51 protein-coding genes, 1 other RNA gene and 1 pseudogene (1 of these 53 cut by a window edge) are annotated in these 56,221 nt (G+C 61.4%); 26 read left to right on the forward strand and 27 right to left on the reverse strand.

The window, feature by feature from the left end; genetic code table 11:
* The 6 genes and pseudogenes from ACU680_RS15280 to ACU680_RS15305 all read right to left on the reverse strand — a co-directional run.
* Positions 1-673, reverse strand: a pseudogene (locus ACU680_RS15280) (helix-turn-helix domain-containing protein); the annotation flags it as partial.
* A gap of 237 nt (positions 674-910) precedes the next feature.
* Entirely contained in the window at positions 911-1,654 is a 744-nt protein-coding gene (locus tag ACU680_RS15285) for a penicillin-binding protein activator LpoB (protein ID WP_448179872.1), read from the reverse strand.
* A gap of 3 nt (positions 1,655-1,657) precedes the next feature.
* Positions 1,658-2,245: a penicillin-binding protein activator LpoB gene (gene lpoB, locus ACU680_RS15290; RefSeq protein ID WP_003229365.1), complete on the reverse strand. Its 588-nt coding sequence runs from the start codon at positions 2,243-2,245 to the stop codon at positions 1,658-1,660.
* Positions 2,246-2,281: 36 nt separating this feature from the next.
* On the reverse strand, positions 2,282-2,656 hold the full coding sequence (locus tag ACU680_RS15295) for a YcfL family putative periplasmic lipoprotein (RefSeq protein WP_448179873.1): 375 nt from the start codon (positions 2,654-2,656) through the stop codon (positions 2,282-2,284).
* 15 nt (positions 2,657-2,671) lie between these two features.
* Positions 2,672-4,066 (reverse strand): COG3014 family protein, encoded by a 1,395-nt coding sequence (locus ACU680_RS15300; protein WP_448179874.1) that lies wholly within the window; start codon positions 4,064-4,066, stop codon positions 2,672-2,674.
* Between the two features lie 214 nt (positions 4,067-4,280).
* Positions 4,281-5,675, reverse strand: a complete 1,395-nt coding sequence (locus ACU680_RS15305; RefSeq protein ID WP_448179875.1) for a COG3014 family protein — start codon at positions 5,673-5,675, stop codon at positions 4,281-4,283.
* 184 nt (positions 5,676-5,859) lie between these two features.
* On the opposite strand from ACU680_RS15305, the gene ACU680_RS15310 reads away from it, so the two are divergent.
* The 3 genes from ACU680_RS15310 to ACU680_RS15320 all read left to right on the forward strand — a co-directional run bounded on the left by ACU680_RS15310 (position 5,860) and on the right by ACU680_RS15320 (position 9,307).
* Positions 5,860-6,759: a LysR family transcriptional regulator gene (locus ACU680_RS15310; protein ID WP_400760843.1), complete on the forward strand. Its 900-nt coding sequence runs from the start codon at positions 5,860-5,862 to the stop codon at positions 6,757-6,759.
* Between the two features lie 86 nt (positions 6,760-6,845).
* Positions 6,846-8,741 (forward strand): FTR1 family protein, encoded by a 1,896-nt coding sequence (locus ACU680_RS15315; RefSeq protein ID WP_448179876.1) that lies wholly within the window; start codon positions 6,846-6,848, stop codon positions 8,739-8,741.
* Between the two features lie 110 nt (positions 8,742-8,851).
* The gene (locus ACU680_RS15320) at positions 8,852-9,307 is read left to right on the forward strand and encodes a YaiI/YqxD family protein (RefSeq protein ID WP_448179877.1); all 456 of its coding nucleotides are present in this window, start codon (positions 8,852-8,854) and stop codon (positions 9,305-9,307) included.
* Between the two features lie 138 nt (positions 9,308-9,445).
* Here ACU680_RS15320 and elbB read toward each other — a convergent pair whose 3' ends face one another.
* Complete coding sequence (gene elbB / locus ACU680_RS15325; RefSeq protein WP_448179878.1) at positions 9,446-10,114, reverse strand: isoprenoid biosynthesis glyoxalase ElbB; 669 nt, start codon at positions 10,112-10,114, stop codon at positions 9,446-9,448.
* A gap of 114 nt (positions 10,115-10,228) precedes the next feature.
* Between elbB and ACU680_RS15330 the strand changes: the two genes are divergently transcribed.
* A complete protein-coding gene (locus ACU680_RS15330; RefSeq protein WP_448179879.1) occupies positions 10,229-11,464 on the forward strand; it encodes a sterol desaturase family protein in 1,236 nt (411 codons plus the stop codon).
* Here ACU680_RS15330 and ACU680_RS15335 read toward each other — a convergent pair.
* Positions 11,445-12,095: a DedA family protein gene (locus ACU680_RS15335; protein WP_007968447.1), complete on the reverse strand. Its 651-nt coding sequence runs from the start codon at positions 12,093-12,095 to the stop codon at positions 11,445-11,447. The genes ACU680_RS15330 and ACU680_RS15335 overlap by 20 nt on opposite strands.
* A gap of 207 nt (positions 12,096-12,302) precedes the next feature.
* On the opposite strand from ACU680_RS15335, the gene hemB reads away from it, so the two are divergent.
* Both hemB and ppk1 read left to right on the forward strand, forming a co-directional pair.
* On the forward strand, positions 12,303-13,316 hold the full coding sequence (gene hemB, locus ACU680_RS15340) for a porphobilinogen synthase (RefSeq protein WP_448179880.1): 1,014 nt from the start codon (positions 12,303-12,305) through the stop codon (positions 13,314-13,316).
* An 18-nt stretch (positions 13,317-13,334) separates the two neighbouring features.
* Positions 13,335-15,560, forward strand: a complete 2,226-nt coding sequence (gene ppk1, locus ACU680_RS15345) for a polyphosphate kinase 1 (RefSeq protein WP_041072035.1) — start codon at positions 13,335-13,337, stop codon at positions 15,558-15,560.
* A 177-nt stretch (positions 15,561-15,737) separates the two neighbouring features.
* Here the strand turns inward: ppk1 and ppx are convergent, their stop codons facing one another.
* From ppx to ACU680_RS15370, 5 genes are all read right to left on the reverse strand, one after another.
* Positions 15,738-17,240 carry an exopolyphosphatase gene (gene ppx, locus ACU680_RS15350; RefSeq protein WP_400760829.1) on the reverse strand — a complete coding sequence of 501 codons (1,503 nt, stop codon included), beginning with the start codon at positions 17,238-17,240 and terminating at the stop codon, positions 15,738-15,740.
* 242 nt (positions 17,241-17,482) lie between these two features.
* Positions 17,483-18,220, reverse strand: a complete 738-nt coding sequence (locus ACU680_RS15355) for an amino acid ABC transporter ATP-binding protein (RefSeq protein ID WP_007968440.1) — start codon at positions 18,218-18,220, stop codon at positions 17,483-17,485.
* A complete protein-coding gene (locus ACU680_RS15360; RefSeq protein ID WP_007968438.1) occupies positions 18,207-18,857 on the reverse strand; it encodes an amino acid ABC transporter permease in 651 nt (216 codons plus the stop codon). The genes ACU680_RS15355 and ACU680_RS15360 overlap by 14 nt, the downstream gene beginning before the upstream one ends.
* Complete coding sequence (locus ACU680_RS15365; protein WP_007968436.1) at positions 18,854-19,522, reverse strand: amino acid ABC transporter permease; 669 nt, start codon at positions 19,520-19,522, stop codon at positions 18,854-18,856. The genes ACU680_RS15360 and ACU680_RS15365 overlap by 4 nt, the downstream gene beginning before the upstream one ends.
* Positions 19,523-19,544: 22 nt before the next feature.
* The gene (locus ACU680_RS15370) at positions 19,545-20,330 is read right to left on the reverse strand and encodes a transporter substrate-binding domain-containing protein (protein ID WP_448179881.1); all 786 of its coding nucleotides are present in this window, start codon (positions 20,328-20,330) and stop codon (positions 19,545-19,547) included.
* A gap of 256 nt (positions 20,331-20,586) precedes the next feature.
* On the opposite strand from ACU680_RS15370, the gene ACU680_RS15375 reads away from it, so the two are divergent.
* The 6 genes from ACU680_RS15375 to ACU680_RS15400 all read left to right on the forward strand — a co-directional run bounded on the left by ACU680_RS15375 (position 20,587) and on the right by ACU680_RS15400 (position 27,951).
* A complete protein-coding gene (locus tag ACU680_RS15375) occupies positions 20,587-21,294 on the forward strand; it encodes a FadR/GntR family transcriptional regulator (protein WP_448179882.1) in 708 nt (235 codons plus the stop codon).
* A gap of 120 nt (positions 21,295-21,414) precedes the next feature.
* Positions 21,415-21,744, forward strand: coding sequence for a thioredoxin TrxA (gene trxA, locus ACU680_RS15380; protein ID WP_003206727.1), 330 nt, complete (start codon positions 21,415-21,417; stop codon positions 21,742-21,744).
* Positions 21,745-21,992: 248 nt separating this feature from the next.
* Positions 21,993-23,252, forward strand: a complete 1,260-nt coding sequence (gene rho, locus ACU680_RS15385) for a transcription termination factor Rho (protein ID WP_003229334.1) — start codon at positions 21,993-21,995, stop codon at positions 23,250-23,252.
* 194 nt (positions 23,253-23,446) lie between these two features.
* Complete coding sequence (locus ACU680_RS15390) at positions 23,447-25,447, forward strand: acyltransferase family protein (RefSeq protein ID WP_448179883.1); 2,001 nt, start codon at positions 23,447-23,449, stop codon at positions 25,445-25,447.
* A gap of 69 nt (positions 25,448-25,516) precedes the next feature.
* Entirely contained in the window at positions 25,517-26,983 is a 1,467-nt protein-coding gene (gene ubiD / locus ACU680_RS15395) for a 4-hydroxy-3-polyprenylbenzoate decarboxylase (RefSeq protein WP_007968427.1), read from the forward strand.
* Positions 26,983-27,951, forward strand: coding sequence for a CDP-6-deoxy-delta-3,4-glucoseen reductase (locus ACU680_RS15400; RefSeq protein WP_329697061.1), 969 nt, complete (start codon positions 26,983-26,985; stop codon positions 27,949-27,951). Before ubiD ends, ACU680_RS15400 begins: the two co-directional genes overlap by 1 nt.
* A gap of 36 nt (positions 27,952-27,987) precedes the next feature.
* On the opposite strand, the gene ACU680_RS15405 is transcribed toward ACU680_RS15400, so the two are convergent.
* Positions 27,988-28,461, reverse strand: a complete 474-nt coding sequence (locus ACU680_RS15405) for a sn-glycerol-3-phosphate transporter (RefSeq protein ID WP_448179884.1) — start codon at positions 28,459-28,461, stop codon at positions 27,988-27,990.
* Positions 28,462-28,815: 354 nt separating this feature from the next.
* Between ACU680_RS15405 and ACU680_RS15410 the strand changes: the two genes are divergently transcribed.
* Positions 28,816-29,484, forward strand: a complete 669-nt coding sequence (locus tag ACU680_RS15410) for a gamma-glutamylcyclotransferase (RefSeq protein WP_007968422.1) — start codon at positions 28,816-28,818, stop codon at positions 29,482-29,484.
* On the opposite strand, the gene glpT is transcribed toward ACU680_RS15410, so the two are convergent.
* Complete coding sequence (gene glpT / locus ACU680_RS15415; protein ID WP_003229323.1) at positions 29,460-30,809, reverse strand: glycerol-3-phosphate transporter; 1,350 nt, start codon at positions 30,807-30,809, stop codon at positions 29,460-29,462. The two genes, ACU680_RS15410 and glpT, sit on opposite strands and share 25 nt — an antisense overlap.
* A gap of 225 nt (positions 30,810-31,034) precedes the next feature.
* Here glpT and ACU680_RS15420 point away from each other — a divergent pair, with 225 nt between their 5' ends.
* Together ACU680_RS15420 and ACU680_RS15425 are read left to right on the forward strand one after the other, a co-directional pair.
* Positions 31,035-31,664, forward strand: coding sequence for a flagellar basal body-associated protein FliL (locus ACU680_RS15420; protein ID WP_448179885.1), 630 nt, complete (start codon positions 31,035-31,037; stop codon positions 31,662-31,664).
* A gap of 178 nt (positions 31,665-31,842) precedes the next feature.
* On the forward strand, positions 31,843-32,457 hold the full coding sequence (locus tag ACU680_RS15425; protein WP_448179886.1) for an energy transducer TonB: 615 nt from the start codon (positions 31,843-31,845) through the stop codon (positions 32,455-32,457).
* A gap of 82 nt (positions 32,458-32,539) precedes the next feature.
* Here ACU680_RS15425 and ACU680_RS15430 read toward each other — a convergent pair whose 3' ends face one another.
* Positions 32,540-33,517: an NADPH:quinone oxidoreductase family protein gene (locus ACU680_RS15430; protein WP_448179887.1), complete on the reverse strand. Its 978-nt coding sequence runs from the start codon at positions 33,515-33,517 to the stop codon at positions 32,540-32,542.
* Between the two features lie 150 nt (positions 33,518-33,667).
* On the opposite strand from ACU680_RS15430, the gene ACU680_RS15435 reads away from it, so the two are divergent.
* A complete protein-coding gene (locus ACU680_RS15435) occupies positions 33,668-34,075 on the forward strand; it encodes a flagellar basal body-associated protein FliL (protein ID WP_027610485.1) in 408 nt (135 codons plus the stop codon).
* A gap of 16 nt (positions 34,076-34,091) precedes the next feature.
* Here ACU680_RS15435 and ACU680_RS15440 read toward each other — a convergent pair whose 3' ends face one another.
* The 4 genes from ACU680_RS15440 to ACU680_RS15455 all read right to left on the reverse strand — a co-directional run bounded on the left by ACU680_RS15440 (position 34,092) and on the right by ACU680_RS15455 (position 39,469).
* The gene (locus ACU680_RS15440) at positions 34,092-35,210 is read right to left on the reverse strand and encodes an ABC transporter permease (RefSeq protein ID WP_448179888.1); all 1,119 of its coding nucleotides are present in this window, start codon (positions 35,208-35,210) and stop codon (positions 34,092-34,094) included.
* A complete protein-coding gene (gene rbbA / locus ACU680_RS15445; RefSeq protein WP_448179889.1) occupies positions 35,210-37,936 on the reverse strand; it encodes a ribosome-associated ATPase/putative transporter RbbA in 2,727 nt (908 codons plus the stop codon). Before rbbA ends, ACU680_RS15440 begins: the two co-directional genes overlap by 1 nt.
* Entirely contained in the window at positions 37,933-38,898 is a 966-nt protein-coding gene (locus ACU680_RS15450; protein WP_448179890.1) for an HlyD family secretion protein, read from the reverse strand. The genes rbbA and ACU680_RS15450 overlap by 4 nt, the downstream gene beginning before the upstream one ends.
* Before the next feature lie 121 nt (positions 38,899-39,019).
* Positions 39,020-39,469 (reverse strand): EVE domain-containing protein, encoded by a 450-nt coding sequence (locus ACU680_RS15455; protein WP_007968408.1) that lies wholly within the window; start codon positions 39,467-39,469, stop codon positions 39,020-39,022.
* Between the two features lie 197 nt (positions 39,470-39,666).
* Between ACU680_RS15455 and ACU680_RS15460 the strand changes: the two genes are divergently transcribed.
* A complete protein-coding gene (locus tag ACU680_RS15460; RefSeq protein ID WP_367086142.1) occupies positions 39,667-39,822 on the forward strand; it encodes a hypothetical protein in 156 nt (51 codons plus the stop codon).
* A 35-nt stretch (positions 39,823-39,857) separates the two neighbouring features.
* On the opposite strand, the gene ACU680_RS15465 is transcribed toward ACU680_RS15460, so the two are convergent.
* The 4 genes from ACU680_RS15465 to ACU680_RS15480 all read right to left on the reverse strand — a co-directional run bounded on the left by ACU680_RS15465 (position 39,858) and on the right by ACU680_RS15480 (position 41,276).
* Positions 39,858-40,463, reverse strand: coding sequence for a 5-formyltetrahydrofolate cyclo-ligase (locus ACU680_RS15465; protein ID WP_336838837.1), 606 nt, complete (start codon positions 40,461-40,463; stop codon positions 39,858-39,860).
* Between the two features lie 80 nt (positions 40,464-40,543).
* Positions 40,544-40,722, reverse strand: a non-coding RNA gene (gene ssrS / locus ACU680_RS15470) — 6S RNA.
* Between the two features lie 30 nt (positions 40,723-40,752).
* Positions 40,753-41,070 carry a cell division protein ZapA gene (locus tag ACU680_RS15475; protein WP_007967943.1) on the reverse strand — a complete coding sequence of 106 codons (318 nt, stop codon included), beginning with the start codon at positions 41,068-41,070 and terminating at the stop codon, positions 40,753-40,755.
* On the reverse strand, positions 41,067-41,276 hold the full coding sequence (locus ACU680_RS15480) for a TIGR02449 family protein (RefSeq protein WP_047597101.1): 210 nt from the start codon (positions 41,274-41,276) through the stop codon (positions 41,067-41,069). The genes ACU680_RS15475 and ACU680_RS15480 overlap by 4 nt, the downstream gene beginning before the upstream one ends.
* Before the next feature lie 134 nt (positions 41,277-41,410).
* Between ACU680_RS15480 and ACU680_RS15485 the strand changes: the two genes are divergently transcribed.
* The 8 genes from ACU680_RS15485 (at position 41,411) to gcvH (ending at position 50,581) form a co-directional block, all read left to right on the forward strand.
* On the forward strand, positions 41,411-41,971 hold the full coding sequence (locus tag ACU680_RS15485) for a YecA/YgfB family protein (RefSeq protein ID WP_007967947.1): 561 nt from the start codon (positions 41,411-41,413) through the stop codon (positions 41,969-41,971).
* A 27-nt stretch (positions 41,972-41,998) separates the two neighbouring features.
* The gene (gene pepP, locus ACU680_RS15490; RefSeq protein ID WP_448179891.1) at positions 41,999-43,333 is read left to right on the forward strand and encodes a Xaa-Pro aminopeptidase; all 1,335 of its coding nucleotides are present in this window, start codon (positions 41,999-42,001) and stop codon (positions 43,331-43,333) included.
* Positions 43,330-44,517 (forward strand): 2-octaprenyl-6-methoxyphenyl hydroxylase, encoded by a 1,188-nt coding sequence (gene ubiH / locus ACU680_RS15495; RefSeq protein ID WP_448179892.1) that lies wholly within the window; start codon positions 43,330-43,332, stop codon positions 44,515-44,517. Before pepP ends, ubiH begins: the two co-directional genes overlap by 4 nt.
* A gap of 109 nt (positions 44,518-44,626) precedes the next feature.
* On the forward strand, positions 44,627-45,844 hold the full coding sequence (locus ACU680_RS15500) for a 2-octaprenyl-3-methyl-6-methoxy-1,4-benzoquinol hydroxylase (RefSeq protein WP_448180046.1): 1,218 nt from the start codon (positions 44,627-44,629) through the stop codon (positions 45,842-45,844).
* Positions 45,845-46,086: 242 nt separating this feature from the next.
* Complete coding sequence (locus ACU680_RS15505) at positions 46,087-47,091, forward strand: extracellular solute-binding protein (protein WP_448179893.1); 1,005 nt, start codon at positions 46,087-46,089, stop codon at positions 47,089-47,091.
* Between the two features lie 201 nt (positions 47,092-47,292).
* Entirely contained in the window at positions 47,293-48,909 is a 1,617-nt protein-coding gene (locus ACU680_RS15510) for an ABC transporter permease (protein ID WP_448179894.1), read from the forward strand.
* Between the two features lie 156 nt (positions 48,910-49,065).
* Positions 49,066-50,148: a glycine cleavage system aminomethyltransferase GcvT gene (gene gcvT, locus ACU680_RS15515; protein ID WP_448179895.1), complete on the forward strand. Its 1,083-nt coding sequence runs from the start codon at positions 49,066-49,068 to the stop codon at positions 50,146-50,148.
* A 49-nt stretch (positions 50,149-50,197) separates the two neighbouring features.
* Entirely contained in the window at positions 50,198-50,581 is a 384-nt protein-coding gene (gcvH, locus tag ACU680_RS15520; RefSeq protein WP_007967959.1) for a glycine cleavage system protein GcvH, read from the forward strand.
* A gap of 51 nt (positions 50,582-50,632) precedes the next feature.
* Here gcvH and ACU680_RS15525 read toward each other — a convergent pair whose 3' ends face one another.
* Entirely contained in the window at positions 50,633-51,772 is a 1,140-nt protein-coding gene (locus ACU680_RS15525) for a DegT/DnrJ/EryC1/StrS family aminotransferase (RefSeq protein WP_448179896.1), read from the reverse strand.
* A 156-nt stretch (positions 51,773-51,928) separates the two neighbouring features.
* Here ACU680_RS15525 and gcvP point away from each other — a divergent pair, with 156 nt between their 5' ends.
* Complete coding sequence (gene gcvP / locus ACU680_RS15530; protein WP_448179897.1) at positions 51,929-54,802, forward strand: aminomethyl-transferring glycine dehydrogenase; 2,874 nt, start codon at positions 51,929-51,931, stop codon at positions 54,800-54,802.
* Between the two features lie 80 nt (positions 54,803-54,882).
* Here the strand turns inward: gcvP and ACU680_RS15535 are convergent, their stop codons facing one another.
* Positions 54,883-55,203: a DUF2388 domain-containing protein gene (locus tag ACU680_RS15535; protein WP_169843014.1), complete on the reverse strand. Its 321-nt coding sequence runs from the start codon at positions 55,201-55,203 to the stop codon at positions 54,883-54,885.
* Between the two features lie 66 nt (positions 55,204-55,269).
* A protein-coding gene (gene tfpB, locus ACU680_RS15540) for a type IV pilus assembly ATPase TfpB (protein WP_448179898.1) crosses the window boundary here: on the reverse strand, positions 55,270-56,221 show its 3' portion. Its footprint extends 833 nt past the window's final position; only the last 952 of its 1,785 coding nucleotides appear in the window; its start codon lies beyond the right edge, outside the window — the gene reads right to left on this strand; its stop codon occupies positions 55,270-55,272.

Raw genomic sequence — 56,221 nt, forward strand, 5'->3', positions numbered from 1 at the left:
GTCGTCTTGTGATAGGCCCGTTTCCTGCGAACCAATTGCCGGTGCTCACGCAAAACCTCAAACAAACGATCCCGACCAACATGCAGTTCTGGCCTGTCATGTTTCTCATGCATCATCGAGTGCAGTTTGCGTGTGCCCAGGCAGGGTTGGCGTACGCGGATCTCCTGCACAAACTGCATGGGTTTCTGATCCTGCTCGAGCCGGGCTCGATAGACCCGATCACGTTTGTAAAAGGCTTGGCGACTGATCGCCATAAACTGGCAAGCCCTGCTGACACTCAGGGTTTGGGTTTGCGCAACGACTTGCCGGGCCGCTTTTTTACGACGGATACGCCGTAATCGTTCTTCAGAACATCGACCACGTCTTCGAAGAACTTGGCTTTCTGATTCGCCAGCGCCAACTGCTCCTCAAGCTCTTTGATTCTCTGCTCGGGAGTTAATGGCAAATTAGGCTCGTCCATCGGTCGGATCCTCTGGGAGCGAATGGAAGCGCCTTGGCTCCAGTCCTGCCGACCATGCTTACGTAACCAAACCAACACCGTCGACCTGCCCTGAATCCCGTAGCGCCGTTGAGCCTCTTTATAACTCAACTCGCCCTTTTCGACTTGGTCGACAACCGACAATTTAAAAGTCAGCGTGTAATCGCGCTGACTGCGTTTTGCACCTGTATCCATTGCACCCTCCTGATGAGAAGTCAGAAGGTGTAAACCTTATTCAGGACGAGACATCGGCCACAAAAAAGGCGACCTCTTGAGGTCGCCTTTTTTTATCCGCCAAGACTTTGGCGTGACGCTCAATTGTGGCGAGGGAGCTTGCTCCCGCTTGAGTGCGCAGCGCTCACAAGCTTTTGGGTCTGCTTCGCAGCCCAGCGGGAGCAAGCTCCCTCGCCACAGAACGCGTTCAGCCAAGAGTCAGTGCAAAATCACCGGCGCGGTATCACGCGGCAGATTGTTGCGCTGCTGCGCCTCACGCGGCTGCTCGTAACCGCCGCCACCGAGCTGCATGCTCAGTTGCCCGGCCACGTCTTCACCCAGCGCTTTCGACACTTCACGTACCACCCGTGGGCGATTCAACGAAATCTTGATGTCGCGACCATTCACCAGTTTGGTGTCCTGCGCTTCGCCCATCGCCGTGAAGGCCGAGGTGATCTCGTAGGTCTTGGTGTTGATCAGGCTGAAATCCGCCACCAGCGTCAGGCCGAGCACCGCCGAGTAGCTGTCGGTATGCGCCAGCTCGTTCATGTCCTGGGTGAAGTCGATGTCCGACACGGTGCCGAACAGCACGTAATCGGCACCCTTGAAGCTGCCGGCCTTGATGCGCTTGATCACGTCATAGACGTCACCCTTGGACGACGCCGTGTACGGCGTGCCCTGCATCAGCTGGAACATCCCGGTGCGCAGAATCTCACCCTTGATGTCGCCGGTGAATTTACGCAGTTCACCCTGTTCGATGTAGCTGGTGGTCGCTTCCAGCTCGTTGTAGTTCGAGGAACCACTGGAGCTGTAGTAACCCTCGCGGTAATTGTTCTGCGCCGAAACGATGTGGATGTATTGCTCCACACGCTCCTGATACGCCAGATCCGTCACCGCGACTTTCGGGGCCGCTTGCACGCTGAACGCGCAAGCCAGGGCCATCATGCCAATCCATGCGCGCATCAATTAACGCTCCGTGGTTTTGCGGATCTCTTTTTCGTCCATCCATTCGGCCAGACCGCTTTCGACGTCGATCAGTTGCAGGCTGAATTTGTAGAAGACGTCCTTGTAGTCGCTGCTGCGCTTGACGATCGAGCTGATCGAGCCTTCCAGACGGTACTTGGCGGCGATCATGTTGCCAGTCTTGGCCACGGTGCTCTTCTTGTACAGGCCGCTCTGGTTCTGCAGCTTGAGCTGGTCCACCTGGCTCTGCATCGCGGTGTTGTCGCTGGCGAAGCGGGCGGTGCCGGACTTCATCAATTGAGTCTTGATGCTGGTGGTGATTTCGCGGGTATCGATGTACTCGCTGGTCTTGTTCTTCACGTCGTAAACCTGCACCACCGGGCGGCCCTGCAGAATGCCGGACTGGGCCAGCGAGCGGGTCATCGATTCGGCGATCATTTGCAGGTCGGTCGAGCCGAATTCGTTGGTCACGGTTTCAACCGCTTTGGTGTCGCCGTAGCTGATGTTCTTGCTACCCAGGGTCGGCGAGGTGTTGGCGCAACCGGAAGCCAGCAGGGCGAGGACAGCGATCAGGGAAAAGCGTGCAAACATGGGAATGCTCTCTAAAACAGGAATAGGGTGGCGGGCTTAAGGCGTCTTGAGTTCCAGACGGAAATCCACGGCTTTCGGGGTCGGGGCGATGCCCTGGATGAAGCCGGTCTGGGCTCCGTACATCATCTGGCTTTTCCAGACTTCTTCCTCGGCGATCGGGAAACCTTCCGGGCCCAGCCAGGCGAAACGGTAGTAGAACGTCTTGTTGCTGTTGAGGGTGTTGGTCAACTGCACATTGACGGTCATGAAGCCGTTCTCACGGGCGACGCGCATGGCGCCGACCGCAATGTGTTTCTGCGGGCCCATGGCCACGACCTTGCTCGCGGCGCTGCCCGGCTCCGGTGGTGGCGGGGTGGCGCAGCCGCTGGCCAGCACGGCGAGAGCGGCAACGGCGAAGAGTTTGAAGCGCATGCAAAGACTCCGTTCTTAAGGTTGTTTGAGGCTGGCGACGTTAGTCGCGCCGGCGCTCGGGATGACATGGGCGGCGACGCCACCGGCAAACACCTGATTGCCCACGGCACGCAGGCTGATCACTTGATAACGCTGATCGACGGTGACCTTGACCAGCGAACCGCCGACGGCGCTCGGCAGACTGACTTGGTGCTCGCCTTTCTTCAAGCGCAGACGCACCACCTGGGTGTTGTCCGGCAGGGTGCGCCACGTACGGGTATCGGCACCTTCCAGCACAGCTGAAGAAATACCCACGGCCAGACCGGCCAGCGGGTTGGTTTCGTTGATCTTCTTCTGCGCCACGCCTTTGGTGATTGCGCGCACGGTGGTGCGCACAATGATCCCCGGCATGTCATCGCGCAGGGCGCGGCGCGACATGGCGGTGGTGCTGTTGAGGGCGGTCAGGTTGACTTGCTGGCCATCGACGCCAATCTGCGCGAACGGCGCAGTGGAGGTGTCAGGCTTGATGATCGGGAACGACAGTGGAGTGATCACCACATTGTTGGAGATCGGCAATGGCAGCGGCACGCGGATCGAATCACGCGAGGGTGCCAGACCGCTTTGCACCACGATCAGGATGTCGCTGTCGTCAGACTTGCTCGGCTTGTCGAGGTTGACCAGCGCCTGTTCCAGCAGCGGGGTGTTCGGGCGCAGTTCGGCCGCCTTGCGATAGCCCGGTGCAGCCAGGTCTTTCTCGCCCAGGGCTTCGTAGACGAAACCGGCCAGGTAATGGCTGAACGCACTCTGGTAGCTGTTTTTCAGGCCGACCACTTCCGGCGCGTCGAGGCTGGCGACCGGGTAGCCCTGCAGATCCTTGTACTGGGTCTTGATCCCTTCTTTCTCGGCCTCTTCCTCGCTCTTGAGGTATTCCTTGTCGCGCAGGTCAGCGATCACCGCTTCACGTTCGTGAGTTTTCTTGATCGCGGTGCGGGCGCCGTCGAAGTCGTTGACGGCCAGCAGGTTGAGGGCCATCTGCGTGGTCAGCATGACTTTTTCGTAGTCGTAGCCTTCGTAGCGACGCACCTTGTCGTTGACCAGGAAGCTGCCGAACTGCGCCAGGTATTTACCGGTATCGAGCTTGACCGAATCTTCCCACTGGCCAACCACCTGATCAGCGCTGGTCCAGGCATTCTGGCTGCCGGACAGGTCGCCCTTGGCGCGCAGCAGCTCACCTTTCTCGAAGTAATAGAGCAGGTCTTTGTCGGGGCCGGTGTTGTTCTTTTCCAGCAGGGTCAGCGCGGCGTCGACGTTGCCGGATGCCAGTTGCTGGTTGGTCTGGGCCAGTTCCGAATCGTAGTTGCGGAACGCCGAACAGCCGGACAGCAGAGTGACAGCGCTGAGCGCGATCAAGGTGGGAGTGCGCAATGCCATGGGGGTACTTCTTCCCTGAGCTAGTAACTGCATCAGCCGCCGGTGCTGGTCGGGCTGGTGTGACCCATCGACAGTGGCGCTGGCCTCCTGCCAATTCCTCATAACCAGAGGAGCTTTTATGCCGCGTCGCGATAGCGCGGGCGCGGCATTATAAGCAGGCGATGCTGGCCATGTAATAGCTTTTTAATCGCACTTGTTAGTTTGGTGCCATTACTTATTTCAGGGCGGATACGCGATTTCCCAGCGACGTGGCAGGTTGAAAAGCGCTGCCGTTTGCGTAGATCCGCTCGCCCAGCACGCGCAGGCCGATCATCTGGCGCTTCTGGTCGATGCGGATATTCACTGGAGCGCCTGACGTGTTCGGCAGGCTGATCTGGTGTTCGCCCTTTTTCAGACGCAGGCGCACGACCTGTGTCAGGTTGGGCAGGGTGCGCCAGGTGCGGGTGTCGGCCTGCTCGAAACCATCCCACTGGGTGACGTACGAGGCCTTGGCCGGATTGCGGCGATTGTCGGTGCCCTGAACGTCTGCCGCGAGGAAGGCACGGTAGGTGGTGCGCTGGATAATCCCGGGCATGTCGTCACGCAGTGTGCGCAAAGACATATCGGTGATGCTGTTGACCGCGATCAGCTTTTTCTCGAGACCGTCGATGCGGACCTGATTGAACGGCGCGGTGGAGTTATCCGGCACCATCACCGGGAAGGAAATATTGGTGACGATCACCTGGCCGTCCTTGAGTTGCACCGGATACGGTACCCGCACCGAACTGCGGGCCGGCGCCAGCCCACTTTGCACGATGATCAGCACATCGCTTTCGTCGGTCTTGAGTCCGGGGCTGTCGAGGTCGCGCAATGCCTGTTGGAAAAACGGCAGGTCCGGGCGCAGTTCGATGGCCTGACGATAACCGGGCGCCGCCAGGTCTTTTTCGCCGAGCGCCTCATAGGTGAAGCCGGCGAGATAGTGACTGAAGGCGCTCTGGTAACCGTTTTTCAGGGCGATCACTGCCGGGGATTCGAGCATCACCACCGGATAACCCTGCAGATCCTTGTAGTGCACGCGCGCGCCCTGGGCCTTGGCGGCTTCCTCGACCTTTTCGTATTCCAGTTCCCGTTGCCGGGCGATCAACGCTTCGCGTTCGTGGGTTTTCTTGATGTCGGCACGGGCGCCGTCGAAGTCATTCACCGCCAACTGGTTGAGAGCCATTTGCGTGGTCAGCATGACTTTTTCATAGTCGTAGCCATCGTAGCGCCGCAGCTTGTCATTGATGATGCTGCCCCATTGGTTGCCCATCGCCGCGAGCAACTTGTCGCCGGTGGTCTCGATCGTGTCCTGACGTTCGATGATCATCTGCTCGGCGCTGCGCCAGGTTGTCTGGCTCTGCGGCAGTGCGCCGCCAGCGCTGAGTACGGCGCCTTTTTCGAAGTAGTAGAGCAGGTCTTTTTCCGGGTCCGGGTTGTGCGCTTCGATCAGCGTCAGAGCACCGTCGATGTTGCCGGCCTTGAACTGGTCAGTGGTCTGTTGCAGTTCCAGGTCGTAATTGCGATATGCACCACAGCCGTTGAGTTGCAAAACGGCGGCAATCAACAGCGGCAGCAGCAAGCGATGGCGCATGAAGAGGTTCATCCTTGAGCGGGTAATACGGCAGGTGGCGCATTATAGGGGGCGATAGTGGCTAAGTGATGCGTCATTTTTTTCGTCGTCAATCGCACCCGTCGAGTGTGGACTGACCGGTGGGATGAGCGACGGGATTGAGCTAGCCTTGCCGGCCTGAGACTTAACCCACTGCGGAACATCAATGAATCAACTGCTGGCAATGCGCGCGTTTCGTTGCATCGTCGAGTGTCGCGGGTTCAGCGCCGCCGCCGAGCGCCTCGACACCACTCACTCGACCATCTCCCGGCAGTTGCAGCAGCTGGAAAGCGAACTCGGCACGCGGCTGATCAATCGCAACACTCGTGGGTTCAGCCTGACCACGGCGGGGCAGCAGTATTACGCGGCGTGCGTGGACATTCTCGAACGCCTCGATCAGGCCGCGCTGGCGGTGGGTCAGGCGCATGAGCGCCCCAGCGGTGTGCTGCGAATCAGCGCGCCGATGGTCATCGGTACGCTGGAGCTGGCAAGCTGGCTGCCGGCGTTTCAGCAGCGCTATCCCGAGATCGAGGTGGACCTGTCCTGCGATGACCGTTTCGTCGATCTGATCGCTGAGGGCTTTGATGTGGCGCTGCGCATCTGCGGGCCATTGGCCGATTCGTCCATGGTGGCGCGGTTGTTGACCGTTTCGGATTTGCTGCTGGTGGCTTCGCCTGTGTATGTGGCGCGCAACGGTCTGGTGCGTCAGGTGCGCGAACTCGTCGGGCAGCAGTTACTGGCGTTTGCCGGCGGCAGCGACTGGACGCTGACCGACGCGCGCGGGCTCACCACTGGTGTGCGCGTGCAGGGGCGGTTCAAGGCCGATTCGATCAGTTCGCTGCACGCCGCCGCGTTGGCCGGAGTCGGCATTGCCGCGTTCACCCGAGCCACCGTGCAGGACGATCTGCTCAGTGGCCGACTGGTGCAGATCCTGCCTAACTACAGCCTCGGCCAGCGTCACTATTACGCGCTCTATCCGCATGCCCGGCATGTGGCGCTGAAGGTGCAGGTGTTCGTCGAGTTCATGCTTGAGCACTACCGCAACACCGCCACAGCGTTGCGCTAAAACGCCACGAGACGTCGACAAAGCTTGAGTGACAGGCGTTCGAAGTGAACAATATGTAACTTCGCATTTCCATTTGAGACTCATTCATGACTGCCGCGTCCCGATTCCTGGCCTGGCTGGTGTTCCCTCTGTGCGCCCTGAGCAGCTTCAACCTGCTGGCCGACACCGTGGAGGGCGCCCCGCAGGCGCTGCACCTGCTCGATTACATCAGCGCCGATTACCCGCCGACAGTCGAGGCGGGCAAGGTCGTCGATGACGGCGAATACCGTGAGCAACTGGAGTTCACCCAGGTGCTGCAAGGGCTGATCGCAGGTCTGCCGGCCAAACCGGAGAAGGCTGCGCTGGAGCAGGGCGTCGAAGCGTTGCACGCGGCCATCAGCGCGAAGCAGGAGGGTTCCGAAGTCGCCCGTCAGGCGCGACAACTGGGGGCGAAACTGGCGGTGGCGTATGAAGTCAGCCAGGCGCCGATCATCACTCCCGATCCGACCCGGGGCGCGCCGCTGTACGCGCAGAACTGTTCGGTCTGTCATGGCGACACCGGTGTCGGCGACGGTCCGGCAGGCCTCGGCATGACGCCACCACCGGCCAATCTGCGCGATGCCGCACGCATCGATCATCTGAGCCTGTACGCGATCTACAGCACCCTCGGCCAGGGCGTCGAAGGCACCGACATGCCGGCCTTCGCCGATCAACTGGAAGACCGTCAGCGTTGGGATCTGGTGACCTACATCGCCGGTTTCAGTGCCGACCCGGCCTCAGCAAAGTCCGACAAGACCTTCAATATCGCCGATCTGGCGCGCCAGACGCCGGCCGAAGTGCAGGCCGCCGAAGGCCCGCAGGTCGCCGCAACCTTCCGCGCCCAACGCGCGCAGCCGCCGCAGGTCAAGCGTGGCCCGGCGCAGTTGCTCGACTACACCGCCGCCACGCTGGACAAGAGTCTGGCGGCGTACCGCGCCGGCGATCACGATCAGGCCTATGACCTGTCGGTGGCGGCGTATCTGGAGGGCTTCGAACTGGTCGAAAGCTCGCTGGATAACGTTGACGCCAACGTGCGCAAGGACACCGAAAAATCGCTGATGGCCTACCGTCAGTCGTTGCAGGACGGCTTGCCGGTGGCGCAGGCCGAACAACGCCTGGACGCAGCCAAGGGCAAATTGAAAGAGTCTGCAGAACTGCTCGGCAGCGATGGCCTGAGCTGGTCGCTGAGTTTTATTTCCGGCCTGCTGATTCTGCTGCGCGAAGGCCTCGAAGCGATTCTGGTGCTGGCGGCGATCCTCGCGTTCCTGCGCAACACCGGCCAGCAGTCGGCGGTGCGCAGCGTCAACATCGGTTGGGGCCTGGCGCTGCTCGCCGGTCTTGGCACCTGGGCGCTGGCGGCGTATGTGATCGACGTCAGCGGCTCGCAGCGTGAACTGCTCGAAGGCGCCACGGCGCTGTTCGCCAGCGTCATGGTGCTGTGGCTTGGCGTGTGGATGCACGACCGGCGCCACGCGGCTGCCTGGCAGGATTACATCAAGCAGAGTCTGGTGGGCGGCGGCGGGCGTTTCGGCTTTGCGATCCTCGCGTTCTTCTCGGTGTACCGCGAGCTGTTCGAAGTGATCCTGTTCTACGAAACCCTGTGGCTGCAGGCCGGCCCCGCCGGGCATGACGCGGTGCTGGCCGGTGGTGCGACCGCACTGGTGCTGCTGATCGGTCTGGCCTGGGTGATCCTGCGTGGCTCGGCGAAACTGCCGCTGGCGCTGTTCTTCAGCATCAACGCCGGGCTGCTCTGTGCGCTGTCGGTGGTGTTTGCCGGGCATGGTGTGAAGGCCTTGCAGGAGGCCGGGATCTTCGGCACGCGGCCGGTGGCGTTCTTTGAATTCGACTGGCTGGGGATTCACGCCGATGCCTATTCGCTGACGGCGCAGGCGGTAGCGATTCTGGCGATTGTTGTGCTGTATGGGCGTAGCCGGATGGCCGAGAAGCGGCGGGTCGTCGCTTAAAAAGCATTCGCTGGCGCTCACATTCGCGGGCAAGCCCGCTCCCACAGGTTTAGCGTTAACCTTGTGGGAGCGTGGCTTGCCCGCGATGCTTTTAAGAAAAGGAAAAAATCATGCGTGTATGGATCGATGCCGACGCCTGCCCCCGGGCCGCCAAGGATCTGGTGGTGAAGTTCGCCCTCAAGCGCCAGTTCGAAGTGGTGCTGGTGGCCGGGCAGCCGCAGACCAAGCCGGGGCTGGCCATCGTCAAACTGATCGTGGTGCCCAGCGGCCCGGATGCGGCGGACGACTATCTGGTGGAACACGCGGTGCCTGGTGAGCTGGTGATCTGCAGCGATATTCCGCTGGCCGATCGTCTGGTGAAGAAGGGCGTGGCGGCGCTGGATCCACGGGGCAAGGAGTTCGACGCGCAGAACATGGGCGAGCGACTGGCGGTGCGCAACCTGTTCACCGACCTGCGCGAACAGGGCCAGATCAGCGGCGGCCTGGCGCCGTTCGGCGAGCGTGAGAAGCAGGCGTTTGCCAATGCGCTGGACCGGATCCTCACGCGCCTGACCCGCAAACCCTGATTCAACCGTATACCTGTGGTGAGGGGATTTATCCCCGATGGCCTGCGCAGCAGGCCCAGTGCTTCAAGATGCAAGGGGCTGCTGCGCAGCCATCGGGGATAAATCCCCTCACCACAAAAACCCTTCAGAAAGGTCGTGTCAGGCGTCGTTCTCGTGGGTCAGTTCCAGAACGCGATCAACCAGTTTGTTGATCCCCGAAGCCGCCTCACTGATGTTCTGCGCCAGCATGTAAGCCGGGGTGGTCACCAGTTTGCGCGCCTTGTCTTCGATGATGTCGCTCACCGCGCAGTCTTCGTGGGTGGCGCCCATCTTGTTCATTGCGGTGGCGGTGTCGGCGTCATTGCCGATGGTGCAGGTCACGCCCGGGCCGTAGATTTTCGCTGCCAGCGCCGGCGAGATGCACATCAGACCCACCGGTTTGCCCGCTTCGGCAAACGCTTCCGCCAAGGCCAGCACTTCAGGCTGCACGGTGCAGCCGGCGCCTTCGACGGCGAAGTTCGAGAGGTTCTTCGCCGCACCGAAACCGCCGGGCACGATCAGTGCGTCGAAGTCATCGACGTCGGCTTCGCGGATGTCCTTGATGTTGCCGCGGGCAATGCGCGCCGATTCCACCAGCACGTTGCGCGTCTCGGGCATTTCTTCACCGGTCAGGTGATTGATCACATGCAATTGCGCGATGTTCGGCGCGAAGCACTGTACCTGCGCGCCGCGTTGATCGAGACGCAACAGGGTAATGACACTTTCGTGGATCTCGGCGCCGTCGTACACGCCGCTGCCGGACAGGATCACTGCAACTTTTTTGCTCATGGGTTTCTCTCCAGATTCATGGCGCTAAATGTCCACTAATTTGTCGTGCGTTGCCATAGGGGAAAAGGGCGGCTACACCTAGGATCTGTCCATAGAATCCGACCGGGGCGCGCCATGGACTTCATTCTGTATGCAGTGCCGTTTTTCTTCGTGCTGATGGCCGCCGAGCTGCTTGTCGATCGTTGGCGCGGGACCCGCCACTATCGCCTCGCCGACTCGGTAAACAGTCTCAGCGCCGGGGTGTTGTCGACCACTACCGGACTGCTGACTAAAGGTTTCGGACTGCTGACGTATGCGTTTGCCCTGGAACATCTGTCGCTGCTCAGGCTGCCGGCGAACGGCCTCTGGGTCTGGGTGTTGGCCTTCATCTTCTATGACTTCTGCTATTACTGGCTGCACCGCTTGGGGCACGAGCGCAACATCCTCTGGGCCGCGCACTCGGTGCATCACCAGAGCGAGGAGTACAATCTCTCCACGGCGTTGCGCCAGACCAGTACCGGGTTTCTGCTGGGCTGGATCTTCTATTTGCCGATGGCCGTGCTCGGCGTGCCGCTGCTGGTGTTCGTCAGTGTCGCGGCGATGAATCTGCTGTATCAGTTTTGGGTTCACACCCGGCACATTCCCAAGCTCGGCTGGTTCGAGTGGTTCTTCGTTACGCCATCCAATCATCGTGCCCACCATGCGCAGAACGCTCTCTACATGGATCGCAACTACGGCGGGGTGTTCATTCTTTGGGATCGGCTGTTCGGTACGTTTCAGGAAGAAGTTGACAACGAGCCAGTGATATTCGGTGTGACCACGCCGCTGGCGAGCTGGAATCCGCTGTGGGCCAATGTGCAGTTTTATGCGCAGTTGTGGGACGACGCGCGCCGCGCCGAACGCCCGTGGGACAAGCTGCGAATCTGGTTCATGCGCACCGGTTGGCGCCCGGCAGACGTCGCGGCGAAGTACCCGCTGAACAAGCCGGACCTGAGCCGCTTCCGCAAATTCGAAGTCCCGCTCGACAGCCGCCGCCAGTGGTATGTGGCGTTGCAGTTCTGCGTCTATATCGCGCTGGGCAGTTACCTGATGGGTCAGGCGCAGCATTTGCCAGTCGCAGCGTTGGTGCTGGGTTGGGGCGCGGTGGCGTGGGGTTTGTTTGCGCTGGGCGTGGCCCTGGAAAATTGCCCGTGGGCGTTGACGGTCGAGCTGCTGCGGCTGGGGTCGAACCTGCCGCTGGTGTGGCTGGCGCCGCTGGTGGGGCTATGGCCGGCCAGCCCGTTGGCCTGGGCTGGTTTGCTCGGTTACAGCCTGCTCAGCGGCATCGGGCTGTATGGCTGTCGCCAGCGCGTTACTCGGCTGGCGTCTTAGGTTCGGCGGGTTTGGTTTGCTCCGCTTGAAGCAGGTGCGCCGCTTTTGCAGCTTGCTCGTCGGCATAGACCTGCTTGGCCAGGCGCGCATTCTTGAAGCGGCGACGTAGCCACAGACCAACGCCAAGAATCAGCAGCGCGCCGAGTACCCACAGTTCGTACTTCTTGATGCTGCCGAGCATGCCCTCGAGGACCGCGCCGAAGTGGTAGGCGGCGGCCGCCAGCGCGGTGGCCCAGATTGCGGCGCCGATGCCGTTGAGCAGCAGATAACGTCCCGGCGGATAACCCGACAGGCCGATCGCCACCGGCATCACCGTGCGCAGGCCATAAACGAAGCGGAAGCTCAGGACCCAGATGTCCGGGTGCTTGCGGATGTGCTCCAGCGCGCGGTCGCCCATCATCTGCCAGCGCGGTTTGCGCGCGAGCAATTTGCGCCCGTGCTTGCGCCCCAGGAAGTACCACAGCTGATCGCCGGCATAGCTGCCGAAGAACGCCACGACCACCACCAGGTTGATGTCCATGTATCCACGGAACGCGAGGAAGCCTGCGAGCACCAGGATGGTTTCGCCTTCGAAGAACGTGCCGAGGAACAAGGCAAAGTAGCCAAAGTCATGCAGAAATTGTTGGAGCATTGTCTGGGTGCTGGCGAAATGAACGCGCAGCCTAACCCTTCGGACACATTCATGAAAGTGTCGAAATGTGTCTCGACGTGAACAATTCCTACGCTAACAATGGAATGCGGCTACATGTCACGGGGTACGCACAACTGTAATCTGTTGGTCATAATGGCCGTCTATAACTGTCACGCTCGCCCGTTTGCGCGGGCTCAGGAGTCCGCCGTGAGCTTTACCCCTGCCGATCGTCTGTTCCCCGCCACTCGCTTGCGTCGCAACCGTCGTGATGATTTTTCGCGTCGGCTGGTGCGGGAAAATGTGCTGACGGTCGATGACCTGATCCTGCCGGTGTTTGTGCTTGAGGGTGAAAACCGTCGCGAAGCCGTGGCCTCGATGCCCGGTGTCGAGCGCCTGACCATCGACCTGCTGCTTGAAGAAGCGGCGCAATGGGTCGAACTGGGGATTCCGGCGCTGGCGTTGTTCCCGGTCACGCCTGTCGAACTGAAATCCCTTGATGCTGCCGAAGCCTGGAACCCGCAGGGCATTGCCCAGCGCGCCACTCGCGCGTTGCGTGAGCGTTTCCCGGAATTGGGAGTGATCACTGACGTCGCGCTTGATCCGTTCACCACCCACGGTCAGGACGGCATTCTCGATGAAGAAGGCTATGTGCAGAACGACATTACCGTCGACGCACTGGTCAAGCAGGCTCTGTCCCACGCTGAAGCCGGTGCTCAGGTCGTGGCGCCGTCGGACATGATGGACGGGCGTATCCAGGCGATCCGCGAAGCACTGGAGATTGCCGGCCACGTCAACGTGCGGATCATGGCCTATTCGGCCAAGTACGCCAGCGCCTATTACGGGCCGTTTCGCGATGCGGTGGGGTCGGCAGCGAATCTGGGCAAGGCCAACAAGGCCTCGTATCAGATGGACCCGGCCAACAGCGACGAAGCGCTGCACGAAGTCGGCGCGGACTTGTCTGAAGGCGCGGACATGGTCATGGTCAAACCCGGTATGCCGTACCTGGACATTCTTTTCCGGGTAAAAGATGCCTTCAAAGTGCCGACCTTCGTCTATCAGGTTAGCGGCGAATACGCCATGCACATGGCGGCGATCCAGAATGGCTGGTTGAGCGAGGCGGTAATTCTTGAATCACTGACCGCCTTTAAACGTGCCGGCGCTGATGGCATCCTGACTTACTTTGCTGTCCGTGCCGCTCAATTGTTACGAGAGCAGAAATAGCCCTCCCAGGAACATTCGATGAATACCGAAGGACTCACTGAAGTTGCAGTAAAAGAAGCTCAACCGGTGGTGGAGCAAATCACCGAAACTCCGCCGGAACTCGAGCCTGCGCCACCCGCGCCGGTCACCGAAGCCGTCGCGGCGGCGCCGGTGATTGCGATCCCCGGGCTGGATGACAGCAGCCTGTACATCCACCGCGAGCTCTCGCAACTGCAATTCAACATCCGCGTGCTGGAACAGGCGCTGGACGAGTCCTATCCGTTGCTGGAGCGGCTGAAGTTCCTGCTGATCTTCTCCAGCAACCTCGACGAATTCTTTGAAATTCGCGTCGCTGGCCTGAAAAAGCAGATCACCTTCGCTCGCGAACAGGCCGGTGCCGACGGTCTGCAACCGCATCAGGCGCTGGCGCGGATCAGCGAGTTGGTGCACGGTCACGTTGACCGCCAGTACGCGATCCTCAACGACATCCTGCTGCCGGAACTGGAAAAGCATCAGGTGCGCTTCATCCGTCGCCGTCACTGGACGACCAAGATCAAGACCTGGGTGCGCCGCTACTTCCGCGACGAGATCGCGCCGATCATCACCCCGATCGGCCTCGACCCGACGCACCCGTTCCCGTTGCTGGTGAACAAGAGCCTGAACTTCATCGTCGAACTGGAAGGCATCGACGCCTTCGGTCGCGATTCCGGTCTGGCGATCATCCCGGCACCGCGCCTGCTGCCACGGATCATCAAGGTTCCGGAAGAAGTAGGCGGCCCGGGCGACAACTATGTGTTCCTTTCGTCGATGATCCACGCCCACGCCGATGACCTGTTCCAGGGCATGAAGGTCAAGGGTTGCTACCAGTTCCGCCTGACCCGAAACGCCGACCTGGCGCTCGACTCCGAAGACGTCGAAGACCTTGCGCGCGCTCTGCGTGGCGAACTGTTCTCGCGACGCTACGGCGATGCGGTGCGTCTGGAAGTCGCCGACACTTGCCCGAAACACCTGTCGGACTATCTGCTCAAGCAGTTCAACCTGAGCGAGACCGAGCTGTATCAGGTCAACGGCCCGGTCAACCTGACCCGTCTGTTCAGCATCACCGGTCTGGACAGCCACCCGGAGCTGCAATACACGCCGTTCACCCCGCAGATCCCGAAACTGCTGCAGAACAGCGAGAACATTTTCAGCGTCGTGAGCAAGCAGGACATCCTGCTGCTGCACCCGTTCGAGTCGTTCACTCCGGTGGTCGATCTGCTGCGTCAGGCCGCCAAGGACCCGCATGTTCTGGCGGTGCGCCAGACCCTGTACCGCTCTGGCGCCAACTCCGAGATCGTCGATGCGCTGGTGGACGCCGCGCGTAACGGCAAGGAAGTCACCGCGGTCATCGAACTGCGCGCACGCTTCGACGAAGAGTCCAACCTGCAACTGGCCAGCCGTCTGCAAGCGGCCGGTGCGGTGGTGATCTACGGCGTGGTCGGCTTCAAGACCCACGCCAAGATGATGCTGATCCTGCGTCGCGAGGCCGGCGAGATCGTGCGTTACGCGCACCTCGGCACCGGTAACTACCACGCCGGCAACGCCCGTCTGTACACCGACTACAGCCTGCTGACTTCCGACGACGCGTTGTGCGAAGACGTCGGCAAACTGTTCAGCCAGTTGATCGGCATGGGTAAAACCCTGCGCATGAAGAAACTGCTGCATGCGCCGTTCACCCTGAAGAAGGGCATGCTCGACATGATTGCCCGGGAAACCCAGTTCGCCGTCGAAGGCAAACCGGCGCACATCATTGCCAAGTTCAACTCGCTGACCGATCCGAAGATCATTCGCGCGCTGTACAAGGCCAGTCAGTCCGGCGTGCGCATCGATCTGGTGGTGCGTGGCATGTGCTGCCTGCGTCCGGGGATTGCCGGGGTTTCGCACAACATCCATGTGCGCTCGATCATCGGTCGCTTCCTTGAACACACCCGAGTGTTCTACTTCCTCAACGGCGGCGAGGAGCAGATGTTCCTCTCCAGCGCCGACTGGATGGAACGCAACCTCGACAAACGCGTCGAGACTTGCTTCCCGGTGGAAGGCAAGAAGCTGCTGACCCGCGTCAAGAAAGAGCTGGAGCTGTACCTGACCGACAACACCCACAGCTGGAGCCTGCAGTCGGATGGCCGTTACATCCGCAACACGCCAACCGGCAACCAGAACCCGCGCAGTGCGCAGGCGACCTTGCTGGAACGTCTGGGCAGCCCGATTCTGCCGGTGAGCAGCTGATCTTCAGCCCAATAAAAAAGGCGATCCCTCGGGATCGCCTTTTTTGTACCTACATGCATTCATTCGTGGTGAGGGGATTTATCCCCGATGGGCGCGAAGCGGCCCCGGTCTTTTTCGCCAAGAATTCTGGGACTGCTCCGCAGTCCATCGGGGATAAATCCCCTCGCCACAAGGTTATCAGTGGACTGTTAGCACGATGCCAACCCGCGTCAGCCAGTCGGCTTCGAGGCCAAAGTCGGCCTGGGTCAGCTGATTCTCATCCAGCCAGTTCTCCGGGAATTCCACGTCAAGGGTGTTGCCTTTGGCGTGCAGCGTCACTTGCGGCATCGCCTGGGTGCCACGGATGTGGTGGAACAGGATGGCGAAGCGCAGCAGCACGCACAGGCGGATCAGCTTGTCGCCGTCGTCACCGAACTCGGCGAACTTGTCCTTGGGGATGTTACGGCGATGGCCGCGCACCAGCAACGCGAGCATTTGCTGGTCTTCACGGGAGAAACCGGCGAGATCCGAGTGTTCGATCAGGTAGGCGCCGTGCTTGTGGTAGTGGTAATGCGCGATGTCGAGGCCGACTTCGTGGACCTTCGCCGCCCAACCGAGCAGTTCGCGCCAGATACCGTCATCCAGCTCCCAATCCACGGCAACCTGATCGAAGGCGTGCAGGGCTTTGCGTTCAACCCGCGCCGCTTGTTCCAGATCGACGTGATAACGCTCCATCAGCGAAGTCAGGGTGCGCTCGCGCACGTCTTCGTGATGATGGCGGCCGAGCAGGTCGTAGAGCACGCCTTCACGCAGCGCGCCTTCGCAATGATCCATGCGCTGCAGTTCGAGGGCGTCGAAGATCGCCTCGAGAATTGCCAGGCCTGCCGGGAAGATCGCGCGACGGTCAGGCTTGATGCCTTCGAAGTCGATCTTGTCGACGTCACCCAGTTTGAACAGGCGACGCTTGAGCCACGCCAGGCCTTCGGCATTCACTTCACCGGTGCCATGCCCGCCGGCCTTCAGCGCCAGGCCGATGGCGCGGATGGTGCCCGAGGAGCCGATGGCTTCATCCCAGGTCAGGCGGTGCAGGGCGTGCTCGATGCTCATGATCTCCAGCCGTGCCGCCGTGTACGCCTGGGCGTAACGGGCCGGGGTGATCTTGCCGTCCTTGAAATAACGCTGGGTGAAGCTGACGCAGCCCATTTGCAGGCTTTCGCGCAGCAGCGGTTCAAAACGCTGCCCGATGATGAATTCGGTACTGCCGCCGCCGATGTCGGCCACCAGGCGCTTGCCCGGGGTGTCGGCGAGGGTGTGCGAAACGCCCAGATAAATCAGCCGCGCTTCTTCACGGCCGGAGATGACTTCCACCGGGTGGCCAAGGATCTCTTCGGCGCGGTGGATGAATTCCAGGCGATTGCGTGCTTCGCGCAGGGCGTTGGTGCCGACGATCCGCACGGCGCCCAGTGGCATGCCGTTGATCAGTTGGGCAAAGCGCTTGAGGCAGTCGAGGCCACGCTGCATCGATTCTTCGTTGAGATGGCGCTCATCGTCGATACCGGCGGCGAGCTGCACTTTCTCTCCGAGGCGCTCCAGGATGCGGATTTCACCGTTCTGGGCCTTGGCCACGACCATGTGGAAGCTGTTGGAGCCCAGGTCGATTGCGGCGATCAAGGACAGATTCTTGGCTTTGGATTGCGGCATGGTCAGGGGGTCTCGGTCGATAACCCCGCCATCGTGCCACGATCAAACGCTGACGCCAACGCGCATGGCTCAAACCGTTGATCCAACACAGCTTCTGTGGCGAGGGAGCTTGCTCCCGCTGGGCTGCGAAGCGGTCCTGAAGCCATTCACCTTGCGATTCAGGCAAATCGCGGTCGACAGGTTTCACGACTGCCGCGCAGCCGAGCGGGAGCAAGCTCCCTCGCCACAGAGGATGTGCCGGCTCAGTTGGCGGCTTCCACGGTACCAATGAAATTCGCCAGCTCCGCCGTCTGCGGATGGGCAAACAACACCTTCGGATCCCCCACTTCATGCACTTTGCCATGGTGCATGAACACCAGTTTGTCGCCGACTTCCCGGGCAAAGCGCATTTCGTGGGTGACCATGATCAAGGTCATGCCTTCCTTGGCCAGTTGGCGCACCACGGCGAGCACTTCGTTGACCAGTTCCGGGTCCAGCGCCGAAGTGATCTCATCGCACAGCAACACTTTCGGTGACATCGCCAGCGCCCGGGCAATCGCCACCCGCTGTTGCTGCCCACCGGACAAACGATCCGGGAAGGCGTCGAACTTCTCCCCCAGCCCGACGCGCTCAAGCATCTTGCGCGCCAGTTCGGCCGCCTTGGCCTTCGGTACTTTTTGCACCACTTGCGGGGCGAGCATCACGTTTTCGCCCACGGTCAGGTGCGGGAACAGGTTGAACTGCTGGAACACCATGCCGACTTTCTGCCGCAAGCTGCGCAGATCGGCGCGGGCGGCGTCGAGGTATTCGCCGTCGACTTCGATCACACCGTCGTTGATCGACTCCAGGCCGTTGAGGGTGCGCAGCAGGGTCGATTTACCCGAGCCGCTGCGGCCGATGATCGCCACCACCTGGCCTTCCTCGACGCTCAGGTCGATGCCTTTGAGCACGTGGTGGTCGCCGTAGTATTTATGCAGGGCGGAAATTCTAAGCAGAGGCATGCAGTCTCCTTTCCAGGTAGCGCGCACTGAGCGACAAGGGGTAGCAGAGCAGGAAGTAGCCGAGGGCGACGAGGCCGTAGACCATGAACGGTTCGAAGGTGGCGTTGGCGAGCATGCCGCCGGTCTTGGTCAGCTCGGTGAAGCCGATGATCGAGGTCACCGCCGTGCCTTTCACCACTTGCACCGAGAAACCCACGGTCGGCGCCACCGCGATGCGCAGCGCCTGCGGCAGGATCACGTAGCGCAACTGCTCCAGTGGATTCAGTGCCAGGCTCGACGAGGCTTCCCACTGGCCATTGGGGATCGCTTCGACGCAACCGCGCCAGATCTCCGCCAGATAGGCACTGGTAAACAGGGTCAGGGCAATCGCCGCCGCCATCCACGGCGAGATTTCAATCCCGGCCAGCGCCACGCCGAAGAACACCAGAAACAGTTGCATCAGCAACGGTGTGCCCTGGAACAATTCGATCCAGGTGCGAGCGATGTTGCTCGGCAACGGGTTCTTCGAGATGCGCATGACCAGAATCAGCAGCCCGACGATCCCGCCGCCAATGAACGCCACCAGCGACAGCGCCAGCGTCCATTGCAGACCGGTAAGCAGGTTGCGCAGGATGTCCCAGAAGGTGAAGTCGCTCATCGGCTGCTCCTTGCGATATAGCGGCGACCGACCCAGTTCAGCAACTGGCGGATCAGCAGCGCCATGCACAGGTAGATCAGCGTGGTCAGCGCATAGGTTTCAAAGGCGCGGAAGTTGCGCGACTGAATGAAGTTGGCAGCGAAGCTCAGCTCTTCGGTGGCGATCTGCGAACACACCGCCGAGCCGAGCATGACGATGATGATCTGGCTGCTCAGGGCCGGCCAGACCTTGCCCAGTGCCGGCAGCAGGATCACGTGGCGGAACGCTTCGAAACGGCTCATCGCCAGTGCGGCGGCGGCTTCCAGTTGGCCGCGCGGGATCGCCTGGATGCCGGCGCGAATGATCTCGGTCGAGTACGCACCGAGGTTGATCACCATCGCCAGCACCGCTGCCTGCCACTCGGAAATCTGCACCCCAAGCGACGGCAGGCCGAAGAAGATGAAGAACAGCTGCACCAGAAACGGCGTGTTGCGGATCAACTCGACGTAGACGCCGAAGAGTGCCGAGAACGGGCGGATGTTCCACGCCCGCACCAGCGCGCCGACGATGCCCACGCCAACCCCGAACAGCGCACCAATGGCCGTCAGTTCCAGGGTGAACAGGGCGCCGCGCAACAGCAGGTCGGTGTTTTGCAGCACCGGCATGAAATCGAACTGATAAGCCATCGATTGTCTCCCGCGCGCCCGATCAGAGATCGGCCGGCAGTGGCTCCTTGAGCCAGGTCTGCGAGTTTTTCTCCAGCGCACCATCAGCCTTGGCGGTGGCGAGGATCTCGTTGACCTTGCCCAGCAGCGCCGGCTCGTTCTTGTTGACGCCGACGTAGACCGGCGAATCCTTGAGCTTCACTTTCAGCGCCGGCACGCGTTTCGGGTTCTTCTCGCTGATCGCCACCATCACCACGTTGCCGCTGGCGATCAGGTCCACTTGCCCGGCGAGGTAGGCGGCGATGGTCGAGTTGTTGTCTTCGAAACGTTTGATGGTCACGCCTTCGGGGGCGACCTTGGTCAGCTCGATGTCTTCGATCGCGCCACGGGTGACGCTGATGGTTTTGCCTTTAAGGTCGTCGAGCGTAGAGATGGCGGCATCAGGCGGGCCGAACACGGCGAGGTAGAACGGTGCGTAGGCGTGGGAGAAGTCGATGACTTTCTCGCGCTCCGGGTTCTTGCCCAGGCTGGAGATCACCAGATCGACCTTGCCGGTGGTGAGGAACGGAATGCGGTTGGTGCTGTTGACCGGGGTCAGCTCGAGTTTGACCTTGAGTTGCTCGGCCAGCAGTTTTGCCGTGTCGATGTCCAGGCCACGGGGTTTCATGTCCGGGCCGACCGAGCCGAACGGCGGGAAGTCCTGAGGCACGGCGACTTTCAGTGTGCCGCGTTTGACCACGTCGCCCAGACCGTCGGCATGGGCGGGGGCCTGGCTCAGCATCAGGCTGGCAAACAGGGCGGTGAGGAGGGCGCTGTAACGCAGGCTCATGGCAAATCTCCGGATCGGCGGGAAGTGATTTCTGCGATCGGACAGAGCATGCGCCGTGCCAATACTCGGATTCATCCCCGGCAGGCCGCGGGTTTGCCGGGTTTGTTCGGTCTTACTGGTCTGAACAGTCAGGTTGTATTTCGCACCCCGATAGCGCATCGGCAGCGGGCGCCGAACCCTGCTGGGGCACGACTTGCCGGATCCGGTGAATAGCTTTACAACTAGCCGCACCTTGGCCTGGCTCGTCCGAAAAACCATGAACTCGATCTCTCGCGCCGTACCCGAAGTGGCGCTGCAAGCGATTCGCAAACTGATCACCGAGCAGGGTTTCGGTGCGGGCGATGCGTTGCCGTCGCAACGGGATCTGGCGGTGCAACTGGGGGTCAGCCGGGCGTCGTTGCGCGAGGCGCTGTCGTCGCTCAGTGCGCTGGGTGTGGTCACTATCCAGCCGGGCAAAGGCGTGTTCGTACAGGCGCCGGTGGAGATTGCGCAAGGTGACAATGCGCCGGGCTGGCCGTTTGCGGCGCAGGCTTCGCCGCTGGACATCTTTCAGTTGCGCTATGCGCTGGAGGGTTTTGCCGCCGGGCTGGCAGCGGTGACCCTGAGCACGTTCGACCTGGATGCGCTGGAGGACAACGTCGCGGCGATGCGCGAGCAATTGAAGGCCGGCGATTTCGAGGCGGCGGCGAAACTCGACTTCGAATTTCACCGGCGCATTCTGCTGGCCAGCGGCAATCAGGCGATGCTGAGCATCCTCACCGCCAGCGCCGAAATCTTTCTGGAGAGCCAGAAGCTACCGTTCATCCGCGCCGAGCGGGCGATGGAAACCTGGCAGGAGCACCGCAAGATCCTTCGTGCGCTGGCGCGCCGGGCATCCGCTGCGGCCCAGAAGGCCATGCAGGAACACGTGCGCAACGCCGCCCTGCGCACCGGAATTTCCTTCATTGCCCCTGCCACGGCGTGACTTGGGCTATACCCAAACTCATCGAGTGCCATAGCAAGACTCAATCAACTGCAGCTTCCTGAACAAGGGAAGGGCGGCTATGATGGGCCACGTTTTTTTGCTTACAACCTGGAGAATTCCATGAGCAGCGATCTTATCAAACACGTTAGCGACGCCAGCTTCGAAGCCGACGTACTCAAGGCCGAAGGCGCTGTACTGGTCGACTACTGGGCTGAATGGTGCGGCCCTTGCAAAATGATCGCTCCGGTTCTGGACGAGATTGCCGAGACTTACAAAGGCAAGCTGACCGTTGCCAAACTGAACATCGACGAAAACCAGGAAACCCCGGCCAAGCATGGCGTGCGTGGTATCCCGACGCTGATGCTGTTCAAGAACGGCAACGTTGAAGCGACCAAAGTCGGCGCCCTGTCGAAGTCGCAACTGGCTGCTTTCCTCGACGCCAACATCTAAGCGTCGCAGTAAATCGCCGAAAAAAAGCCTCGCAATTTGCGGGGCTTTTTGCGTATTCAGGGCTAGACGCTCCGAAACTCAGGTGGTACATTCGGCCCCGCACTGGTTTCTCCACTGCCCCCTGCTAGCCGTCGCCGACGCACTCCTTTTCGAACAAGTTCGCGATCCTGTCGCCTTCTCCGCGGCGCGGCCTCATTAAGCCAAAAGCTTAATTTCCCCCCCTCCATAAATGATTACGTCATTCCTATATGAATCTGACTGAACTCAAGCAAAAGCCGATTACCGAACTGCTCGAATTGGCCGAACAGATGGGCATAGAAAATATGGCCCGTTCGCGCAAGCAGGACGTGATTTTCTCCCTGCTGAAAAAGCACGCGAAAAGCGGCGAGGAAATCTCCGGTGATGGCGTGCTGGAGATTCTCCAGGACGGCTTCGGCTTCCTGCGCTCCGCTGACGCTTCCTACCTGGCCGGCCCGGACGATATCTACGTCTCGCCGAGCCAGATCCGTCGTTTCAACTTGCGCACCGGTGACACCATCGTTGGCAAGATCCGCCCTCCGAAGGAAGGCGAGCGTTACTTCGCTCTGCTCAAGGTCGACACGATCAACTTCGATCGTCCGGAGAACGCGAAGAACAAGATTCTCTTCGAGAACCTGACCCCGCTGTTCCCGACCGTGCGCATGAAGATGGAAGCCGGTAACGGTTCCACCGAAGACCTGACCGGTCGTGTGATCGACCTGTGCGCCCCAATCGGCAAAGGCCAGCGTGGTCTGATCGTTGCACCGCCGAAAGCCGGTAAAACGATCATGCTGCAGAACATCGCCGCGAACATCGCGCGTAACAATCCTGAAGTTCACCTGATCGTGCTGTTGATCGACGAGCGTCCGGAAGAAGTAACCGAAATGCAGCGCACCGTGCGCGGCGAAGTGGTTGCCTCGACCTTCGACGAGCCGCCGACCCGTCACGTGCAGGTTGCCGAAATGGTGATCGAGAAGGCCAAGCGCCTGGTCGAACACAAGAAGGACGTGGTGATCCTGCTCGACTCCATCACCCGTCTGGCCCGTGCCTACAACACCGTGATCCCGAGCTCCGGCAAGGTGCTGACCGGTGGTGTTGACGCCCACGCCCTGGAGAAACCGAAGCGTTTCTTCGGCGCGGCGCGCAACATCGAAGAAGGCGGCTCGCTGACCATTATCGCCACCGCACTGGTTGAAACCGGTTCGAAGATGGACGAAGTGATCTACGAGGAGTTCAAGGGTACCGGCAACATGGAGCTGCCGCTGGACCGCAAGATTGCGGAAAAGCGCGTCTTCCCGGCGATCAACATCAACCGTTCCGGCACCCGCCGCGAAGAGTTGCTGACCGCCGATGACGAACTGCAGCGCATGTGGATTCTGCGCAAACTGCTGCACCCGATGGACGAAGTGGCTGCCATCGAGTTCCTGGTCGACAAGCTGAAAACGACCAAGACCAACGACGAGTTCTTCCTGTCGATGAAGCGCAAGTAACATCGCCGGTTGAACCGATAAAAAGGGCGCCCCTTTGGGGGGCGCCTTTTTTTTGCATGAAATTTACCCCGGCAATGGGAGGTTCCTGATCTGGTAAGGTCTGTGATCGGGCAACCCACAAACAGCGCTCGGAGCCTCTGTGATAAGGCTCGTGCTGTACAAAAAACAACCATCTGATTGGCATTAAAGATTTTATGAGCACACTCGCTTATCGAAGGGATATCGACGGCCTGCGCGCAGTCGCAGTGATCGCCGTAGTGCTGTTCCATTTTGGCGTCCCGGGGTTTACCGGCGGTTTTGTCGGCGTGGACGTGTTCTTCGTGATTTCCGGCTACCTCATCACCTCGATCATCTGGAATCAGCGTCAGGCCGGGCGTTTCAGCTTCGTCGAGTTCTGGGCGCGGCGTGCGCGGCGGATTCTGCCGGCGCTGTTCGCGATGATCATTGCGGTGCTGGCGGTGGGCTGGTTCCTGCTGGCGCCCAAAGACTATGAAGAGCTCGGGCGCTCGGTGCGCTATCAGGTGACGTTCGTCTCAAACATCCTGTTCATGCGCCAGGACGGCTACTTCGACGTCGCCTCTGACCTCAAACCGCTGCTGCACACCTGGTCACTGGCGGTGGAGGAGCAGTTCTACATCTTCTTCCCGCTGCTGCTGACGTTGCTCTCGAGCCGCCTGAAACACTGGCGGCTGGCGCTGTTCGGCGTGCTGCTGGTGTCGTTCGGTCTGAGTGTGTGGGCGATCCAGCATCATCCGGAAAAGGCTTTCTTCCTGCTGCCGATGCGCGCCTGGGAGTTGCTCGCCGGAGCGATGCTGGCGGTCGCGCCGAAACACGCCTGGCGCTTGAAGCCGCTGGCCGCCCAGGCCTTGAGCCTGCTCGGCATGGGGTTGATCCTGCTGGCGGTGTTTGCCTATGACAAGTCGACGCCGTTCCCGGGTGTCACGGCGTTGCTGCCGGTGCTGGGCGTGGTGCTGCTGATTCTGGCCAACGGTCATCGCGAAACGCTGGTAGGGCAATTGTTGAGCAGCCGGGTGATGGTCGGCCTCGGGCTGATCTCCTATTCCTGGTACTTGTGGCACTGGCCGGTATTCGTGTTCTCCAGCTACGCCAGTGTCGATGAACCGGGCGCACTCGACACGGCCGGACTGATTCTGCTGACCCTGGTGCTGGGGTATCTGTCGTGGAAGTTCGTCGAAACGCCGTTTCGTGAACGGCGCTTGCTCGCCGGGCGGCGGCAGATTCTGCTGGCCGGTTTCTGCGGGATTCTGCTGCTTGGTCTGGCCGGGCAATCGCTGCGCTGGACCGATGGCCTGCCATGGCGCTTGTCCGAGCAAGCGCTGCAATACGCCAAGGGCCGCGAGTGGCGGCCGGAGCTGATGGCGTGTCTGGCGGATGACAAGACCCCTGACGACAAGCTGTTCTGCCAGTACGGCGTGAAGGATCTGCCGACCCGTGCGCTGGTCTGGGGCGACAGCCATGCCACGGCGCTGATCCCGGTGTTCGATGACGGTGCCAAAGCCCACGGTGTCAGCGTGATTCTGGCCAGTTCTCCGGGTTGTATTCCGGTCGACGGCCTGGAGCATGACGGTGTCTGTGCGCGCTTCAACAAGCGGGTCGAACAGGGGCTGAAAACCCAGGCGATCAGCGATGTGGTGCTGGTCGCGCGTTGGAGTCTCTATTTGTACGGTGACGCCAAGGGCGATCTGGGCCATGTGCTGCGAACGCCCGATGGCCGCTATGATCGTGCCGATGCCGAGCGGCGCTTTGCCGAGGGGCTGCATGCGCGGGTCACACAATTGCGGGCGGCCGGGCATCGCGTATGGCTGGTGAAAGAGGCGCCGTTGCAGGCGTTCAGTCCACCGTATCGACTGACGCGGCTGGCGATGCTCGATCGCCCGGTGGATGACGTCGGTCTGGCCGTTGAGGCGCACCACAAGCGTCAGGTGTTCATCAGTCAGTTGTTAGCGCAGTTGGCGCAGAATGATCCGGCAGTGCGCGTGGTCGATCCGGCGCCGCGACTGTGTGATGAAAACGGCCTGTGTCACGCCGAACTCGGTGGGTATTCGCTGTACACCGATGACAATCACCTGTCCGAAGTCGGTGCGCGGTTTGTGGCACCGATCCTTGAGCCGCTGTTTATCGGCCTGCAAGGCCGGGAAAACCTTGGCAAAGCGCAGACGAATGCAGCCAAGTAAGCAGCGACAGGCTGCCACAGGGCTGCATAGCAGGTAGGATGTACGCCTATTTTGAGGGTGCCATCGTCAATGAAATTCAAGGATCTTCGGGATTTCGTGCAGCAGCTTGAGCAGCGCGGAGAGTTGAAACGCATCCAGATTCCCGTCTCGCCGGTGCTGGAAATGACCGAGGTGTGCGACCGCACACTGCGGGCCAAAGGCCCGGCGCTGCTGTTCGAGAAACCCACCGGCTACGACATTCCGGTGCTCGGCAACCTGTTCGGCACCCCTGAGCGGGTGGCGATGGGCATGGGCGCCGAGTCGGTCAGCGAACTGCGCGAGATCGGCAAGCTGCTGGCTTTCCTCAAGGAGCCGGAGCCGCCGAAGGGCTTGAAGGACGCGTGGTCGAAACTGCCGATCTTCCGCAAGATCATCTCGATGGCGCCGAAAGTCGTCAAAGACGCGGTGTGCCAGGAAGTGGTCATCGAAGGCGACGACGTCGATCTGGCGATGCTGCCGGTGCAGACCTGCTGGCCCGGCGACGTCGGCCCGCTGATCACCTGGGGCCTGACCGTCACCAAGGGCCCGAACAAGGAGCGCCAGAACCTCGGTATCTACCGTCAGCAAGTGATCGGCCGCAATAAGGTGATCATGCGCTGGCTTAGTCACCGTGGCGGTGCACTGGACTTCCGCGAGTGGTGCGAGAAGCATCCGGGTCAGCCGTTCCCGGTCTCCGTGGCTCTCGGCGCCGACCCTGCGACCATCCTCGGCGCGGTCACCCCGGTGCCGGACAGCCTCTCCGAATACGCTTTCGCCGGCCTGCTGCGCGGTAACCGTACCGAGCTGGTCAAGTGCCGTGGCAACGACCTGCAAGTGCCGGCCACTGCCGAAATCATCCTCGAAGGCGTGATCCATCCGGGCGAAATGGCCGACGAAGGCCCGTACGGCGACCACACCGGTTACTACAACGAAGTCGACAGCTTCCCGGTGTTCACCGTCGAACGCATCACCCACCGGATCAAGCCGATCTATCACAGCACCTACACCGGCCGTCCACCGGATGAGCCGGCGATCCTCGGCGTGGCGCTGAACGAAGTGTTCGTGCCGATCCTGCAGAAGCAGTTCCCGGAAATCACCGATTTCTACCTGCCGCCGGAAGGCTGCTCGTACCGCATGGCCGTGGTGACGATGAAGAAGTCGTATCCGGGGCATGCCAAGCGCGTGATGCTCGGTGTCTGGTCGTTTTTGCGACAGTTCATGTACACCAAGTTCGTTATCGTCACTGACGACGATATCAACGCCCGGGACTGGAACGACGTGATCTGGGCCATCACCACGCGCATGGACCCCAAGCGCGACACGGTGATGATCGACAACACGCCGATCGACTACCTCGACTTCGCCTCGCCGGTGTCCGGCCTGGGCTCGAAAATGGGCCTGGATGCCACCCACAAGTGGCCGGGCGAAACCACTCGCGAGTGGGGCCGCGTAATCGTCAAGGACGACGCCGTCACCCAGCGGATCGATGCCATCTGGAATCAGTTAGGAATAGATTGATGCGTGTAACCCTGCAGCCCTCCGGAGCGGTGCTTGAGATACGGCCCGGCGAGCGGATTCTCGATGGTGCGCGGCGCCTGGGCTATGAATGTCCGCAAAGCTGTCGCAATGGCAATTGCCACGTGTGTGCGGCGCTGTTGGTGGAAGGCCGGGTCGAGCAGGCCGGCAAGGTGCACGACCACGGCGAGTTCTACACTTGCATAGCCGAGCCGCTGGAAGACTGCGTCCTGCTGTGGGATGGCGTGCTCGCGCTGGGAGAACTGCCGGTGCGCAGCCTGTCGTGTCAGGTCATCGAATGCCGGGATGTCGGCGGCGACACCTGGCGCGTGCGTCTGCGTGCGCCGGCCGGCAAGCCGCCGCGCTATCACGCCGGGCAATACCTGATGATCGAGCGTGAGAACGGCGAGAAATCGGCGTTCTCCATGGCCTCGGCGCCGCACGGCGGGCGTGATCTGGAAATCCATGTGCTGGCCCGTGAAGCCAGTGCGCTGAGCCTGATCGAACAGCTGCAACGCAACCCGCTGGTGCGCGTCGAGCTGCCGTTCGGCGACACCCACCTCGCCGAATTGCCTGACGGTCCGCTGGTGCTGATCGCCGCCGGCACCGGCATGGGGCAGATTCACAGCCTGATCGAACACTGCCGCGCCAACGGTTTCAAACACCCGGTGCATCTGTACTGGGGCGTGCGCCGTCCGGAAGACTTCTACCAGATCGAGCATTGGGACGAATGGCTGAAGCTGCCCAACCTGTTCCTGCACAAAGTCGTCAGCGACCAGTGCGGTTGGGAAGGGCGCTGCGGGATGTTGCACCAGGCCGTGTGCGAAGACTTCCCGGATCTGAAGTCCCTGCACGTCTACGCCAGCGGCTCGCCGGCGATGGTTTACGGCACGCTGGATGCGCTGGTGGAAGCCGGCATGGATGCGCACCAGATGCGCGCCGATGTATTTGCGTATGCGCCTCGGTCTTGACCCGCGCGAATTGACTCGCGCTCTGGCCCCCCGCCCCTAGAAACGTACGCCGCTGGTCACCATCGCCGCGTTGGCGCCGAGAAATACCAGCTCGGCAGCCAACGGGCCATAGTGAGTACCTACAGAAGGGATGATCACCGGCGCAACGCCGTAGTGGTTCAACGGGATCTTGTCCTTGTAGTCACCGCGATAACCCTGCAACAGCCCACCGGTGACTTTCAGATACAGCGGGTACTCGCTGCTGTCATAGCGCTTGCCGACATAGGCATAGTTCGAGCGCTGGCGGAACGAGTTGCGGAAAGTTGCCCCGCCAAAGACCCAGCCGGAAGCCTGATTACGTTCGATGCCGATCAGGTCCTGATGATTATTGTGTTCGGGGTCGGGCGAATAATGTCGGGTGTAGACGCTGGTCTGGGCATACCAGAAGCCTTTGTCCTGTGCATCGTCCTCGGCCAATGCATGGCCGGCCTGAGTCATCAGCAATGCGGCCAGAAGTCTTGGGATTTTCATTGTGCAGCCTCGGTCAAACGGAATGGCTTGCGCCAGAGGAAGGCCGTTATACGTAGGCGTTCAGCGACGGAGAAGAAAGAAAGTCCGATATTTTAGTAGGAAGTTTCCCGCGCCTTCATGAACGAAACCTGAACGAGCGAAGGCTTATGCATATTTCATTCGGGTATTTAAGATATTTCTGCAATGGTATTAGGCTATATAAAACCGCATGGCAGGGGCTGATAATCCCCAATTAACGCTATCGGGCAGGTCATACATCCTTTAGCACTTTTCGTTTTACAGTTACTGCTATATGTTCTATCAAGCGAATTGTGCTTACATCTTGTAATACTTGCGGGGCCGAACACTTCCGTCATGACAGCCATTGAATCTGCTTTTGTGAATCTGGCTTATCCTCCGCGGCTCGATCTGGGGCCGCAGCTGACCCACGAACAACTTCTCGTCTCGATGCAATCGACCATGGCGCGCCACAAGGGCGGGCCGGTGTGGCTGTTCGCCTACGGTTCGCTGATCTGGCGTCCGGAGTGCACGGCTGTGGAGCGGGTGCGCGGGCGGGTGCATGGCTATCATCGTGGCTTGTACCTGTGGTCACACGAGCACCGCGGGACGCCGGAAATGCCCGGGCTGGTGTTTGGTCTGGATCGCGGCGGTTCGTGCAGCGGCTTCGCCTATCGGTTGCCGGAAGAGAATCTCGACAGTGCGTTGTACGCGCTGTGGAAACGCGAGATGCCGTTTCCGTCCTATCGCCCGCACTGGCTCAACTGCCGACTCGAAGATGGCAGTCAGGTTCAGGCGCTAGGGTTTGTTCTGGAGCGACACCTGCCCAGCTACGCCGGCAACCTGCCGGATCATGTGCTGAGCCAGGTGTTTGAAAGCGCTTGCGGGCGCTACGGCACCACTCGCGATTATGTCGAGCAGACCGCCCACGCCCTGCGCAGCCACGCCATGCCGGATCGAAATCTGGAGGCGCGGCTCAAGCGCTGTAGATCACAAAGCGATCAAGCGACCGCTTCGCGGCTCTGACTGGCGACTTGTTTGTGCCATAGCGTCGGCGCCAGGAAGGCCATCGACAGCAGGCAAGCGCCCACCAGCAACACGAAACCACCGTCCCAGCCGAAGTGGTCAACGGTGTAGCCCATCGCCGCACTTGCCGCGACCGAACCACCCAGATAGCCGAACAGACCGGTGAAGCCCGCTGCCGTACCGGCGGCTTTCTTCGGTGCCAGTTCCAGCGCCTGCAGACCGATCAGCATCACCGGGCCGTAGATCAGGAAGCCGATGGAGAACAGCGCGATCATGTCCACGGTCGGGTTGCCGGCCGGGTTCAGCCAATAAACCAGGGTCGCCACGGTCACCAGCGCCATGAACACCATGCCGGTCAGGCCACGGTTGCCACGGAAGATCTTGTCCGACATCCAGCCGCACAGCAGCGTGCCCGGGATGCCCGCCCATTCGTAGAAGAAGTAGGCCCACGAAGTCTTGTCGACGTCGAAATGCTTGGCTTCTTTGAGGTAGGTCGGTGCCCAGTCCAGTACGCCGTAACGCAGCAGGTAGACGAAGACGTTGGCCATGGCGATGTACCAGAGCATTTTGTTGCGCAGCACGTATTTGACGAAGATTTCCTTGGCACTGAATTCGTCTTCGTGGCTGGCGTCGTAGCCTTCCGGGTAGTCGTTCTTGTACTTTTCGATCGGCGGCAGGCCGACCGATTGCGGGGTGTCGCGCATGGTGATGAAGGCAAACACCGCCACGCCCAGCGCCACCGCTGCCGGAACGTAGAAGGCTGCGTGCCAGTCATTGAACAGGCCCATGCCGATCAGGAACAGCGGGCCGATAAGGCCGCCGCCGACGTTATGCGCCACGTTCCACACCGAAACCACGCCGCCACGTTCCTTCTGCGACCACCAGTGCACCATGGTGCGTCCGCTCGGCGGCCAGCCCATGCCCTGGGCCCAGCCGTTGATGAACAGCAGGATGAACATCATGGTCACGCTGGACGTTGCCCACGGCGCGAAACCGAAAATGAACATCACCCCGGCCGACACCAGCAGGCCGAACGGCAGGAAGTAACGCGGGTTGGAACGGTCGGAGACCAGGCCCATCAGGAATTTGGACAGGCCGTAGGCTATGGCGATGGCCGACATTGCCAGACCCAGATCGCCACGGCTGTAGCCTTCGTCGATCAGGTACGGCATGGCCAGCGAGAAGTTTTTGCGCAGCAGGTAATAACCCGCGTAGCCAAAGAAGATACCGGCGAAGATCTGCCAGCGCAGGCGTCGGTAAGTACTGTCTATTTTTTCTTCAGGCAATGGAGCCTGATGTGCGGCAGGACGAAAGAAAGCAAACATTCAAGAGCTCCAGATTTCTTGTTTTGACTGCGGATGCGAATGTTACAGTTTCGTTACCGAAAATAGCACCAGTTCGCATTGGCAAAACAGTGGAAATGTTGGAATTCGCGCGTTCTTTTACGAACCTGTCGCTCAGCTGTAAGAACAGGGCGTTTTCACCACTTATGAACATGGAGTGACTTAGACTCGCGGCCCGTCCAGTCGATTGATCAGCCGAGATAAGCAATGTCACTGAAGGTTCGCATGTTGGTGCCGAGATTTTTGGTGGCAGCGGGACTTGCCGTCGTGTTGCTGACATTGATCGTCACCGATCATCCTTCTCATTCCGGCCTGCGCAACGCCACGGTGCTGATCATTCGGCATGCGGAAAAACCGGATACGGGACCGGTGCTCAATGCCCGAGGCGAACAGCGCGCCGCTGCCTATGTCGACTATTTCAATCCGCTGCAGGTCGACGGCCAGACGTTCACCCCCCAGCGTTTGATTGCTGCCGGCGATACCCCGGAAAGTTCGCGCTCACGCCTGACCCTGACCCCGCTGGCCCAGCGCCTGAACCTTGCGATCGAGCAGCCCTACGTCAATGGCGACCTGCATCAACTGGTCAAACTGTTGCGCAAGAGCAATCAGGCGCAGACGGTGCTGATCGCCTGGCACCACGGCCATATCAATAAACTGCTCAAGGCCTTTGGCGGTGACCCCACAGCCCTGATGGGCCAGGAAAAATGGCCGGATGAGGTCTTCGACTGGCTGATCGTCCTGCGCTTCGACGACAAGGGTCGGCTGATTCCGTCGCGCAGCCTGAAGGTGCAGGAGCACCTGTTGCCAGGTGACTCGGCCGGGCCGAGCGGCGGCTAAACGTCCGTCAGAAAATGTACCTACTCCCATTTGCCCAACGGTTTCGTCAGATTTCCCGTCGGGATCAGGAAATGTCCTGCATCCAAAAGCGAAGCTGCGCCATTCAGTTAAAAGGGCGCGCTCCGTAACCTTTGTGCTGTTGCCGGATAAGGCATCTCACTCGGGAAGGGGCGCGATCATGCGGTGGTTTTTTGCGGGGATTTTATTGACGATCTTCAGTCTTGCACTGGCGGCAGAAGGTTTACTGATACCTGAAAATAATCCCCAGCCGATTTATCCAAAGATGTTGTCCAGGGCTGGGGTCGAAGGCGAGGTCAGGGTCAGCTTCATGGTCAAGGCCGATGGTTCGGTCAGCGCGATCGACATTGTGCGAAGTGATCATCCCGATCTGGCTGAGGCGGTCAAAGACGCAATAACACAGTGGCGCTTCAGACCTTGGACGGTTGAGGACGGTCGGCCTGCGCAGCAGTCTGTCGTGGCGCCGATGCTCTTTCGATTGGCCAGGGATCAGCCGATCGACATCAACCAGTGGCTGAAGTCAGTAAAGTGTCGGGTCATCAATGACGGTTTCAGAAACATGCCCGAGGAAGCCTGGGTCGACGCAAAAGTGTTTCATTACACCCGTGCTTACGTTTCGAACGTGATCCACAAGAGTCAAATGGCCGATGAACAACGTCTGGCAATAATCGCCAGGATGAACCGGCGCGTACCGATGATCGTCAGAGGCTGCCGGGAAGCCCCTATGCGTAGATACATGAGTTTTCTGCCGGGAGAGGTTCGTGAGTTGCTTTGAAAACCAGCGCCGCCGAAAGTGACACTGCGTTGCTGCCTGGGGCGGATCAGGCCGGCGCCGAGAGTCACCGGCCTGAAAAAACTCAGCGCACCTGCACCACCACCTTGCCCACCGCCTTGCGCTGCCCCAGATCGTTGATCGCCTGCGCCGCATTGCTCAGGGGATAAACCTGCGATACCAGCGGTTTCAACTTGCCCTCGGCGAACCAGCCGAACAGTTGCTGGAAGTTCGCCGCGTTGTCCTGCGGCTGGCGCTGGGCGAAGGAGCCCCAGAATACGCCGAGTACCGCTGCGCCTTTGAGCAGCGCGAGGTTGACCGGCAGTTCGGGGATGCGTCCGCTGGCGAAGCCGACCACCAGCAGCCGTCCGTTCCAGGCGATGGCGCGGATGGCCTGATCAAACAGGTCGCCGCCGACCGGGTCGTAGATCACGTCGGCGCCCTGGCCGTCGGTGAGGCGTTTGATTTCATCCTTGAGGCTGGTTTCGCTGTAGTTGATCAGTTCATCGGCGCCGGCGGCCTTGGCCACGGCGAGTTTTTCCGCGCTGCTGGCGGTGGCGATGACCCGGGCACCCATGGCTTTGCCGATTTCCACCGCCGCCAGGCCGACGCCACCGGAAGCGCCGAGCACCAGCAAGGTCTCGCCCGGTTGCAGATTGGCCCGTTGTTTGAGGGCGTGCATCGAAGTGCCGTAGGTCATGCTGAACGCGGCGGCGCTGTTGAAGTCCATCGACGGCGGGATTGGCAGCACGTTGTAGCCCGGCACCGCGACCTGCTCGGCGAAGCTGCCCCAGCCGGTCAGGGCCATGACCCGGTCACCGACTTTCAGATGGCTGACTTTCTCACCGACGGCGCTGACCACGCCGGCCGCTTCGCCCCCCGGCGAAAACGGGAAGGGCGGCTTGAACTGGTATTTGCCCTCGATGATCAGCGTGTCCGGGAAGTTGACCCCGGCGGCGTGCACCTCCAGCAGGATTTCGTTCTTCTTCGCGACAGGACTGGCGACGTCTTCCAGCACCAGCGATTCGGCAGGGCCGAAGGCTTTGCACAGCACGGCTTTCATCAGGGCTATTCCTTTGGGAGTGATGGCCGATAAGTGTAGGTGTGTCAGTCAACGGGTCAACGAGCATGCCCGGCCCTGATAGTCAGCCATAAGCTTGTGCTTGCGCGGCGGGTCGTTATGCTAGGCCGCAAACCGGATAAGGAGCGAATTGTGAAAGCGTGGATCATGTTGTTGCTGGCCCTGTCTCTGCCTGTGGCAGCGCTGGCCGAAGAAGCCAAAGAAGGCGAGGCACCGAAGGTCAACTACATCACCCTGAGCCCGCCATTCGTGGGCAACTACGGGCTGGACGGCACACCGAAGCTGAAGGTCTACAAGGCCGACGTGGCGCTGCGTGTGACCGGCGAAGAGGCGACCAAACTGGTCAAGGCCAACGAGCCGCTGATCCGCAATCAACTGGTGGCGCTGTTCACCCAGCAGACCACCGAGGCGATGGGCAGCATCGAAGGCAAGGAAAAACTGCGTCAGGAAGCCCTGAAGCAGACCCAGCAAGTGATGAATGACGAGACCGGCAAACCGGTGGTGGAAGATCTGTTGTTCAACAACCTGATCATTCAGTAACCACGCTGGCCGCTGTTCAGGACGCCAGGCTTTTGCGAAAGCGCGCCAGTGCGATAACGAAGAACAGCAGGCCGATGGCCGTCAGCGCCAGCAAGTCCGGCCAGACCACGCTCAGCCCGGCGTCGCGAAACAGAATCGCGGCGCTGAGGCTGACAAAGTGTGTGGACGGCGAACCCTGCATGACCCACTGCAGCCACTGCGGCATGCTGTCCAATGGCGTGCTGCCGCCGGACAGCAGCGACATCGGGATGATCACCGGAATCGCCAGCAGGCCGAACTGCGGCGTCGAACGCGCGAGCGTCGCCAGAAAGATGCCCAGCGCGGTACTGGCAAACAGATAAACCGCAGTCACCAGCAAAAACAGGCTCATCGAGCCGGCCAACGGCACATCCAGCAGGCCTTTGACCACCACCTCCAGCGACAGCCAGGTGCACAACACCACCACCAACAGGTTGCTCCAGATTTTCGCCAGCATGATTTCCAGCGCCGTCAGCGGCAGCACCAGCAAATGGTCGAGCGTGCCGTGTTCGCGTTCGCGCAGCAGCGCCGTGCCGGTAAGGATGATCGCCAGAATGGTGATGTTGTTGACGATCTGAATCACCGCCAAAAACCAGCCGCCCTCCAGATTGGTGTTGAACAGAGAGCGGGTAGTCAGTTGCACGGGCGCCTTGGCGGCTGCATCGCCCTGACCGGCATAGTCGAGCAATTCGCGCTGGAAGATCCGGCCGATATAGCCGGCTCCCATGAATGCCTGGCTCATGGCCGTGGCATCGACGTTGACCTGAATCGCCGGTTGCCGCGCGGCGAGCAAGTCGGTTTGAAAGCCCGCCGGGATGTTGATGACGAAGGTGTACTGACCGCTGTCCATGACCTGATCCAATTGCGCATAAGGCAACAGCACCGGCGTCTGGAATTCCGGCGGCTGCAGGGCCTGGGCCAACTGGCGCGAGAGGGCGCTGTGATCTTCGTCGACGATCGCCACACTGGCGTTGTGCACGCCGATCACCGAGCCGGCGGCGGGCATGTAGATCGCCACGGTGAAGGCGTAGAACAGGAACAGCAGCAACACGCTGTCATGGCGCAGGCTGGTCAGCTCCTTGAGTCCCAGGCGCAGGATGTGCGCGAACTTGTGCATCAGGCCTCCTGCTTTTTCAGCATGATCAGGCTCAGCCCGGTGAACCCGACAAAGAACCCGAACAGCGCCAGGCACTGCGGCCACAGCTGACGCAAGTCCAGCGCTTTGGTGAACGTGCCCACCGCGATGTCGAGGAAATGCCCCGCCGGAAACAGCATGCCCATCACTGCTGCCGCACCTTCCAGTGACGAGCGCGGCACGATCAGCCCGGAGAACTGGATAGTCGGCAGGCTGGTGATGATCATGGTGCCGAGGATTGCGGCGATTTGCGTGCGGGTGAACGCCGAGATCAGCAGGCCCATGCTGGTGGTCGCCAACACGTACAGCAGACCGCCGAACGCCAGCGTCAGCAGGCTGCCCTTGAACGGTACGCCGAACAACCAGCGGTTCATCGCCACCAGCAGCGCCAGGTTGACCAGGCTGATCAACAGATACGGCGTCTGTTTGCCCAGCAGAAACTCCAGACGGGTCAGGGGTGTGGCGTAGAAGTTGGTGATCGAACCCAGCTCCTTTTCGCGGACGATGCCGAGCGCCGTGAGCATCGCTGGAATGAAGGCGAGGATCAGCGCCATGACCCCGGGGCCGATGGCGTTGACGCTGACCACGTCCTGGTTGTAGCGAAAGCGGGTTTCCAGGCTGGCCGCCGCCGGGTGGGCCAGCGCGGGGCTGCTCTGCTCGGCCAGCTGTTGCAGATTGCCCAGGTGCACGGCTTCGACATAGTTACGGCTGGTTTCGGCGCGAAACGGCATGCCGCCATCCAGCCACGCCGCCACAGCGGGTTGGCGCCCGGCGTACAGATCGCGGCCGAATCCGGGGGGAATCTCCAGCGCCAGTTTGATTTCCGAGCGTTGCAGGCGCCGGTGCAGTTGCTGCGGATCATGAATGGCCGGCTGTTCGTCGAAGTACCGGGAGCCGCGAAACGCCTCCAGATAAGCCCGGCTCTGCGGCGTCTGATCCTGGTCGTACACGGCGAACGCGAGGTTTTCCACGTCCAGCGAGATGCCGTAACCGAAGATCACCATCATGAAAATCGCCCCGGCCAAGGCGAACGCCATGCGCACTTTGTCGCGCAGTAGCTCCTTGCCTTCGCGACTGGCCACGGCCAACAGGCGACCAAGGCTGAAACCGTGCTGGGGCACTGGTGTTGTCGCAGCGCTCGGTGGCGCCATTTGCGGCTCGGCCACAGGCGCTGATGGTTGAGCGCCCTGAGCCTGTTCCAGGCAAGTGACGAAGGCCGCTTCCAGTGTCTCCCCCGCAAACTGGCGTTGCAGCGCCGCCGGGGTGTCGCAGGCGAGGACCTTGCCCGCGTGCATCAACGAGATGCGGTCGCAGCGCTGCGCTTCGTTCATGAAATGCGTGGAGAGGAAGATCGTCACGCCCTGTTCGCGGGACAACTCGATCAACAGCCGCCAGAAGTCATCGCGAGCTGCCGGATCGACGCCGGAAGTCGGCTCGTCGAGAATCAGCACTTCAGGGCGATGCAATACGGCCACCGCCAATGACAGACGCTGGCGCAGCCCAAGGGGCAGGGCACCTGCCGGCTGATCAGCGACGCCGCGCAGATTGAAGCGCTCGATCAACGCTTCGATGCGTTGCGCGCTCTCGGTTTTGGGCAGGTCGAACAGCCGCGCGTGCAGTTCGAGGTTCTGCCGCACACTGAGTTCGCCATACAACGAAAAACTCTGCGACATGAAGCCGACCCGCTTGCGCGTGGCCAGATCCTTGGCATTAACCGGGTTGCCGAGCAGCGTCGCACTGCCTTCACTGGCCGGCATCAGCCCGGTCAGGACCTTCATGGTGGTGGTCTTGCCGCAGCCGTTGGAGCCAAGAAAGCCGAAAATCTCGCCACGCCCAATGGCAAAACTGACGTGATCCACAGCGGTGAAATCGCCGAAGCGCAGCGTCAGGTCGTGGGCTTCGATGGCGATGTCGCTGCAATTGCCGGTGCGCGGTGGAATCACCAGCGGCTGAGCGTCATGCTGGCTGTCGCCCTGGAAGTGGGTGAAGGCGTCATCGAGTTTGCCGCTGGGGGTGACGGTGGCCAGTTCACGGCTCAGGCCGGTGGCAATCAACTGGCCGGCGTCGAGCATCAGGCAATGCTCGAACTGCTCGGCTTCTTCCATATAGGCCGTGGCGACCAGCAGCGTCAGTTGCGGGCGCTGGCGTCGCACGTCGTCGACCAACTCCCAAAAGCGCCGGCGCGAGAGTGGGTCGACGCCGGTGGTCGGCTCGTCGAGGATCAGCAGATCCGGTTCATGGATCAGCGCGCAACACAGCCCGAGTTTCTGTTTCATGCCGCCGGACAACTTGCCGGCGGGGCGCTCGGCGAACTTCAGCAGATCCGTGGCGAGCAGCAGGCTGTGCATGCGTTGCTCGCTTTCAGTCTTCGACAGGCCGAACAGGGTCGAGAAGAACTGGATGTTCTCGCGGATCGACAGCTCTGGGTACAGGTTGCCGCCCAGGCCCTGCGGCATGAAGGCGATGCGCGCATAGAGTGTGTCGCGATGCCGGCGATCCTCGATCGCGCCACCGAGCACCTCCAGTTGCCCTTGCTGCAAGGTCTTCACGCCGGCAATCAATCCCAGCAGGCTCGACTTGCCCGCACCATCGGGGCCGATCAGCCCGCAGCGGGTACCGGCGGGCAGGCTGAAGGCGATGTCGCTCAGCGCTTGCTGTTTACCGTAGCGGTGGGCGATACCGGTCGCTTGAACCGCAAGGCCGCTCATTGCAGATTGGCCGGCCATTCGACGGGCGCGATCCGCACGTAGCCGGCCCCGGGCATGCCGGGTTTGGCTTGCGGCACGGCGCTGGGCTGGACCAGGCGCAGCTTGACGCGGAACACCAGTTTTTGCCGCTCGTCGCGGGTCTCGACCTCTTTGGGGGTGAACTGCGATTTGGCCGCGACGAAGCTGATTTTTGCCGGCAGCGGGTTATCGGGCAAGGCATCGAGCAGCACGCGCGCCTCATCGCCCACCGCCAGGCGTCCGGCCACTGCGGCTGACAGATAGAGATTCATGTATTGGTCGTTGGGATCGATCAGCAGCAAGACCCGGCCACCGGCCCCCAGCACTTCACCCGGTTCGGCCATGCGCAGCTGGATCACGCCATCAATCGGCGCGCGCAGACTGCTGTCGTCAATTTCACTGGTCAACTGTGCGACTTGAGCCTGTGCCGCGCCAATCGCCGCACTGACAGCAGACACCTGGGCCCGGGCGGCGACAACGGCAGCGTTGCCAGTGCCGATGCGTGACTGCAACTGATCGATGATCTGCGCGCTGACGTAACCGTGCTTGAACAGTGACTGCGAGCGGCCAAGCTCCTGTTGGGCCAGCAGCAGCTCACTCTGGCGCAATTGCACATTGGCCTGAGCGGCGTTGAGATTTTCCCGGGCGCGCAACACTTCGGCTTCGGCCTCATGACGCTGGGCTTCGAGGGTACGGGTGTCCATGCGTGCCAGCAGTTGGCCCTTGTTGACCTTGTCGCCTTCGTCGACCAGTACCTCGGCGAGGCGCCCCGGAGTCTTGCTGGCGATCTGTACTTCAGTGGCTTCCAGCCGCCCGTTGCCCATCGACAGTCCTTCGACCAGGCGGCTGCTGATGGACATCCAGTAACCCAATCCGCCAGCGGCGGCGAGTAAGACCAGGAGCGAACCGGCGTATAGAAGTGAAGAGCGGCTGTGCATCGACATGGGGGCATCCTGCGGCTGTGGCTTCCAGTCTGACTGTTCAAGCGTTCCGTTCGCTTGATGTCAGTCAAATGAGCGTCAAGCCTAGCCCCTTTTGTCGGTAAAAACCGTGACCGGCAAGTTCTCAGCGCAAGCCGAGCACGGCGGCCCACTGTTCGGCCGTCACTGGCATGACCGACAGGCGACTGCCTTTTTGCACCAGTGGCATTTCGGCCAGCGCGGTCTGCTGTTTCAGGTAATCGAGCTTCAGCACCCGGGCAAACGTCTCGACGTGCGCAACATCGATCGCACTCCAGGCGTTTTTCTCGGGTGTGGCTTTTGGGTCGAAGTAATGGCTCTCGGGTTCCAGTGCGGTGGGATCCGGGTACGCAGCCTGAATAATCCTGCCGATTCCGGCAATCCCTGGCTCCGGGCAACTGGAGTGGTAGAAAAAGAACTCATCGCCCACCGCCATCGCCCGCAGGAAGTTGCGCGCCTGATAGTTGCGAACCCCGTCCCAGCGCGCTGTGCCGAGTTTCTCCAAACCTTTGATCGAGAGTTCGTCAGGCTCGGATTTCATCAGCCAATAGGCCATGTCTTTTGCTCCTCAAGCGGTCATTGGGCAGGTTGTCGGGCAATTTTATGACAAACCGACGGTCGGTTGACGTCAGCGTTTGCGCCGAGGTTCACGTTGTCGCAAAATGCCGGCCTTTAAAGCTTGACGCTGCTGCACGGCCTACGAACGGAAACCGCTGCTGTCATCGTGATGATGTGCCTTGAGGGGGGCAATCGATGAAACGCAAACCGGATTTGCTATGGACTTTGGTTATTTTGTTCGGCCTTGGCGTCGTGACCACCGGTTACGCGCAAAGTCTGTGGACGAGCAAGACCGATGCTCCGGTTGAAGTCGCGCAACAGGTCCAACAGTCGAGCGCCTTCAAACGCTGAAACTGCCTTCCCGACGCCGCTGATCTGCGCGGCGTCTATCCCGCGAAATACCACGCCTTATCGGTGACCGTGCCTTGCAACGGTACATCCCAGCTTGCCTGCGCCAGGCGTTCGACCTTCTGACATTCATGGGCCAGGCCCAGCAACGTCGGCTTGCGCCAGTTCTTGCGCCGGGCCAGGTACGCCAGACTGCGGTCGTAGAATCCGCCGCCCATTCCCAGGCGTCCGCCAACATCGTCAAACCCCACCAGTGGCAACAGCACCAGATCCAGGGTCCAGATCTTGCGCTGAAGAGCCAGATTGGCCCGAGGCTCAAGAATACGGAAGCGATTGGGCTTGAGCTTGTCGCCGGGGCGAATTCGCTGGAACACCATTTTGGTTCGCGGCCAAGCGCTGAGCACCGGCAGATACGTGGCTTTGCCCCGGCGCTGGGCTTCGCGCAGCAGCAGGCGCGGGTCGATTTCACCGTCGGTGGGCAGATACAGAGAGATGTGTTTCGCCCGGCGAAAGTGCGGGTCTTGCGCCAGTTGGCGGAACAGGCCTTTGGCAGCCTGCCGTTGTTCAGCGGGAGTCAGTGAGCGGCGCGCCTTGCGCAGCAGGCGGCGGAGTTGCGGGCGGGGCAGCAGCGCAGGTTCGGTCATGGTTCGGCTTCGGCAGGTGAGGGCGAAAACGCACGCATAAAAAATCCGATGCCGGCAAAAACCGGCATCGGATTCGAATCAGGCTCCCCGGATGAACCGCTGTCAACTTAGCCCTTGAACCCGAAAGTTCAAGGTGGAGGATGCAGTAGACTTTAAGGCTTTCCGTCTGGCGGACATGCACACCAGCCCAACGTGCAACCTCCAGGGTAGTGCAAATCGGCTCAGGGACATCGTCAACTGGCAAGCACCCCAGGGAGTGCCGCGAGTATACCTCAAGCGGCCTGGCGAATCAGCCCTTGCTGATGTCCGGATCGTCGGCCAGCACCAGATCGACACGATCGAGCAAGTCGCGCACCTGTTCACGGGTCGAGCCGCTGGCCTGGATGTCCGGGCGCTCTTCTTTGTGCAAGAGGTCGTGGGTGATGTTCAGCGCGGCCATCACCGCAATACGGTCGGCGCCGATGACTTTGCCGCTGCTGCGGATCTCGCGCATCTTGCCGTCCAGGTAGCGGGCGGCACTGACCAGATTGCTGCGTTCTTCCTGGGGGCAGATGATCGAATATTCTTTGTCGAGGATCTGCACGGTAACGCTATTGCTTGAACTCATGAGTCTTGCTCCAGGGCCTTGAGGCGCGAAATCATCGATTCGACCTTACGCCGGGCGATTTCGTTTTTTTCAATGAGGTGAGCGCGTTCCTCGCGCCAGGTCTTTTCCTGAGCTAGTAAGAGTGCGTTTTGACTCTTTAGTTGCTCGACTCGGCTAATCAGCTTTTCGAGTCTGGCCATCAGCGCTTGCAGGTCGGTGTCTTCCATTGTGTCCACTGAATTCATCTGATGGGCGGCAGGCGCCTGGCTGGCGGACAGCCTTTAATAGTCTTGGCGAGTCTGTCGATGTAGGATACAAGGCCTTCATTCTAGACATAGCGCCGTCTGGCGCCTAGCTGCCCATGACCATTGCGAATTCCCCGTACCAAGCCTTTGCCACCCTGCTGACTGCCAGCGGCCACAACGTCTCGCCTGCCGAACTGCACGGCCTGCTGCTCGGCCGCAGTTGTGCCGGTGCCGGCTTCGATAACGAAGGCTGGCTGATCGACGCCGCCGAACTGCTCGAAGGCGACATCCAGGACAACGTCCGCAACGCCCTGATCGGCCTGCAAGAAATGGTCAAGGGTGAGTTGACCGGCAGCGACGTCACCGTCGTTCTGCTGCTGCCAACCGATGACGCACCACTGGCCGAGCGTGCTGCCGCGCTGGGCGAATGGTGCCAGGGCTTCCTCAGCGGTTTCGGCCTGAACTGCCGCGACAGCAGCATGCTCAGCACCGAAGCCACCGAAGTGCTGCAGGATCTGGCTGCGATCTCCCAGGTGCAAGACGCCCTGGAAGAATCCGAAGACGGCGAAAGCGATTACATGGAAGTCATGGAGTACCTGCGTGTCGCGCCGCTGCTGCTGTTCTCGGAAACCAAGAAAGCCGACGTGCCGCCAGCCGCCAAGCCGTCGTTGCATTAATCGCGTGCCAGGGAAAGCCATCTGCCCATGACCCATATCCCGAAATCGGAATACAGCCGTCGCCGCAAGGCCCTGATGGCGCAGATGGAACCCAACAGCATCGCTATTCTGCCCGCTGCCGCGGTCGCGATCCGCAACCGCGACGTCGAGCACGTCTACCGCCAGGACAGCGACTTCCAGTACCTCAGCGGTTTCCCCGAGCCGCAGGCCGTCATCGTTCTGATGCCCGGCCGTGAGCACGGCGAGTACGTACTGTTCTGCCGTGAGCGTAACGCCGAACGCGAGTTGTGGGACGGCCTGCGCGCAGGGCAGGAAGGTGCAGTCCGTGATTACGGCGCTGACGACGCGTTCCCGATTACCGACATCGACGACATCCTGCCGGGCCTGATCGAGGGTCGCGACCGGGTGTATTCGGCGATGGGCAGCAACCCGGAATTCGACCGCCACCTGATGGACTGGATCAACGTGATCCGTTCCAAGGCGCACCTCGGCGCCCAGCCGCCGAACGAATTCGTTGCCCTGGATCACCTGCTGCACGACATGCGCCTGTATAAATCGGCGGCAGAAGTGAAGGTGATGCGCGAAGCCGCACGGATTTCCGCTCAGGCGCATATCCGGGCGATGCAGGCCAGCCGGCCGGGTTTGTACGAGTACAGCCTTGAAGCCGAGCTCGATTACGAATTCCGCAAGGGCGGGGCGAAGATGCCGGCCTACGGTTCGATCGTCGCCGCCGGGCGCAACAGCTGCATCCTGCATTACCAGCAGAATGACGCGCTGCTCAAGGACGGCGATCTGGTGTTGATCGATGCCGGTTGCGAGATCGACTGCTACGCCAGCGACATCACCCGCACCTGGCCGGTCAACGGCAAGTTTTCCGTCGAGCAGAAGGCTATTTACGAGCTGGTGCTGGCCTCGCAGGAAGCCGCGTTCGCGGAAATCGCCCCGAACAAAAACTGGAATCAGGCGCACGAAGCGACGGTGCGGGTGATTACTGCAGGCCTGGTCAAACTCGGAATCCTGCAAGGCGAGGTCGACGAGTTGATCGCGACCGAAGCCTATAAAGCGTTTTACATGCACCGTGCCGGCCACTGGCTGGGCATGGATGTACACGACGTCGGCGAATACAAGGTCGGCGGCGAATGGCGGGTGCTGGAGGTCGGCATGGCGCTGACCGTGGAACCGGGCATCTACATTGCCCCGGACAACCAGCACGTAGCGAAGAAATGGCGCGGCATCGGCGTGCGCATCGAGGATGACGTGGTAGTGACCAAGAGCGGTTGTGAAATATTGACCAGCGGCGTACCGAAAACCGTCGCCGAGATCGAAGCGCTGATGGCGCAAGCACGGACACACGCGGCATGAGTCGAGTCAATCTGGCAATCATCGGTGGCGGCCTGGTCGGCGCCAGTCTGGCGTTGGCCTTGCAGTCCGGGGCCAAGGCCCGTGGCTGGAAAATCGTCCTGATCGAACCGTTCGCCCCCGGCGACAGCTGGCAGCCGAGCTACGACGCGCGTTCGTCGGCGCTGTCCTTCGGTTCGCGGCAGATCTATCAGCGGCTGGGCGTGTGGCAGGAGATTTCCCGCCGCGCCGAACCGATCAAACAGATTCACGTGTCCGACCGTGGTCGCTTCTCTACCGCCCGTCTGTCGGCGATGGAAGAGGGTGTGCCGGCCTTGGGCTACGTGGTGGAAAACGCCTGGCTCGGCCAGTGCCTGTGGCAGCACCTCGATAAAGACGTGATCAACTGGCGCTGCCCGGCGGAAGTCACGCGCATGGAGCCGCTGCCCGACGGCTATCGCCTGACCCTCAACGATGAAACCATTGTCGAGTGCGATCTGGCGGTGCTGGCCGATGGCGGCCGTTCCGGTCTGCGCGAGCAACTGGGCATCAACGTACGCAAGCGTCCGTACAACCAGAGCGCGCTGATCGCCAACATCACCCCGAGCGAAGCGCACAACGGCATGGCCTTCGAGCGCTTCACCGACGAGGGCCCGATGGCCTTGCTGCCGCTGCCGGACAACCGTTGCGCACTGGTCTGGACCCGCCTGGGCATGGATGCGCAACGCCTGGCAGACCTCAGCGAGCGCGATTTCCTCAGCGAACTGCAAGGCGTGTTCGGCTACCGCCTCGGCACCTTGCAACAGGTCGGCGCGCGGCATTTGTATCCGTTGTCGCTGGTCGAGGCCGAGGAGCAGGTGCGCTCGCATCTGGCCGTACTCGGCAATGCCGCGCACAGCCTGCACCCGATTGCCGGACAAGGTTTCAACCTGTCCCTGCGCGACGCCGATGCCTTGGCCGCCGCACTGCTCGCCAGCGACAAACCGCTGGGCGACTTCGCCACCTTGCAGGCCTATCGCGAGCGCCAGCGTCTGGATCAGGAGCTCACCGTGGGCTTCTCCGATCAGGTCACCCGGCTGTTCGGCAGCACTCAGCCGCTGGTCTCGCTGGGGCGCAACATCGGCCTGCTCGGTCTCGATCTGTTGCCACCGGCCAAGCGCTGGTTTGCCCGTCAGGCCATGGGGCTGGGGACGCGGCCGGATGCTTGAGCGGCGGGTCGGCACTTTCACTTTCAGCAGCGCGCCGCCAACTGGCGCGCTGGCTAAAACCCTTTACGGGCGGCGCATGCCGCCAGCGAGACAGGCTTAAAGCATGGAAATGCGCGCAGATCTGCTGATTGTCGGAGCCGGAATGGTCGGCAGCGCCCTCGCGTTGGCGTTGCAGGACAGCGGCCTCGAAGTGTTGCTGCTCGACGGCAGCCCGCTGAGCGTCAAACCGTTCGACGCGACCGCGCCGTTCGAGCCGCGGGTCAGCGCGCTGTCGGCGGCCAGCCAGCGGATACTCGAACGCCTTGGCGTCTGGGACGGCATCGCCAAACGCCGCAGCAGCCCCTACACCGACATGCACGTGTGGGACGGCAGCGGCACCGGGCAGATTCATTTCTCGGCAAGCAGCGTGCATGCCGAGGTGCTGGGGCATATCGTCGAAAACCGCGTGGTGCAGGATGCCTTGCTTGATCGTTTGCATGACTGCGATCTGGGCATGCTGGCCAACGCACGGCTGGAACAGATGCGCCGCTCCGGCGATGACTGGCTGCTGACCCTGGCCGATGGTCGGCAGTTGCGTGCGCCGCTGGTGATTGCAGCGGACGGCGCCAATTCGGCGGTGCGCCGGCTGACCGGCGTCGCCACCCGCGAGTGGGATTACCTGCATCACGCCATCGTCACCAGCGTGCGCAGCAGCAAGCCGCACCGGATGACCGCGTGGCAGCGTTTCACCGATCACGGGCCGCTGGCGTTCCTGCCGCTGGAGCGCGATGGGCAGCAGGACTGGTGCTCGATCGTCTGGTCGACTACGCCGAGTGAAGCCGAACGCCTGATGGCGCTGGATGAAACCGCGTTCTGCGGTGAGCTGGAGCGTGCATTCGAAAGTTGCCTGGGCGAGGTGATCAGCGCTGATCCGCGTCTGTGCGTGCCGTTGCGTCAACGCCACGCCAAGCGCTATGTGGCCGAAGGGCTGGCGTTGATCGGTGATGCGGCGCACACCATTCACCCGTTGGCCGGGCAGGGTGTGAACCTCGGCTTCCTCGATGCGGCGGTTTTGGCTGAAGTGCTGTTGCAAGCCGCCGAACGTGGCGAGCGTCTGGCCGATGTGAAAGTGCTGAGCCGCTACGAGCGTCGGCGCATGCCGCACAATCTGGCATTGATGGCGGCGATGGAGGGCTTCGAGCGCTTGTTCCAGGCCGATCCGCTGCCGGTGCGCTGGTTGCGTAACGCCGGGTTGAAGCTGGTGGAGCAGATGCCGGAGGCCAAGGCTCTATTTGTTCGCGAAGCCCTTGGCCTTACAGGCGACCTTCCGGCGCTCGCCAAACCCTGAAGGCAATTACTTCTTTGTGGCGAGGGAGCTTGCTCCCGCTGGGCTGCGAAGCGGCCTCAAAAGCCATTTTGGCAGCATTGGGAGTCCTTCGATCTCCAGCGGGAGCAAGCTCCCTCGTCACAGAGACCAGCAATTTGCAGGTCATGCAACATCTGGTAACTCCTTGGAAAAGAGTTCGATTGAGGTGGTAAATGTGAGTCCTTATCATTTGGCCCACATTTTCCGACCGAGAGACCACTCCCATGTTGGCACCCAAGCGTCTTCTGACCGCACTGGCCCTGACCCTGATCGGCAGCACCACCGCCCAGGCCGCCGACGAGGTGGTGGTCTATTCCTCGCGCATCGATGAACTGATCAAACCGGTGTTCGACGCCTACACCGCGAAAACCGGGGTGAAGATCAAGTTCATCACCGACAAGGAAGCGCCGCTGATGCAGCGGATTAAGGCCGAAGGCGAAAACGCCACCGCTGATCTGCTGCTGACCGTCGATGCCGGCAACCTCTGGCAGGCCGAGCAGATGGGCATTCTGCAGCCGTTCACTTCCAAGACCATCGACGCCAACATTCCCCTGCAATATCGCTCCTCGACTCACGCCTGGACCGGCCTGAGCCTTCGCGCGAGAACCATCGCCTATTCCACCGAGCGCGTTAAGCCGGGCGAACTGACCACCTACGAAGCGCTGGCCGACAAGAACTGGGAAGGGCGCCTGTGCCTGCGCACGGCGAAGAAGGTCTACAACCAGTCGCTGACCGCGACCATGATCGAAGTGCACGGCGCCGAGAAGACCGAGAAGATCCTCAAGGGCTGGGTCAACAACCTGTCCACCGATGTGTTCTCCGATGACGTTGCGGTGCTGGAAGCGATCAACGCCGGGCAATGCGATGTCGGCATCGTCAACACCTACTACTACGGGCGCCTGCACAAGCAGAAACCGGACCTGCCGGTGAAACTCTTCTGGCCGAATCAGGCCGATCGCGGCGTACATGTGAACCTGTCGGGTATCGGTCTGACCAAACATGCACCGCACCCGGAAGCCGCCAAGGCGCTGGTCGAGTGGATGACCACGCCTGAGGCGCAGAAGATCTTCGCCGACGTCAATCAGGAATTTCCGGCCAACCCGGCAGTGGCACCTTCGGAAGAAGTGGCGGCGTGGGGCAAGTTCGTCGCTGATACCTTGCCGGTGGAAGTGGCGGGCAAGCGTCAGGCGGAAGCCATTCGCATGATGGATCGGGCGGGCTGGAACTGAGCCGGCCACCACGGCGAGCCCTCTGTGGCGAGGGAGCTTGCTCCCGCTGGGTCGCGAAGCGGCCCCATGGCGCCCTTGCGTCTGGCGTGAATTGAACTGTTATCCTCCTGCGGCTGCTTCGCAGCCGAGCGGGAGCAAGCTCCCTCGCCACAACATGTGGTCGACGTCGAATGGGCGTTGGCCCTCTTGCAGAGAACCCCCTTGGCCCACCCCGCCCAACGCCGCTGGTACCCCATCGTCCTCGTCATTGCCGCGCTGGTGCTGTTGCCCCTGAGTGTTCTGCTGTTGTCGTGGCAGACCATCGATCAGCAGATCTGGTCGCACCTGTGGGAAACCCAGATGCCGCGCCTGCTGGGCAACACCCTGACGCTGGTGCTCGGCGTCGGCGTCGGCGTTACGTTGCTCGGTGTCAGCCTCGCCTGGCTCACCAGCCTCTGCGAATTCCCCGGACGCCGCTGGCTCGACTGGGCTCTGATGCTGCCGTTCGCCATCCCGGCCTACGTGTTGGCGTTCGTCTTCGTCGGCCTGCTGGACTTCGCCGGCCCGGTGCAAACCCTGCTGCGCGAATGGTTCGGCAGCGGCCTGCGCTTGCCGCGAGTGCGTTCCACCGGCGGGGTGATTGTGGTGCTGGTGCTGGTGTTTTACCCCTACGTTTATCTGTTGGCGCGCACCGCGTTTCTCGCGCAGGGCAAAGGCCTGATGGAGGCGGCGCGGGTACTCGGGCAATCGCCATGGCAGGCGTTCTGGCGGGTGGCGTTGCCGATGGCGAGGCCGGCGATTGGCGCCGGTGTGGCGCTGGCGCTGATGGAGACGCTGGCGGATTTCGGTGCGGTGTCGGTGTTCAATTTCGACACCTTCACCACCGCCATCTACAAGACCTGGTACGGCTTCTTCAGCCTGCCGAGCGCGGCGCAACTGGCCAGTCTGTTGCTGCTGGTGGTGATGCTGGTGCTGTACGGCGAGCGGCGTGCGCGCGGCGCCAACCGGGCGAGCAACGAGCGGCCACGGGTCAAGGCGTTGTATCACCTGCGCGGGCTCAAGGCGTTCGCGGCGACTGGCTGGTGCGCTCTGGTATTTGCCTGCGCGTTCGTGATTCCAGTCCTGCAACTGATTGTCTGGTTCTGGCAGCGCGGGCGCTTCGACCTCGATGAGCGCTACGCCGGGCTGATCCTGCACACCCTGTATCTGGGCGGCATGGCGGCGTTGATCACCGTCAGCGTCGCGCTGCTGCTGGCGTTTGCCCGACGTCTGGCGCCGACCCGGGCGATCCGGTCCGGGGTCAGTCTGGCCAATCTTGGTTACGCGTTGCCGGGTTCGGTGCTGGCGGTGTCGATCATGCTCGCCTTCAGCTATCTCGATCGCGAACTGGTGATTCCGCTGTCGGACTGGCTCGGCGGCGCCGGCAAGCCGCTGCTGCTGGGCAGTCTGGCGGCGTTGCTGATGGCCTATCTGGTGCGCTTTATCGCGGTGGCCTACGGGCCGTTGGAAAACAGTCTGGCGCGTATACGGCCTTCATTGCCCGAAGCGGCACGTAGCCTGGGTGTCAGTGGGCCGCGACTGTTTTTCAAAGTGTATCTGCCGCTGTTGCTGCCCGGCACGTTGAGCGCGGCGTTGCTGGTGTTCGTCGATGTGCTCAAGGAAATGCCCGCGACCCTGCTGATGCGCCCGTTTGGCTGGGACACGCTGGCAGTGCGGATCTTCGAAATGACCAGCGAGGGCGAGTGGGCACGGGCGTCGCTACCGGCGCTGACCCTGGTGTTGGTCGGCCTGTTGCCGGTCATCGGCCTGATCCGCCGCTCGGCGCACCGAAACACTTAGTAGTGAGTCCTGAATCATGCGGCTACAATGCGCGGCATTCGGTGCGGTTCGTCTGACAGACCCGTTCGCTGAAATCGGCTGAAAGCCTTCTGTTTCGCGGCTTTCACCCCGTACAGCGGCTGTCCGCACCTTCGCCACGCCCGGAAGGAGAAACCCATGGGACAGCGTACGCCTCTGTATGACCTGCATCTCGCCCTCGGCGCGAAGATGGTCGATTTTGGCGGTTGGGACATGCCACTGCATTACGGCTCGCAGGTCGAGGAACACCACGAGGTGCGCCGCGATTGCGGGGTGTTCGATGTTTCCCACATGACCGTTATCGACGTTGATGGCCCACAGGCCAAGGCCTGGCTGCGGCATTTGCTGGCCAATGACGTCGAGCGCCTGCACCGCCCCGGCCGCGCGCTCTACAGCACGATGCTCAACGAGCATGGCGGCATCGTCGACGACATGATCGTCTATCGACTCGAAGACCGTTATCGTCTGGTATTCAACGCCTCCACCCGCGATCAGGATCTGGCGTGGATGCAGGCACAGGTCGGCGGTTACGACGTGCAATTGCACGAGCGTCAGGATCTGGCGATGCTCGCCATTCAAGGCCCGCAGGCCCGGCAGAAAATCGCCGAACTGGTGACCCAGTCCCGCGCCGCACTGATCCATCACCTGAAACCGTTTGAAGCCGAAGTCGATGGCGACTGGTTCATTGCGCGCACCGGTTACACCGGTGAGGACGGCCTGGAAATCGCCTTGCCGGCCGAGCAGGCGCCGGGATTTTTCAACGATCTGATCGGTGCCGGCATTTCGCCGATCGGCCTCGGCGCCCGCGACACGCTGCGGGTCGAAGCCGGGATGAACCTCTACGGCCAGGACATTCATCAGGATGTATCGCCGCTGGCCTCCAATATGGCCTGGAGCATCGCCTGGGAACCGGCTTCGCGGCAGTTTATCGGTCGCTCGGCGCTGGAAGCGGAAAAAGCCGCCGGCGTGGCGTACAAACTGGTGGGTCTGGTGCTTGAGGAACGCGGTGTTTTGCGCGCCCATCAGGTGGTTCGTATCGCCGATGTTGGCGAAGGAGAGATCACCAGTGGTAGTTTCTCTCCTACGCTAAGCAAATCGATTGCCCTGGCGCGTGTACCGATGGCCACCGCCGACCGCGCCGAAGTGGAAATCCGTGGCAAGTGGTATCCGGTACGAGTGGTCAAACCGACCTTCGTGCGCCATGGAAAAACCTTGATCTAACCTTTTTCCGGCGGGCCTGACCGCTGACAATTTCTTGAGGACACCGAGCATGAGCAATATCCCCGCTGAACTGCGTTTTGCCGAAAGTCATGAGTGGGCACGTCTGGAAGCCGACGGCACCGTTACCGTAGGCATCAGCGATCACGCGCAGGAAGCGCTGGGCGATGTGGTGTTCGTCGAGTTGACCGAAGTGGGCAACAAGTTCGCCGCTGAAGATCAGGCCGGTGTGGTCGAGTCGGTGAAAGCCGCTTCCGACATCTACTCGCCGATTGCCGGTGAAGTGATCGCCGTCAACGAAGAGCTGAGCGGCACGCCGGAGCTGCTGAATACCGATCCGTACGGTGCGTGGATCTTCAAGCTCAAGCCGGATAACGCGGCTGATCTGGAAAAACTGCTGGACGCCGCCGCCTACAAGGCTGCAATCGGCGAATAATCCTCGCCCCGTGTAGGAGCTGCCGAAGGCTGCTCCTACAGGTAGTGTGGTTTAGGGCTTCAATACGGCTTTGACTGCCGCCACCGAACGCTCGACGTCGTCCTTGGTCATGCTGGTGAACATCGGCAACGACACAATCAGTCGCCCGACGCGTTCCGCTACCGGCAACATCCCTTCCTTGAATCCGCGTTCGCGGTACAGGCTCAGCAAGTGAATCGGCGGGTAGTGATAACCGATGCCGATGCCGTGCGCCTGCATCTGCTCCATGAACGTGGCCCGCGCCGGCAAGCCATCCTTGCGCTCCGGCAGCACCAGCTGGAACAGATGCCAGTTGCTCTGGGTGAAATCCGCTGGCGGCAGTTGCGCGCCATAGGTTTTTTCGAAGTCGTCGCCAAAACACTTGAAGTAGTGACGGGCCAGTGCCTGACGATGGGCGGTCAGCGCCTCGATTTGTGCGAACTGTCCCAGGCCGATAGTGGCGGCGATATCGGTCATGTTGAACTTGCCGCCGAGCACGTCGACGTCCAGACCATCGAAGCCGTTGCGGGTCACACCCTGCAAACGGTACTTCTCCGCCAACCGCGCTTCTTCCGGGGTGTTCAGCACCAAGCAGCCACCCTCGGAGCAGGTAACGTTCTTGTTCGCCTGAAAACTGAACGACACGAAATCGCCGGTGGCGCCGATACGCTGACCGTTCCAGCTCGAACCCAGGGCCTGAGCGGCGTCTTCGACAATGCGCAGGTTGTGTTTGCGCGCGATGGCATATAGCCGATCCATGTCCACCGGCAGGCCGGCGAGGTACACCGGAATCAGCGCTTTGGTGCGCGGGGTTATCGCTGCTTCGAGCTTGTCCAGATCGATGTTGCGGGTCACCGGGTCGATGTCGGCGAACACCGGGGTGGCGCCGACTTCGAGGATCACGTTGGCGGTGGCGACCCAGGAAATCGGCGTGGTGATCACTTCATCGCCCGGCCCGATACCGGCGATGCGCAAGGCGATTTCCATGGTGCAGGTGCCGGAGTTGAAGGTGCGCACCGGGCGCCCGCCGAAGTATTCCGACAGCTGTGCTTCAAAGGCCTGGACCTTCGGCCCGCTGGTGATCCAGCCGGAGCGCAGCACGTCGCCGACGGCGGCAATCGTGGCTTCATCGATGACAGGTTTGGAAAACGGCAGGAACGGCAGTTGGCTCATGAGGGTTCGATCATCCGAAAGTTGGACGCCTGATGCAGGCGCTACAGCATGCCCCGGAACACCCGGTGCCGCCAAGCCGTGCGCGTCAGGATCGGCTGCTATGCTGGTTTGACCGTGTTGCATTGACGCCGAGCGCCAGCCAAGAGAGAGCCCGTCATGTCCCAGTTGCCATCCTTGAGCCAGTTACGCGACCCCGAAGCCTTCCTGCGCCGCCATTTGGGCCCCGACGCCGCCGAACAGCAGGCGATGCTCGACAGCCTGGGCCTCGGCAGCCGGGTCGAACTGATCGAGCAGACGGTGCCGCCGGGCATTCGCCTGAATCGGGCGCTGGACTTGCCACCGGCCCTCGATGAGCAGACAGCGCTGGCGAAATTGCGCGGTTATGCCGAGCAGAACCAAGTGTGGACCAGCCTGATCGGCATGGGCTACCACGGCACGCTGACGCCGACCGTCATCCTGCGCAACGTGCTGGAAAATCCCGGCTGGTACACCGCCTACACCCCGTATCAACCGGAAATTGCCCAGGGCCGTCTCGAAGCGCTGCTGAATTTCCAGCAACTGACCATCGACCTCACCGGGCTTGAACTGGCCAATGCTTCGTTGCTCGACGAAGCCACTGCTGCCGCTGAAGCCATGGCGCTGGCTAAACGCGTGGCGAAGTCAAAGAGCAATCTGTTCTTCGTCGATGAGAACTGTCATCCGCAGACCATTTCCGTGGTGCAGACCCGCGCCGAAGGTTTTGGCTTCGAGTTGATCGTCGATGCTGTGGATAACCTCAGCCGGCATCAGGTGTTCGGCGCGTTGCTGCAGTATCCCGACACGCACGGCGAGATCCGCGACTTGCGTCCGCTGATCGATCAACTGCACGCACAGCAGGCGCTGGCCTGTGTGGCGGCGGATCTGCTGAGTCTGTTGCTGCTGACGCCGCCGGGTGAACTGGGTGCGGATGTGGTGTTCGGTTCGTCCCAGCGCTTTGGCGTACCGATGGGCTACGGTGGCCCGCACGCGGCGTTTTTCGCCAGCCGCGAGGAATACAAACGGGCGATTCCCGGGCGGATCATCGGCGTGTCGAAAGACGCCCGTGGCAATGTGGCGTTGCGCATGGCCCTGCAAACCCGTGAGCAACATATTCGCCGCGAGAAGGCCAACTCGAACATCTGCACCGCGCAGGTGCTGTTGGCCAACATCGCCAGTTGCTACGCGGTTTATCACGGGCCGCAAGGCTTGAAACGCATCGCCCAGCGGGTTCATCGGCTGACCTGCATTCTGGCGGCGGGCCTGGAGCGCCATGGCCTGCAGCGGGTCAACGGGCAGTTTTTCGACACCCTCACGCTGGAGGTTGGCGGCGCGCAGAGCGCGATCATCGACAGCGCCAAGGCTGCGCAGATCAACTTGCGGATTCTTGGCCGTGGGCGAGTGGGGTTGAGCCTCGATGAGACGTGCGATGAAAGCACGGTGGCTAAATTGTTTGATGTGCTGCTGGGCGCCGATCATGGGTTGAATGTCGACGAAATTGATGCAGAAGCGCTGATTTCCGGCATTCCCGGCCAGTTGCAGCGCACCACGCCGTACCTGCGCCACCCGGTGTTCAACGCGCATCACAGCGAAACCGAGATGCTGCGCTACCTCAAGCAACTGGAGAACAAGGATCTGGCGCTCAACCAGTCGATGATCCCGCTGGGCTCCTGCACCATGAAACTCAATGCCACCAGCGAGATGATTCCGATCACCTGGCCGCAGTTCGCCAATCTGCACCCGTTCGCGCCACGGGAGCAGGCGGCCGGTTACACCTTGATGATCGAAGAGCTGGAGCGCTGGTTGTGCGCGATTACCGGGTTCGATGCGATCTGCATGCAACCGAACTCCGGCGCTCAGGGCGAGTACGCCGGGCTGCTGGCGATTCGCAAATATCACGAGAGCCGGCATCAGGGCGGGCGGGACATTTGCCTGATTCCGTCCTCGGCCCACGGCACCAACCCGGCCTCGGCGCAAATGGCCGGGATGCGCGTGGTGATCGTCGAGTGCGACGAGGCCGGCAACGTCGATTTGGACGACCTGAAAACCAAGGCCACCGAGGCGGGCGACAAGTTGTCGTGCCTGATGGCGACCTATCCATCGACCCATGGTGTGTACGAGGAGGGCATCAGCGAGATCTGCGAAGTGATCCACCAGCACGGCGGGCAGGTGTACATGGACGGCGCCAACCTCAATGCGCAGGTCGGGCTGGCGCGGCCGGCGGACATCGGCGCCGATGTGTCGCACATGAACCTGCACAAGACCTTTTGCATTCCCCATGGCGGCGGCGGGCCGGGCATGGGGCCGATCGGCATTCGCGCGCATCTGGCGCCGTTCGTTGCCAATCACCCGGTGGTGCCGATTGACGGCCCGTTGCCGCAGAACGGCGCGGTCAGCGCGGCGCCGTGGGGCAGTGCGAGTATTTTGCCGATCAGCTGGATGTACATCGCAATGATGGGGCCGCAACTGGCGGATTCCAGCGAAGTGGCGATCCTCGCGGCAAACTATCTGGCACAGCATTTATCCGGCGCATTCCCGGTGCTCTACACCGGGCGCAACGGGAGGGTGGCCCATGAATGCATTCTCGATTTGCGGCCGTTGAAGGCGCAGACCGGGATCAGCGAAGAAGATGTCGCCAAGCGCCTGATGGATTACGGCTTTCACGCTCCGACCATGTCATTCCCGGTGCCAGGGACGTTGATGGTCGAGCCGACCGAGAGCGAATCCAAGGCCGAACTGGACCGCTTTATCGGCGCCATGCTGAGCATTCGTGCAGAAATCACCGAAGTGCAGAACGGCAACTGGCCGGCGGAGGACAATCCGCTGAAACGTGCGCCGCATACCTTGGCGGATGTCACTGGCGTCTGGGAGCGGCCTTACAGCATCGAACAGGGCGTCACCCCGGATGCGCACACCAAGGCGCACAAGTATTGGCCGGCGGTGAATCGGGTGGATAACGTTTATGGGGATCGCAATCTGTTTTGTGCCTGCGTCCCGGTGGACGATTACCGCTGAAGAGCAAAAGATCGCAGCCTTCGGCAGCTCCTACAGGGACCAGTGTAGGAGCTGCCGAAGGCTGCGATCTTTTGATTTTTTTACTCGGAGGCCACTGCGTTCTTCGCCAGAATCGCATTCGCCAGTTCCATGTCCGTGGCCTGCAGGCCCGGGTTGTCGGCACGGACTTTCTGCATGGCTGCCTCCAGGTATGGCCCACGGATGCCGCCATCGCTGGCAACGAAGCTGCCGGCATCGTCCTGTGCGGCAACGATCAGCTTGTGATCCTTGAAGGTCAGATAGGTCGAACCGGTGGTGGCGCCGGACGAAATGACGTTCCGCCAAAAGCTGTCGGCCATCGCTGAACCAACGGGAAGGGACAGCAAGGCAAGGGTGGCGACAGCAAGTTTGAGACGCATGATTGAGTGACTCCTGGGGGTTAACTACGGCGTTGGATTGCGATTTCCCCGATCCGGTTCCGTAGTGGCCTATTTCTGCTCGCTCTGCGGTGTCACCCGCAGTACTTCTTCAAGGGTGGTCAGCCCCGCCGCGACCTTTTGCGCGCCCGACAGTCGCAGGCTGCGCATGCCTTCCTTGAAGGCTTGCCGGCGGATGGCGGTGAGGTCGGTGTCCGGGGTGATAAGGGCTTTGAGGTTATCGCTCAACTGCATGATTTCGTAGACCCCGGCGCGCCCGCGATAACCGGTGTCGCGGCACTCCAGACAACCGATGGCCCGTTGCGCATTGCCCGGCAGCGGCGCTTGCCACGGGCGGGTCAGGGTCTGCCAGTCTTCCTCTTCCAGCGTCAGCGGCGCCTTGCAGTGCGGGCACAGGGTGCGTACCAGGCGCTGGGCCATGACCCCGAGCACCGTGGCTTTGATCAGATAGTGCGGCACGCCGAGTTCCAGCAGACGGCTGATCGCGCTGGGCGCATCGTTGGTGTGCAGGGTCGACAGCACCAGGTGGCCGGTGAGTGCAGCCTGAATCGCCATTTCCGCGGTTTCCAGATCGCGGATCTCGCCGATCATGATGATGTCCGGGTCTTGCCGCATCAGCGCACGCACGCCGGCGGCGAAGCTCAGATCGATGTTGTGCTGCACCTGCATCTGGTTGAAGGCCGGCTCGACCATTTCGATCGGGTCTTCGATGGTGCAGAGGTTGATCTCCGGCGTCGCCAGTTTCTTCAGCGTGGTGTACAGCGTGGTGGTCTTGCCCGAACCAGTGGGCCCGGTGACCAGAATGATGCCGTTGGGCTGGCGGGTCATGTCCTGCCAGCGGCGCAGGTCGTCGGCGGAAAAACCCAACTGATCGAAGTCCTTGAGCAGCACTTCCGGGTCAAAAATCCGCATGACCATTTTTTCGCCAAACGCGGTGGGCAGCGTTGAAAGCCGCAGCTCCACTTCGCCACCGTCCGGGGTCTTGGTCTTGACCCGGCCGTCC

The organism is Pseudomonas sp. LF020, assembly GCF_053456425.1.

Excerpts from the sequence above, each read along its gene's own strand:
- ACU680_RS15320 (WP_448179877.1), top strand. The coding sequence starts at position 8,852 with ATGCGTGTATGGATCGATGCCGACGCCTGCCCCCGGGCCGCCAAGGAT.
- ACU680_RS15440 (WP_448179888.1), bottom strand. The coding sequence starts at position 35,210 with ATGCACAAGTTCGCGCACATCCTGCGCCTGGGACTCAAGGAGCTGACC.
- gcvH (WP_007967959.1), top strand. The coding sequence starts at position 50,198 with ATGAGCAATATCCCCGCTGAACTGCGTTTTGCCGAAAGTCATGAGTGG.
- gcvT (WP_448179895.1), top strand. The coding sequence starts at position 49,066 with ATGGGACAGCGTACGCCTCTGTATGACCTGCATCTCGCCCTCGGCGCG.
- ACU680_RS15420 (WP_448179885.1), top strand. The coding sequence starts at position 31,035 with ATGTCACTGAAGGTTCGCATGTTGGTGCCGAGATTTTTGGTGGCAGCG.
- ACU680_RS15430 (WP_448179887.1), bottom strand. The coding sequence starts at position 33,517 with ATGAAAGCCGTGCTGTGCAAAGCCTTCGGCCCTGCCGAATCGCTGGTG.
- ACU680_RS15425 (WP_448179886.1), top strand. The coding sequence starts at position 31,843 with ATGCGGTGGTTTTTTGCGGGGATTTTATTGACGATCTTCAGTCTTGCA.
- trxA (WP_003206727.1), top strand. The coding sequence starts at position 21,415 with ATGAGCAGCGATCTTATCAAACACGTTAGCGACGCCAGCTTCGAAGCC.
- ACU680_RS15360 (WP_007968438.1), bottom strand. The coding sequence starts at position 18,857 with ATGAGCGACTTCACCTTCTGGGACATCCTGCGCAACCTGCTTACCGGT.
- glpT (WP_003229323.1), bottom strand. The coding sequence starts at position 30,809 with ATGTTTGCTTTCTTTCGTCCTGCCGCACATCAGGCTCCATTGCCTGAA.
- pepP (WP_448179891.1), top strand. The coding sequence starts at position 41,999 with ATGACCCATATCCCGAAATCGGAATACAGCCGTCGCCGCAAGGCCCTG.
- elbB (WP_448179878.1), bottom strand. The coding sequence starts at position 10,114 with ATGAGCAAAAAAGTTGCAGTGATCCTGTCCGGCAGCGGCGTGTACGAC.
- rbbA (WP_448179889.1), bottom strand. The coding sequence starts at position 37,936 with ATGAGCGGCCTTGCGGTTCAAGCGACCGGTATCGCCCACCGCTACGGT.
- ppk1 (WP_041072035.1), top strand. The coding sequence starts at position 13,335 with ATGAATACCGAAGGACTCACTGAAGTTGCAGTAAAAGAAGCTCAACCG.
- ACU680_RS15305 (WP_448179875.1), bottom strand. The coding sequence starts at position 5,675 with ATGCGCCATCGCTTGCTGCTGCCGCTGTTGATTGCCGCCGTTTTGCAA.
- ubiH (WP_448179892.1), top strand. The coding sequence starts at position 43,330 with ATGAGTCGAGTCAATCTGGCAATCATCGGTGGCGGCCTGGTCGGCGCC.
- lpoB (WP_003229365.1), bottom strand. The coding sequence starts at position 2,245 with ATGTTTGCACGCTTTTCCCTGATCGCTGTCCTCGCCCTGCTGGCTTCC.
- ACU680_RS15310 (WP_400760843.1), top strand. The coding sequence starts at position 5,860 with ATGAATCAACTGCTGGCAATGCGCGCGTTTCGTTGCATCGTCGAGTGT.
- ACU680_RS15355 (WP_007968440.1), bottom strand. The coding sequence starts at position 18,220 with ATGCCTCTGCTTAGAATTTCCGCCCTGCATAAATACTACGGCGACCAC.
- ACU680_RS15365 (WP_007968436.1), bottom strand. The coding sequence starts at position 19,522 with ATGGCTTATCAGTTCGATTTCATGCCGGTGCTGCAAAACACCGACCTG.
- ACU680_RS15460 (WP_367086142.1), top strand. The coding sequence starts at position 39,667 with ATGAAACGCAAACCGGATTTGCTATGGACTTTGGTTATTTTGTTCGGC.
- ACU680_RS15500 (WP_448180046.1), top strand. The coding sequence starts at position 44,627 with ATGCGCGCAGATCTGCTGATTGTCGGAGCCGGAATGGTCGGCAGCGCC.
- ACU680_RS15390 (WP_448179883.1), top strand. The coding sequence starts at position 23,447 with ATGAGCACACTCGCTTATCGAAGGGATATCGACGGCCTGCGCGCAGTC.
- rho (WP_003229334.1), top strand. The coding sequence starts at position 21,993 with ATGAATCTGACTGAACTCAAGCAAAAGCCGATTACCGAACTGCTCGAA.
- ACU680_RS15465 (WP_336838837.1), bottom strand. The coding sequence starts at position 40,463 with ATGACCGAACCTGCGCTGCTGCCCCGCCCGCAACTCCGCCGCCTGCTG.
- ACU680_RS15285 (WP_448179872.1), bottom strand. The coding sequence starts at position 1,654 with ATGCGCGCATGGATTGGCATGATGGCCCTGGCTTGCGCGTTCAGCGTG.
- ACU680_RS15330 (WP_448179879.1), top strand. The coding sequence starts at position 10,229 with ATGGACTTCATTCTGTATGCAGTGCCGTTTTTCTTCGTGCTGATGGCC.
- ACU680_RS15405 (WP_448179884.1), bottom strand. The coding sequence starts at position 28,461 with ATGAAAATCCCAAGACTTCTGGCCGCATTGCTGATGACTCAGGCCGGC.
- ACU680_RS15300 (WP_448179874.1), bottom strand. The coding sequence starts at position 4,066 with ATGGCATTGCGCACTCCCACCTTGATCGCGCTCAGCGCTGTCACTCTG.
- ACU680_RS15315 (WP_448179876.1), top strand. The coding sequence starts at position 6,846 with ATGACTGCCGCGTCCCGATTCCTGGCCTGGCTGGTGTTCCCTCTGTGC.
- ACU680_RS15375 (WP_448179882.1), top strand. The coding sequence starts at position 20,587 with ATGAACTCGATCTCTCGCGCCGTACCCGAAGTGGCGCTGCAAGCGATT.
- ACU680_RS15295 (WP_448179873.1), bottom strand. The coding sequence starts at position 2,656 with ATGCGCTTCAAACTCTTCGCCGTTGCCGCTCTCGCCGTGCTGGCCAGC.
- ACU680_RS15485 (WP_007967947.1), top strand. The coding sequence starts at position 41,411 with ATGACCATTGCGAATTCCCCGTACCAAGCCTTTGCCACCCTGCTGACT.
- ACU680_RS15335 (WP_007968447.1), bottom strand. The coding sequence starts at position 12,095 with ATGCTCCAACAATTTCTGCATGACTTTGGCTACTTTGCCTTGTTCCTC.
- ACU680_RS15400 (WP_329697061.1), top strand. The coding sequence starts at position 26,983 with ATGCGTGTAACCCTGCAGCCCTCCGGAGCGGTGCTTGAGATACGGCCC.
- ACU680_RS15525 (WP_448179896.1), bottom strand. The coding sequence starts at position 51,772 with ATGAGCCAACTGCCGTTCCTGCCGTTTTCCAAACCTGTCATCGATGAA.
- ACU680_RS15450 (WP_448179890.1), bottom strand. The coding sequence starts at position 38,898 with ATGTCGATGCACAGCCGCTCTTCACTTCTATACGCCGGTTCGCTCCTG.
- ACU680_RS15370 (WP_448179881.1), bottom strand. The coding sequence starts at position 20,330 with ATGAGCCTGCGTTACAGCGCCCTCCTCACCGCCCTGTTTGCCAGCCTG.
- ppx (WP_400760829.1), bottom strand. The coding sequence starts at position 17,240 with ATGCCGCAATCCAAAGCCAAGAATCTGTCCTTGATCGCCGCAATCGAC.
- ACU680_RS15505 (WP_448179893.1), top strand. The coding sequence starts at position 46,087 with ATGTTGGCACCCAAGCGTCTTCTGACCGCACTGGCCCTGACCCTGATC.
- ACU680_RS15480 (WP_047597101.1), bottom strand. The coding sequence starts at position 41,276 with ATGGAAGACACCGACCTGCAAGCGCTGATGGCCAGACTCGAAAAGCTG.
- ACU680_RS15475 (WP_007967943.1), bottom strand. The coding sequence starts at position 41,070 with ATGAGTTCAAGCAATAGCGTTACCGTGCAGATCCTCGACAAAGAATAT.
- ACU680_RS15455 (WP_007968408.1), bottom strand. The coding sequence starts at position 39,469 with ATGGCCTATTGGCTGATGAAATCCGAGCCTGACGAACTCTCGATCAAA.
- gcvP (WP_448179897.1), top strand. The coding sequence starts at position 51,929 with ATGTCCCAGTTGCCATCCTTGAGCCAGTTACGCGACCCCGAAGCCTTC.
- ACU680_RS15410 (WP_007968422.1), top strand. The coding sequence starts at position 28,816 with ATGACAGCCATTGAATCTGCTTTTGTGAATCTGGCTTATCCTCCGCGG.
- ubiD (WP_007968427.1), top strand. The coding sequence starts at position 25,517 with ATGAAATTCAAGGATCTTCGGGATTTCGTGCAGCAGCTTGAGCAGCGC.